The 57,671-nt window shown below is 63.1% G+C and carries 45 protein-coding genes and 1 tRNA gene (1 of these 46 running past the window's edge); 32 read left to right on the forward strand and 14 right to left on the reverse strand.

Going from position 1 to position 57,671, the window contains the following annotated elements:
• Nucleotides 1–48: 48 nt before the first annotated feature.
• From ACFFP0_RS10565 to ACFFP0_RS10580, 4 genes are all read left to right on the forward strand, one after another.
• A tRNA-Met gene (locus tag ACFFP0_RS10565) sits at nt 49–125 on the forward strand.
• 557 nt (nt 126–682) lie between these two features.
• Nucleotides 683–1,660, forward strand: coding sequence for a polysaccharide lyase family 20 protein (locus ACFFP0_RS10570; RefSeq protein WP_377260245.1), 978 nt, complete (start codon nt 683–685; stop codon nt 1,658–1,660).
• A gap of 670 nt (nt 1,661–2,330) precedes the next feature.
• Nucleotides 2,331–5,051 (forward strand): ABC transporter transmembrane domain-containing protein, encoded by a 2,721-nt coding sequence (locus ACFFP0_RS10575; protein ID WP_377260151.1) that lies wholly within the window; start codon nt 2,331–2,333, stop codon nt 5,049–5,051.
• Between the two features lie 22 nt (nt 5,052–5,073).
• Entirely contained in the window at nt 5,074–5,529 is a 456-nt protein-coding gene (locus ACFFP0_RS10580; protein WP_377260247.1) for a cyclic nucleotide-binding domain-containing protein, read from the forward strand.
• A gap of 44 nt (nt 5,530–5,573) precedes the next feature.
• Here ACFFP0_RS10580 and ACFFP0_RS10585 read toward each other — a convergent pair whose 3' ends face one another.
• Both ACFFP0_RS10585 and ACFFP0_RS10590 read right to left on the reverse strand, forming a co-directional pair.
• Nucleotides 5,574–6,056, reverse strand: coding sequence for a class I SAM-dependent methyltransferase (locus ACFFP0_RS10585; RefSeq protein WP_377260153.1), 483 nt, complete (start codon nt 6,054–6,056; stop codon nt 5,574–5,576).
• A 124-nt stretch (nt 6,057–6,180) separates the two neighbouring features.
• Nucleotides 6,181–7,521, reverse strand: a complete 1,341-nt coding sequence (locus ACFFP0_RS10590; protein WP_377260155.1) for a nucleotide sugar dehydrogenase — start codon at nt 7,519–7,521, stop codon at nt 6,181–6,183.
• Between the two features lie 154 nt (nt 7,522–7,675).
• On the opposite strand from ACFFP0_RS10590, the gene ACFFP0_RS10595 reads away from it, so the two are divergent.
• On the forward strand, nt 7,676–8,770 hold the full coding sequence (locus ACFFP0_RS10595) for a glycosyltransferase family 4 protein (RefSeq protein ID WP_377260157.1): 1,095 nt from the start codon (nt 7,676–7,678) through the stop codon (nt 8,768–8,770).
• On the forward strand, nt 8,767–9,507 hold the full coding sequence (locus ACFFP0_RS10600) for a polysaccharide deacetylase family protein (protein WP_377260159.1): 741 nt from the start codon (nt 8,767–8,769) through the stop codon (nt 9,505–9,507). The genes ACFFP0_RS10595 and ACFFP0_RS10600 overlap by 4 nt, the downstream gene beginning before the upstream one ends.
• 33 nt (nt 9,508–9,540) lie before the next feature.
• Here the strand turns inward: ACFFP0_RS10600 and ACFFP0_RS10605 are convergent, their stop codons facing one another.
• Nucleotides 9,541–10,509 carry a glycosyltransferase family 32 protein gene (locus ACFFP0_RS10605; protein ID WP_377260161.1) on the reverse strand — a complete coding sequence of 323 codons (969 nt, stop codon included), beginning with the start codon at nt 10,507–10,509 and terminating at the stop codon, nt 9,541–9,543.
• A 251-nt stretch (nt 10,510–10,760) separates the two neighbouring features.
• Here ACFFP0_RS10605 and ACFFP0_RS10610 point away from each other — a divergent pair, with 251 nt between their 5' ends.
• From ACFFP0_RS10610 to ACFFP0_RS10635, 6 genes are all read left to right on the forward strand, one after another.
• Nucleotides 10,761–12,656, forward strand: a complete 1,896-nt coding sequence (locus ACFFP0_RS10610) for a dipeptide ABC transporter ATP-binding protein (protein ID WP_377260163.1) — start codon at nt 10,761–10,763, stop codon at nt 12,654–12,656.
• Nucleotides 12,653–14,530 (forward strand): ABC transporter substrate-binding protein, encoded by a 1,878-nt coding sequence (locus ACFFP0_RS10615; RefSeq protein WP_377260165.1) that lies wholly within the window; start codon nt 12,653–12,655, stop codon nt 14,528–14,530. Before ACFFP0_RS10610 ends, ACFFP0_RS10615 begins: the two co-directional genes overlap by 4 nt.
• Complete coding sequence (locus ACFFP0_RS10620) at nt 14,530–15,528, forward strand: ABC transporter permease (protein WP_377260167.1); 999 nt, start codon at nt 14,530–14,532, stop codon at nt 15,526–15,528. Before ACFFP0_RS10615 ends, ACFFP0_RS10620 begins: the two co-directional genes overlap by 1 nt.
• Nucleotides 15,525–16,700 carry an ABC transporter permease gene (locus ACFFP0_RS10625; RefSeq protein WP_377260169.1) on the forward strand — a complete coding sequence of 392 codons (1,176 nt, stop codon included), beginning with the start codon at nt 15,525–15,527 and terminating at the stop codon, nt 16,698–16,700. The genes ACFFP0_RS10620 and ACFFP0_RS10625 overlap by 4 nt, the downstream gene beginning before the upstream one ends.
• Before the next feature lie 102 nt (nt 16,701–16,802).
• Nucleotides 16,803–18,050: a glycosyltransferase family 4 protein gene (locus ACFFP0_RS10630; RefSeq protein WP_377260249.1), complete on the forward strand. Its 1,248-nt coding sequence runs from the start codon at nt 16,803–16,805 to the stop codon at nt 18,048–18,050.
• Between the two features lie 12 nt (nt 18,051–18,062).
• On the forward strand, nt 18,063–19,220 hold the full coding sequence (locus ACFFP0_RS10635) for a glycosyltransferase family protein (protein ID WP_377260171.1): 1,158 nt from the start codon (nt 18,063–18,065) through the stop codon (nt 19,218–19,220).
• A 19-nt stretch (nt 19,221–19,239) separates the two neighbouring features.
• On the opposite strand, the gene ACFFP0_RS10640 is transcribed toward ACFFP0_RS10635, so the two are convergent.
• Both ACFFP0_RS10640 and ACFFP0_RS10645 read right to left on the reverse strand, forming a co-directional pair.
• Nucleotides 19,240–20,457 (reverse strand): glycosyltransferase family protein, encoded by a 1,218-nt coding sequence (locus ACFFP0_RS10640; RefSeq protein ID WP_377260173.1) that lies wholly within the window; start codon nt 20,455–20,457, stop codon nt 19,240–19,242.
• A gap of 447 nt (nt 20,458–20,904) precedes the next feature.
• Nucleotides 20,905–21,693: a FadR/GntR family transcriptional regulator gene (locus tag ACFFP0_RS10645; protein ID WP_377260175.1), complete on the reverse strand. Its 789-nt coding sequence runs from the start codon at nt 21,691–21,693 to the stop codon at nt 20,905–20,907.
• Nucleotides 21,694–21,998: 305 nt separating this feature from the next.
• On the opposite strand from ACFFP0_RS10645, the gene ACFFP0_RS10650 reads away from it, so the two are divergent.
• The gene (locus ACFFP0_RS10650) at nt 21,999–23,147 is read left to right on the forward strand and encodes a mandelate racemase family protein (protein WP_377260177.1); all 1,149 of its coding nucleotides are present in this window, start codon (nt 21,999–22,001) and stop codon (nt 23,145–23,147) included.
• Nucleotides 23,148–23,214: 67 nt separating this feature from the next.
• The gene (locus ACFFP0_RS10655; RefSeq protein ID WP_377260179.1) at nt 23,215–24,822 is read left to right on the forward strand and encodes an ABC transporter substrate-binding protein; all 1,608 of its coding nucleotides are present in this window, start codon (nt 23,215–23,217) and stop codon (nt 24,820–24,822) included.
• Nucleotides 24,823–24,871: 49 nt separating this feature from the next.
• Here ACFFP0_RS10655 and ACFFP0_RS10660 read toward each other — a convergent pair whose 3' ends face one another.
• Together ACFFP0_RS10660 and ACFFP0_RS10665 are read right to left on the reverse strand one after the other, a co-directional pair.
• The gene (locus ACFFP0_RS10660; RefSeq protein WP_377260181.1) at nt 24,872–26,104 is read right to left on the reverse strand and encodes a flavin-dependent oxidoreductase; all 1,233 of its coding nucleotides are present in this window, start codon (nt 26,102–26,104) and stop codon (nt 24,872–24,874) included.
• Nucleotides 26,105–26,207: 103 nt separating this feature from the next.
• Entirely contained in the window at nt 26,208–27,359 is a 1,152-nt protein-coding gene (locus ACFFP0_RS10665) for a DJ-1/PfpI family protein (protein WP_377260183.1), read from the reverse strand.
• A gap of 96 nt (nt 27,360–27,455) precedes the next feature.
• On the opposite strand from ACFFP0_RS10665, the gene ACFFP0_RS10670 reads away from it, so the two are divergent.
• Nucleotides 27,456–28,388, forward strand: a complete 933-nt coding sequence (locus ACFFP0_RS10670) for a GlxA family transcriptional regulator (protein WP_377260185.1) — start codon at nt 27,456–27,458, stop codon at nt 28,386–28,388.
• Between the two features lie 24 nt (nt 28,389–28,412).
• On the opposite strand, the gene ACFFP0_RS10675 is transcribed toward ACFFP0_RS10670, so the two are convergent.
• Complete coding sequence (locus tag ACFFP0_RS10675; RefSeq protein ID WP_377260187.1) at nt 28,413–29,147, reverse strand: IclR family transcriptional regulator; 735 nt, start codon at nt 29,145–29,147, stop codon at nt 28,413–28,415.
• A 304-nt stretch (nt 29,148–29,451) separates the two neighbouring features.
• On the opposite strand from ACFFP0_RS10675, the gene ACFFP0_RS10680 reads away from it, so the two are divergent.
• From ACFFP0_RS10680 to ACFFP0_RS10720, 9 genes are all read left to right on the forward strand, one after another.
• Nucleotides 29,452–33,309 (forward strand): hydantoinase B/oxoprolinase family protein, encoded by a 3,858-nt coding sequence (locus ACFFP0_RS10680; protein ID WP_377260189.1) that lies wholly within the window; start codon nt 29,452–29,454, stop codon nt 33,307–33,309.
• A 98-nt stretch (nt 33,310–33,407) separates the two neighbouring features.
• Nucleotides 33,408–34,919: an ABC transporter substrate-binding protein gene (locus ACFFP0_RS10685; RefSeq protein ID WP_377260191.1), complete on the forward strand. Its 1,512-nt coding sequence runs from the start codon at nt 33,408–33,410 to the stop codon at nt 34,917–34,919.
• A 66-nt stretch (nt 34,920–34,985) separates the two neighbouring features.
• Nucleotides 34,986–35,993, forward strand: a complete 1,008-nt coding sequence (locus tag ACFFP0_RS10690; protein ID WP_377260193.1) for an ABC transporter permease — start codon at nt 34,986–34,988, stop codon at nt 35,991–35,993.
• A complete protein-coding gene (locus ACFFP0_RS10695; RefSeq protein ID WP_377260195.1) occupies nt 35,990–36,898 on the forward strand; it encodes an ABC transporter permease in 909 nt (302 codons plus the stop codon). Before ACFFP0_RS10690 ends, ACFFP0_RS10695 begins: the two co-directional genes overlap by 4 nt.
• A 12-nt stretch (nt 36,899–36,910) precedes the next feature.
• Entirely contained in the window at nt 36,911–37,798 is an 888-nt protein-coding gene (locus tag ACFFP0_RS10700; protein ID WP_377260197.1) for an ABC transporter ATP-binding protein, read from the forward strand.
• Nucleotides 37,795–38,622 (forward strand): ABC transporter ATP-binding protein, encoded by an 828-nt coding sequence (locus tag ACFFP0_RS10705; RefSeq protein ID WP_377260199.1) that lies wholly within the window; start codon nt 37,795–37,797, stop codon nt 38,620–38,622. The genes ACFFP0_RS10700 and ACFFP0_RS10705 overlap by 4 nt, the downstream gene beginning before the upstream one ends.
• A gap of 22 nt (nt 38,623–38,644) precedes the next feature.
• The gene (locus ACFFP0_RS10710) at nt 38,645–39,820 is read left to right on the forward strand and encodes a M20 aminoacylase family protein (protein WP_377260201.1); all 1,176 of its coding nucleotides are present in this window, start codon (nt 38,645–38,647) and stop codon (nt 39,818–39,820) included.
• 2 nt (nt 39,821–39,822) lie between these two features.
• Nucleotides 39,823–40,845, forward strand: coding sequence for an Ldh family oxidoreductase (locus ACFFP0_RS10715; protein ID WP_377260203.1), 1,023 nt, complete (start codon nt 39,823–39,825; stop codon nt 40,843–40,845).
• Nucleotides 40,846–40,859: 14 nt separating this feature from the next.
• Nucleotides 40,860–41,891 carry a trans-3-hydroxy-L-proline dehydratase gene (locus tag ACFFP0_RS10720; protein WP_377260205.1) on the forward strand — a complete coding sequence of 344 codons (1,032 nt, stop codon included), beginning with the start codon at nt 40,860–40,862 and terminating at the stop codon, nt 41,889–41,891.
• Here the strand turns inward: ACFFP0_RS10720 and ACFFP0_RS10725 are convergent.
• The 5 genes from ACFFP0_RS10725 to ACFFP0_RS10745 are packed head-to-tail and all read right to left on the reverse strand — an operon-like array spanning nt 41,855 to nt 46,031.
• Nucleotides 41,855–42,811: a dihydrodipicolinate synthase family protein gene (locus ACFFP0_RS10725; protein WP_377260207.1), complete on the reverse strand. Its 957-nt coding sequence runs from the start codon at nt 42,809–42,811 to the stop codon at nt 41,855–41,857. The genes ACFFP0_RS10720 and ACFFP0_RS10725 overlap by 37 nt on opposite strands.
• 36 nt (nt 42,812–42,847) lie before the next feature.
• Nucleotides 42,848–43,729, reverse strand: a complete 882-nt coding sequence (locus ACFFP0_RS10730) for an SMP-30/gluconolactonase/LRE family protein (protein WP_377260209.1) — start codon at nt 43,727–43,729, stop codon at nt 42,848–42,850.
• Entirely contained in the window at nt 43,726–44,556 is an 831-nt protein-coding gene (locus tag ACFFP0_RS10735) for an NAD-dependent epimerase/dehydratase family protein (protein WP_377260211.1), read from the reverse strand. Before ACFFP0_RS10735 ends, ACFFP0_RS10730 begins: the two co-directional genes overlap by 4 nt.
• Nucleotides 44,557–44,598: 42 nt before the next feature.
• Nucleotides 44,599–45,318 carry a FadR/GntR family transcriptional regulator gene (locus ACFFP0_RS10740; RefSeq protein ID WP_377260213.1) on the reverse strand — a complete coding sequence of 240 codons (720 nt, stop codon included), beginning with the start codon at nt 45,316–45,318 and terminating at the stop codon, nt 44,599–44,601.
• Nucleotides 45,318–46,031, reverse strand: a complete 714-nt coding sequence (locus ACFFP0_RS10745) for a ribonuclease activity regulator RraA (protein WP_377260215.1) — start codon at nt 46,029–46,031, stop codon at nt 45,318–45,320. The genes ACFFP0_RS10740 and ACFFP0_RS10745 overlap by 1 nt, the downstream gene beginning before the upstream one ends.
• 216 nt (nt 46,032–46,247) lie before the next feature.
• On the opposite strand from ACFFP0_RS10745, the gene ACFFP0_RS10750 reads away from it, so the two are divergent.
• The 7 genes from ACFFP0_RS10750 to ACFFP0_RS10780 all read left to right on the forward strand — a co-directional run bounded on the left by ACFFP0_RS10750 (nt 46,248) and on the right by ACFFP0_RS10780 (nt 55,495).
• Nucleotides 46,248–48,197: an ABC transporter substrate-binding protein gene (locus ACFFP0_RS10750; RefSeq protein WP_377260217.1), complete on the forward strand. Its 1,950-nt coding sequence runs from the start codon at nt 46,248–46,250 to the stop codon at nt 48,195–48,197.
• A 125-nt stretch (nt 48,198–48,322) separates the two neighbouring features.
• Nucleotides 48,323–49,309 (forward strand): ABC transporter permease, encoded by a 987-nt coding sequence (locus ACFFP0_RS10755; RefSeq protein ID WP_377260219.1) that lies wholly within the window; start codon nt 48,323–48,325, stop codon nt 49,307–49,309.
• A gap of 9 nt (nt 49,310–49,318) precedes the next feature.
• A complete protein-coding gene (locus tag ACFFP0_RS10760; RefSeq protein ID WP_377260221.1) occupies nt 49,319–50,440 on the forward strand; it encodes an ABC transporter permease in 1,122 nt (373 codons plus the stop codon).
• A gap of 7 nt (nt 50,441–50,447) precedes the next feature.
• Nucleotides 50,448–52,208: an ABC transporter ATP-binding protein gene (locus tag ACFFP0_RS10765; protein WP_377260223.1), complete on the forward strand. Its 1,761-nt coding sequence runs from the start codon at nt 50,448–50,450 to the stop codon at nt 52,206–52,208.
• On the forward strand, nt 52,205–53,422 hold the full coding sequence (locus ACFFP0_RS10770; RefSeq protein WP_377260225.1) for a mandelate racemase/muconate lactonizing enzyme family protein: 1,218 nt from the start codon (nt 52,205–52,207) through the stop codon (nt 53,420–53,422). Before ACFFP0_RS10765 ends, ACFFP0_RS10770 begins: the two co-directional genes overlap by 4 nt.
• Before the next feature lie 14 nt (nt 53,423–53,436).
• Entirely contained in the window at nt 53,437–54,624 is a 1,188-nt protein-coding gene (locus ACFFP0_RS10775) for a galactarate dehydratase (RefSeq protein ID WP_377260227.1), read from the forward strand.
• Nucleotides 54,611–55,495: an aldose epimerase family protein gene (locus ACFFP0_RS10780; protein ID WP_377260229.1), complete on the forward strand. Its 885-nt coding sequence runs from the start codon at nt 54,611–54,613 to the stop codon at nt 55,493–55,495. Before ACFFP0_RS10775 ends, ACFFP0_RS10780 begins: the two co-directional genes overlap by 14 nt.
• A gap of 80 nt (nt 55,496–55,575) precedes the next feature.
• Here the strand turns inward: ACFFP0_RS10780 and ftsH are convergent, their stop codons facing one another.
• Entirely contained in the window at nt 55,576–57,414 is a 1,839-nt protein-coding gene (gene ftsH / locus ACFFP0_RS10785; RefSeq protein ID WP_377260231.1) for an ATP-dependent zinc metalloprotease FtsH, read from the reverse strand.
• 249 nt (nt 57,415–57,663) lie between these two features.
• Here ftsH and ACFFP0_RS10790 point away from each other — a divergent pair, with 249 nt between their 5' ends.
• Nucleotides 57,664–57,671, forward strand: partial view of an AI-2E family transporter gene (locus tag ACFFP0_RS10790; protein WP_377260233.1) — the start only. Its footprint extends 1,051 nt past the window's final position; 8 of the gene's 1,059 nt are visible here — the first part of the coding sequence; it begins with the start codon at nt 57,664–57,666; its stop codon lies beyond the right edge, outside the window.

Below are 57,671 nucleotides of genomic sequence, written 5' to 3' on the forward strand. Positions count from 1 at the left end.
ATACGCTGTGATGCCGCCGTGACAAAACCCAAAGGGTTTTGCACTTGGCGCGGGGTGGAGCAGCCCGGTAGCTCGTCAGGCTCATAACCTGAAGGCCGCAGGTTCAAATCCTGCCCCCGCAACCAAGAAATTCGAATGAAATCAAATAGCTCTGGGTCATCCCGGAGCTATTTTTTTGCCCAAAATCCTCTAGCACAATTCTAGCACAAAACCCGGCGTCGATTTGACCGGTTCTTGTTCCCGTGATTCCCTGTTCCCATATCGAACACGGAAAACAAGCAGGGGGGCCGGTATGGCGAGCCACGAAATCCTCGGGGGAAAGGTCAATGTCTACCGGCGCGGGGGGCTGACGTGGCATTGCTCGGCAACTGTCAAAGGCCGCCAGTTCCGTACCAGTACCAAGGAAACGGGTTTGGAGCAGGCGAAGGTGATTGCCGAAGAATGGTATCTCGGGCTGCGCGGCAAGGCGGCGGCGGCGGGGGATATTGAAGTCGGCCGCCTCGATCCGCTTCTCGCCCGAATCTCCCTTGTAGCGAATCGTAAAGCTGCCGGACCCCCGGTTGCGATCAAGACTGACATCCAAAATAGCGATGCGGGCATGCACCCGCTCACACTGCTTATCTTGCCTTTCGTCAAGAATTTTGATCTTCATGAGTCAGCTGTGGAACAAGGTGGCCGTTCATTGCCCAAAGACTTTCGTTTGGCATTTATCGCGGGACTGGCTTTTGTCCTTTCGCAGGGATTTGCACCAGCGCAGGCGGAAGGGCCGGCCTCTCGAATCTTGCGTGATGGATTCGATGGCGCCGACTTTGCGGAGGCGGGTGGCCTGTATTACCGGGAAAACGACGAGCAAGCCGCGGGCACGGCTGAGTTTCAAAGCGGCGTCAAGCGCAACGGGGCCGGTTCCCTGAAACTGACCGTCCGTTCGCTGTGCCCGATCGAGGATTCCGGCTGCAGCGAGCGTGCGGAAATCTGGGAAAGGACGCCATTACGCGTCCCATACGATACCGCGGTCTGGTATGGTTTCGCGGTCAAGTTTGCGGACCCCATCCCGGCCGATGACCACCGTTATCTGATCGCCCAGTGGAAGAGGGAAATCGGACCGGATGCGCAGGGTGACTTCAGCCCGTATCTGGGCTTCCGGTTCAGTGGCGGCAAACTCTTCGTAACCGTTGAAACGAATTACCATGAGGGACTTTCGAGTTCGCCGCAGAACGGCGCATGTCCCGATGGCGCGGTACCCGCATGGCTCCGGCCGGAAACAAACCAGATCCGCGCACTCGTGGTACGGCCTGACGGCTGGTCGGCGGTCGACGCGGAACGGTTTACAAGCTGTACCGACAAGATCGTGGTCACCAACCGGGGTAACGCCCTGCCGGATGTCGCCTCGGGCTGGATTTACTTCGGTGTTCTCTCCAAGCCAGGGCCGGATGGCACAGGCCATATCGAGATATTTGCCAACGGCAAATGGATCGTATCCGTAAAGGGTGCGATCGGCCATTCCGATGCTGGCCTCGGCGAGAACCAGTATTTCAAATTCGGGCCGTATCGTGACGGCGCTCCCGGTCTCTGGTCGCTATATTATGATGATTTCGTGCGCTCGCCGAATTGCGAGGACGTCCTGGAGCAAAAGGAACAGTGCCGGATGATCGACCCTTGATGGTCTGTAAAATCATCGTCCCTACTTTTTCGACGCTTCCTGAAAATCCCGATCAACGTGATGAGAAAACTCACTGCCTGATGCTGCCGACACTCCTGCGAGCGATCGTATTGATCTCCGTGGAGGGTGCCGGAGCGGGGCGGTGACAAACTGTTCGGCTGTAAACACGCGAAAGAGAACATAGGTGATTAGCCGGCTTCGGTTGATCGGCCTATTCAGTGGGCGTCGATTCTCCGTAGATCGACTTGGATTGACGTGAGGTCCGGCTTCCGTGGAAATGACGATGATTCCGCCTGTCAGGCTCGAAGCTCCGGGGTGGTTCCTGACTATATGCTGCATTGGACGGCTGCGTTTTCTTTCGAGGGCCGGAGCATGTTGCCCGAGGACGGGGCGGTTGCGAAAAGGCAACGGGTTGAAAAACAGGAACTCAAAATATGTTGCATGGAGCGCTCCGCCTGTGAATTCCATTGATGCGGCAGTGAGGCTCGCATACTGTGGCCGGATGGAGGAATTCGGGATGGGCGGCCGGCCACAGGTGCAGGAACGGAGTTTTGTCGCAGATGGTTGAACTGCGCATCAACGCTCCCAACATCTAGAGCTTAATTTTCACATCACTCACCTTTGAATCGTGCGTCCCCAATGAGGGGGTTGATGCACCAGCGATGAAATAATGGACAAGAGCCTCCTTCGTTACATCTGGAATCATACGCGACCGCAGCAGATCTGGATTCTGACGATCGTGCTGTTTTCCATGGTCCCCTATTTCCTATCGCTCGATCTGCCCAAGCAGATCATCAATGGTCCCATTCAGGGGGCAGGGTTCGAGTCTGCCAATTCGACGCAACCCTTTATGGAATTCAACATCTATCTGCCGTTTCTGGGGTCGGTGTATTCCTTTGAGGGCTTCCAGCTTGGGCGAATGCAGTCGCTTGTCGGCTTGAGCGCTGCATTCCTCTCCCTGGTCATCGTGAACAATTTTTTCAAATATTACATCAACACCTACAAGGGGAGGCTTGGCGAACGGCTGCTCCGCCGCATCCGCTATGAGCTTTTCGACAGGGTGCTGCGTTTCCCGCCACGCCGCATAAAGAGCGTCCACGGCGCCGAGATCGCCAGCATGATCAAGGACGAGGTGGAGCCGTTTGGCGGTTTCACGGGCGATGCCTTCGTCCAGCCGGCCATGCTGGGCGGCCAGGCTCTGGCGGCCATGTTGTTCATATTGCTCCAGAGCTTTTGGCTTGGCCTGGTCGCCGCGGTCATGGTGCTCGTGCAGGGGATCGTCATTCCCAAGATGCGCCGCCGCCTGATCGAGCTCGGCCGCCAGCGGCAGATCACCGCGCGGCACCTCGCGGGCAAGGTAAGCGAGGTGGTGGAGGGTATCGGCACCGTTCACGCCTACGATACCTCGAACTACGAGCGTGCGGATGTGGCCAATCGGCTCGGCCAGATCTTCAAGATCCGCTACGACATCTACCAATGGAAGTTCCTGGTCAAATTCCTGAACAACTTCCTTGCGCAGCTGACCCCCTTCTTCTTCTATCTGATCGGCGGTTATTTCGCATTGCGAGGCACCCTGGATGTCGGTCAGCTCGTGGCCGTCATCAACGCCTACAAGGACCTCCCGGGTCCGCTCAAGGAACTGATCGACTGGGATCAGGCCCGCCAGGACGTACAGGTGAAATACGAGCAGGTGCGGGATCATTTCGAATTCGACGACCTCATCGATCCGGCGACCCATGCGCTTTCGCCCGCAGTGCAAGCCTATGATGGCGAGCAGCTCTCCGCGATCAACCTCGTCGTCGAGGACGAAAGCGGCGCCAGGGTGTTGAATGGAACATCGATCCGGTTCGCGCATGGCGAAACCGTCGCCATGGCCGATAACCTCGGCCGCGGTGCCGAGGCTTTGGCGGAGGCTTTCGGCCGGCAGGTCTGGCCCGAGTCAGGCAAGATATGCCTGGGCGACCAGAGCATTCTCGAACTGCCGGAATCGGTGGCGGGAAGGCTGCTTTCCTATGTGTCCGCAGATAGCTATTTCTTCCATGGAAGCCTTAAGGATAACCTTCTCTATGGCCTGAAACATGCGCCTGTGGAGGAAGCCCAGTACGAGGGAGATGCCGCAAGCCAGCGGCGTTGGGAAATCCGCGAAGCGCAATTGGCTTCCAATCCGGATTTCGACGTCCGGGCAGGCTGGATCGATCACCGTACGACCTCGATCAGCAACGGAGACGGGGGAGATATAAAAGGCTCGCTCCTGGCGGCTCTCGATACGGTGCAGCTGACCGAAGACGTGCTGGAATTTGCTTTGCATTCGAGGCTGGACGTGCAGTCCAACCCCCAGCTACTGGCCGATGTCGTCGCGATGCGCCATGCGCTTCATGACGAGATACGCCGCACCGGACGTTCCAGCCTGATCATTCCGTTCGAACCCGATGCTTACAACAAGGAAGCGACAGTGGGCGAGAACCTGCTGTTCGGTAAAACCCTACAGCCGCTCGGCAGGGAAAGTGCCCTGCTTGAAAGCGACCATTTCTATCTCGCGCTGGAGAAGGTGGGGCTTCTCAGGCCGTTTGTGGACACCGGCCTCACCATTGCCCGCAACCTGGTGGAAATCTTCTCCGGCCTGCCGGCGGATCACCCCTTCTTTAATCAGGTGCCGTTCCTGACCGCCGACGATATCGCCTATTACCAGCAGCTCCTGCAGAAGCTGGGGACTCGCCTCTCCGACGTTCTCTCCACGGAAGAACAGCGCGCCCTGGTGCGTCTGACGCTCGAATATATCGAGCCGCGCTACCGCCTTGGCGTTCTGCGCGACGATCTGCGGGAAAAGATCGTCGGTGCACGCGAAATGTTCTTCACGGAATTGCCTGACCATCTCCGAAGCCTGATCGAGCACTATGACGCCGATGCCTATATGTCGTATGCGACCCTCGGGGAGAATGTCCTGTTCGGAAAGATCTCCAATCGCAATGTCGATGCGCCGTCGGAAATTCGAGCCATCGCGGCGAAGGTTTCGCGGGAACGGGGCTTCTATCATCAACTCTTGCGTGTCGGGCTGGACTTCGATATGGGGGCCGGCGGCCGGCGGCTGACGTTGATCCAGCGGCAGAAACTCAACCTGGCGCGTGCGCTGATCCGCCGGTCGGATTTCTATATACTCAACAAGCCGCTGCCCGGCCTGGAAAGGCGCTTGCAGGAGGAGATCGTGACAGATGTCCTGACCTATCTGCGCCAGCAGGAAAATAATCCGACAATCGTATGGGTTCTGTCGAACATTTCCCTCTCCAGGCTGTTTGGGAGAGTGGTTATGTTTGACAATGGCGAGATTGTGGAAGATGGTTTGTACGAGACACTTCGAGAAGAAAGTGGTATATTCAAGGCACTGGTAGCCTGATAGCATCCGATTGGTGGCGGCGATGTTGCTATGTGAGGAAGTGCAGTTACTGAAGAAGTTGCCCTATTTTGCAGATATCGATCCCTGCAAATTGAAACTTCTTGCTTTCGCGTCCGAGCGCGTCAGCTACGAGCCTGGGCAGAAGCTGTTTAAGCAGGGCGACGGCGGCGATTCCGCTTACGTCATCCTCAGCGGTACGGTGGAAACCGTGCTTGAAACGTCCGGCGGGCAAACGAAAATTCGTGAAAACGGCGTTAATTCCGTCGTCGGTGAGATTTGCCTCCTTTGCGAAGGCGAGCGCACCAACACGGCGAAGGCCGTCACGCAGGTCGAGGCCCTGAAGATCAACAAGGATTGCTTCTCGCGGATCATTCACGACAGTCCCGACATGACGATGCGGGTCACCCGCACGCTTGCGGAACGTCTGCGCAACACGACCCGGGAGCTTGATACCGTAAAGGCGCATCAGCCCGCTTAAAGACCTCTTCCGGTGAAAGAGGCTTACGGAAGCTGGCGGTTGTCTTAGGTGCGACTGTAAAAATAATAACGCCCTTCTTCCACTGAAGGCAGTCGCGGGAGCTGGTGAAGATGAGGATGGTCGAGCGGGAGTCCGCTGACCGCGATTCCGCCGTGAGCCAGCATTCCAGCCAGCAATTCCGGCAGCCAGGTGACGATAATCGCATCCTTCTCGGGATAGCCGGTGCCAATATCCGCGTGCGCCAGTGCCGCGCCGGTACCGATGAAGGCGGTTGCCGTTTCTCGGATTTCGCCCATCACGAAATCTTCCGGTCCCGGCAGAACCGTTCGATGTGCGCCGAGATGACGATCGAATGCGACAATCCGCCGCATAGGAAATAATTCCCGGAGATGACTGTAGCTGCGGCCATTGCCCAGGCCGACCTCGAGCACGGCCCCTTCCGCAGGCAGCAGGTCGTTGGCCTGGATATGGTTGAGGATATCGCGTTGCGCGATCATGCGGCTGATGAAAATGTCCAGACGGCTCATTCCTGTCCCTCTTGGCTCGCCCCTTGGGAAGCGCAGCGACGGCATCGTGCTTTCAAGCGGCAACGACATGCATGAAACAACATTCTAAAGCCTGTCGCGTGAATCTCTTTTCACGCGACAGGCTTCAGGCCTTGACGATTGCAGCAGACTCGATCTTGCGGCGTGCGAAGATGTTCCGGGTGTCGATGACGAGCGCCGACCATTCGGCAAGCGCGGTATAGTCCACGATATCATGATCGGTTGCGATGACCACGGCATCGAAGGAACGGATCGTCCGTTCATCCCACTCCACCGATCTCCGGCCGCGAAGGGCCGCATGTTCCCGGGTTGCCGGAATCTCGGCGATGTAGGGATCGTAATACGATACCTTTCCGCCTCGCGCTTCGATCAGTTCGATCAGGCGAAGCGACGGGCTTTCGCGGATGTCCGGAACGTTCTTCTTGTAGGCGAGCCCGATGATCAGGACGTTCGACCGGCTGAGCGCCTTCCCCGACCGGATGTCGAGCGCTTCGGCGAGCCTGCCGACCACATGGCGGGGCATGGCGGTGTTGATCTCGCCGGCAAGCTCGATGAAACGCGTCGGCTGTTCGAATTCGCGTGATTTCCAGGTGAGATAGAACGGATCGATCGGGATGCAATGCCCCCCGAGGCCGGGACCCGGGTAGAAGGGCATGAAGCCGAAGGGTTTTGTCTTCGCGGCCTCGATCACTTCCCAGATATCGATTCCCATCGCGCCGTAAACGAGCTTCAGTTCGTTCACGAGCGCGATGTTGACGGCCCTGAAGATATTCTCGGTAAGCTTCACCGCTTCGGCCGTTGCATTGCTGGAGACAGGCACGACGGCGCTGACGATCGAGCCATAGAAGGCAGCCATCAGCTTGCCGGCGTCGCTGCCATCGCCCGATACCACCTTGGGAATGGTTGCCGTCTGGAAATCCCGATTGCCCGGGTCCTCGCGTTCCGGCGAATAGCCAAGGAAGAAATCCGCGCCGCTCTTCAGGCCCGTTTCTTCCAGAATGGGCTTGACGATCTCATCCGTCGTGCCGGGATAGGTGGTCGATTCCAGGACGATGAGCTGGCCGGGCCGCAGCGTGGCGGCGATGGCGCGCGCGGTCTTCTCGACGAAAGAAAGGTCGGGGTCCCGGTTGGCGGTCAGCGGTGTCGGCACGCAGATCGCAACGATATCGTACGCGCCAAGGCGGTCGAAATCGCACGTTGCGGAAAAGCGTCCGGCATTGCACTCCGCAGCCAGCATGTCGCTCGGAACGGCCTCGATATAGCTGCGGTTTTCCTCGATCGCGACGATCTTGTCCGGATCGATATCGAAGCCCATCACCTTAAAACCGGCGCGGGAGAATGCGATCGCGAGCGGCAGCCCGACATACCCGAGCCCGATCACGCCCGCTTTTGCCGTCTTCGCATCGATAGCGGCGAGGAGCCTGGAAGAATGTGTGGTGTCGAGCATTCGGCATTGGCTCCGCAGCATCGGGGAAAGGCCGACAGTTGAGAGAGAAGTCTCAATGTGTCAAGTGTGACCGAAAGGCCGGTCAGTGACTTAAGTTTGGTCCTGGCCTGATACAAGCCTCCGCCCGCCTCTACACGCATTCGTCATCGCCGCCATGAAAATCGCTTTCTATTCGCCCCTGAAACCTCCCACGCATCCCGTCCCTTCGGGGGATCGTTTGATGGCGCGCCTGCTCATCCAGGCATTGGGCATGGCCGGCCACGATGTCGAGATCGTCTCGGAATTCCGCTCCTTCATGCCGGTTGCCGGCATGTCCGAATTCGCCGGCCGGCAGCAGGCTGCGGAAAGGGAGATCGCGCGACTGGAGGAGGAATGGGCTTCTCGCGGAAAACCTGATCTGTGGTTCTGCTACCATCCCTACTACAAGGCGCCTGATCTGCTTGGTCCCGCTCTCTGCCGGCATTTCGGCCTGCCTTACGTGACCGCCGAGGCTTCCTATTCGTCGCGGCGCAACCAGGGCGCCTGGGCTTCCAGCCAGGCGGAGATGTTGAAGGCGGTCGAAATGGCGGCCGTGAATCTCTGTTTCACCGATCGGGACGAGCGCGGCCTGCGCGCCGCCGCCCCTCGCGCCCGGTTCGAACGCCTGTCGGCATTCATCGATGCGACCGCATTTCTGGCGCGTGAGCCGAAGCCCTGCCCTTTCCGCCTGATCACGGTCGCCATGATGCGAGCGGGAGACAAGCTCAGCAGCTATAAGGCGCTTGCTGAAGGACTTGGCCTTCTCCGCGAGCGGCCCTGGATGCTGGACGTGGTCGGAGACGGTCCGGGGCGAGAGGAGGTGGAAATGGCCTTCCGGCAGATCGCGCCGGATCGGGTTCGCTGGCATGGGGTCAAAAACCCCGACGAAATTGCGGACCTCCTTTCGGCCGCTTCACTCTATGTCTGGCCCGGCCATGGCGAGGCCTATGGTCTCGCCTATCTGGAAGCCCAGGCGGCGGGGTTGCCGGTCGTGGCCGAGGAGGTCGCGGGCGTTCCGGAAGTCGTGGTCCATGGACGCACCGGCCTGCTGACCCCTCCCGGCGATGTGGGGGCCTATGCATCGGCGATCGACCGTCTGCTGCGTTCGGAACAGGAAAGGCAGGCGATGGCGACCGAGGCACGTCGGTTCGCGGGCAGCGAACGGTCGATCGAACGAGCCGTCTCCCGACTGCAGGATATTCTCACGAGATATATCGGAACTTCCTCATGACCAGCGATCTTCTTGCCCGGGCTCTTGACCACGCCGCCGAACGCGGCCGGCCGATCACATTCTGGCTGCGGGACGACGATGCCGTCGAGCCGACCGATTCGCTTGACCGGTTGCTCGGGCTTGCGGCCGACAACGACATTCCCGTCACGCTCGCGGTGATCCCGGCGGATGCCGGAGAGCGCCTCGCGCAAAGACTTGAGGATGCGCCGCAGGCGACCGTGGCGGTCCATGGCTGGAGCCATCGGAACCATGCCCCCGGCGGGGAGAGGAAACAGGAGCTCGGGTTGCACCGGGGTTCCGCCGTGGTTCTCGCGGAGATCGGGGAGGGCCGGGAACGCTTGAGGCGGTTGTTCGGAGAGCGCGCCTTTCCCATGCTCGTGCCGCCCTGGAACCGCATCCACGAGGATCTGCTGCCGGCATTGCCGCCTCTCGGCATCCAGGCGCTTTCGATCTTCGGGAGGGAAAACAGGGACATCCCGCTCCCTCTCCTGAATACCCATGTCGACATCATCGATTGGCGCGGCGCCAGAAATGGCCGGCCGGCGGACGTCCTGTTTGCGGAAATCCTCCTGAGGATGGAGGCGTTGACGGCGCATCCTCTCGATACGGTCGGCATCCTGAGCCACCATCTGGTGCATGACGCAGCCGCATGGTCCTTTCTGGAAGCCCTGTTCCGGTTGACCCGGGAGCATCCGGGATGCCGGTGGATGCGAAGCGAAAGGATACTCGGCGCCTGACTCCTACTTCGATGCGCCGCACTTGCCTGCCGCCTACCAGGGCTTCCAGGCGATCAGCAGGCCAGATGCGGTGCTTTCGGCCTTCGACGCCAGGTGTTTCAGGTTGTCCGGGGCTGCGGTGGCGGGAGCGCTTGCGGCGACGAAATCGGCAGGTGCGAGATTTATCGCCGTCGCGCGGGCGGCGACGGTGAAAAGCAGCGGCCCCGTCGTCCACCAGGCCGGGGCGCCCGGCAGCTCGGCATGGATATCCGGCATTGCCCCGACCATTTTCGCAAATATGGGATGGGCAGGCGGTGCGGCGATGAAGGAATTCGCCAGAAGGGTGGTTCCGGCACCCGTATTGCGCGGAATATTCTCGGCGAAGGCGCCGAGCCCCGTCAGCGGCAGCACGTCGTGAAAGCTCGCATCGCGCCGGGCCGGGAACCAATCGCAGTCGAGATAGATGCCGCCGGCCTGGCCGAGGATCAGGTAGCGCGCGACATCCACGGCGCCCGGATAGTCGCCGGCGTCCAGCATCGCGTTGAAGACTGCATTCTCATAGACGCCGGCGGCGCGGAGATCGTCTTCCTGCCACAGACGATGCCGGTAGCCGTGGGCGTCGGCATGCGCCTTCCATGCTTCTATCGTCACCGGCGCGGGTTTCGTCCCGATCCAGATCTGATGGATCACGCGCGGAACCGGCGCGGTCATTGCCGCGGCCATCCTGCGGCGTTCATCGGCGTTGAAAGCGACATGTCGCGCGATGGTCCCGGGTGGCGGTACGAGATGATATTGATAGGCGATCTTCCGGATCAGGTCGGCTTCGGATTTCGCAAGCTTCAGCAGGGTGGACTGGAGGCGTCTCGGCAGTCCCAGCGAGGTCCTTGAGCCGAGGACCGCTCCGATCGCGGCCGCTTCATCCATCATCGGTTCGAGGATCGCCCGCGCCTCGTCAAAACGCTTGTTCCCGATCAGATTCTCGGCAGCGCGCAGAACGTTTTTGTATCTTTCGCTCGTTTTCATCAAAGACCCTGAAAATCATGGATATACGGAATGGACGATGTCCGTTCTTATGCGCTACGATGCTTGCCGTACCCCGTCAACCGTACGCCGCTGCCGTGCTCCCATGAGGCCATGTCCATAGTTTCGCCTTCGTTCGATGAACCGGTCAGCCGGAGAGCCTATGCCTTCTTCAGGGAAGTGCGGTGCGGCGGCCGATCCTTTTCCAGGCGAGAAACCCTGACATCGGTTCGAGTGACGAAAAGGCGGGCGGCATGACATCCGCTCCCGACCTCCTGAGAATTGAGAACCTCTCAGTCAGTTTTCCGATTTATGGAGGTCGGATCGACGCGGTCAAGAACCTCAGCATGCGGATTCGTCCTGGCAAGGTCACGGCGCTCGTGGGTGAGTCCGGTTCCGGCAAGTCGGTCATCGGCCGGACCATCGTGGGAATAGAAAGCCCCGTCGCTTCGATCGGGGGGCGGATACTTTTCAACGATCCGGCGTTCGGCGGCGGGCCGATCGATCTCCTCGGCCTGCCACGCGACGGGCGCCAGATCCGCCATATCCGCGGAAACCGTATCGGCATGATCTTTCAGGAGCCGATGACGTCCTTCTCGCCGCTCCATACGGTCGGCAACCAGATCGAGGAAGCATTGCGCATCCATGACGTTTCGTCCGTCAGGGATCAGCATGAGCGGATCGACGAGATGCTTTCCGTCGTCGGCTTCAAGGACCCGGCGAAAGTGCGCCGGATGTATCCTTTCGAATTGTCCGGGGGGATGCGGCAGCGCGCCATGATCGCCTCCGCCTTGATCTGTCGCCCGGCCCTGCTGATCGCCGACGAACCCACGACGGCTCTGGATGTTACGATCCAGGCGCAGATACTGAAGCTGCTGCGCGACCTGCAGGATCGTTTCCAGATGGCGATGCTGCTGATCACCCACGATCTTGGCATCGTCACCAATCTCGCGGACGAGGTCGTGGTCGCCTATCGCGGCGAGATCATGGAAGCGGGAACCGTCGATGACATATTCCGCCGTCCGGTCCATCCTTATCCGAAGGGCCTGATGGCCGCCGTCCCGCATTTCGACATGCCGCCCGGCGAGCGCCTGAAGCCCTTGCGGGAGATCCGGATCGACAGCTCGGAACTGCTCGGCAAGCGCAAGGAGCAGAGGGCGTCCTCCGGCCCCGGGATCATCCTGTCCGTGCGTCAGGTCAGCAAATCCTTCACCACCAGGAATTCCGGGTTTTTCGGGGCGGGCGGCCATGCGCGCACTTTGGCCGTGAACGATGTGAGTTTCGACATTCGTCGGGGGGAAAGCCTTGGCCTTGTCGGGGAAAGCGGTTGCGGCAAGACGACGCTCAGCAAGATCCTGATGCGCGGCCTGAGCGCCGATCAGGGCACGGTAACCTTCAATACCGAGGGCCGTTCCTTCGATGTGCTGACGGCGAAGGGAAACGATCTCGAAGTGCTGCGGCAGAAGATCCAGATGGTTTTTCAGGACCCGATCTCGTCGCTGTCGCCGCGCATGACCGTCCGGAGCATCATTGGCGAAGGGCTCGAAATCCACGATCGCGGTAGCCGGAGCGACAGGCTGGCCGCGGTGCGCCGGCTCGTCCACACCATGGGGCTCGATGACGGCGCGCTTACGCGTTATCCCCACAGCTTCTCCGGCGGTCAGCGCCAGCGCATCGGCATCGCGAGGGCGCTGGCGCTCGGTCCCGAACTCCTGATCTGCGACGAGCCGGTCTCCGCCCTCGACGTTTCGGTCCAGGCCCAGATTCTCAATCTGCTGAAGGATCTCAAGAAGGATCTCGGCCTCACCTACCTTTTCATTTCGCACAATCTTGCGGTGGTGAACTACATGGCCGACCGGGTGGCGGTCATGTATGCGGGGCGTATCGTCGAGATCGGCCCCTGCGAGGTGATCCTGAGGGACCCGATTCATCCCTATACGCGCAAACTCATAGCGGCCATTCCCGTGCCCGATCTCGATCATCCGCTCGACTTCTCCTCCCTCGGCATCAGGAAGACGGCTGGCTTCCACGGCTGGGGAAGGCAGTTCGACGACGAGGAGGATGGACAGGGACTGGCCCATGCCGATCTCGGCAACGGGCACCTTGTCCTGGCGCGCCGCAACGTGGACGCACGCGAGCTTCGATCATGATGAACCGGCGCAACCTTCTCGCCCTGTTGGCGTCGACCGCCCTTGCGGCGCGGTTCGGTTCGCCTGCAGGTGCGGCGCCGTCTCCCTCCGCCTCCGAAACGCCCGGAAGCCTCCCGGACAAGCCACGGCTTGTCGATCTCGCCGCCATGGGCCGCAAGCCCGGCCGGCGCGGCGGGACCGTCCGCATGTTGATCGGCGGGCAGCGCGATATCCGGCTGATGCCCATCTACGGGTATGCGAGGCTGATCGGCTACGACGAGCAACTCAACCTGCAGCCCGATATTCTGGAAAGTTTCGAGACGGTCGAGGATCGCGCTTTCACCTTCCATATCCGGCCGGGGCATCGCTGGTCCGACGGCAGCGAGTTCACGACCGAGGACTTCCGGTTCTGCTGGGAGGATATCTACAACAATCGCGAACTGCATCGCGGCGGCATTCCGACCGATCTGCGGGTCGACAACAAGGCGCCGACCTTCGAGATCCTCGACAAATGGACGGTGCGTTTCACCTGGCATGCGCCGAACCCGGATTTCCTCGCGCAGCTTGCAGCCCCTTCGCCGCTGAAGCTGGCCATGCCGGCCGCCTATCTCAAGCAGTTCCACGCCCGGTACCAGGATGCGGAGACGCTCGCCAAGCTGTGCAAGAAATACCGTGTCGAGACCTGGAGCGACCTGCAGCTCAAGATGTCGCGCACCAATCGCCCTGAAAATCCCGATCTGCCGACGCTCGATCCGTGGTGCAACACGACCGAGCCGCCCGCATCGCAGTTCGTATTCGCGCGCAACCCGTATTTCCACCGGGTCGATGAGAATGGCGTCCAGCTTCCCTATCTCGACCGCGTGCTGCTGAACACCAGTTCGTCGGACATCATCGCTGCGAAAGCGGGGGCCGGTGAAAGCGACCTGCAGCTCATGAATATCGATTTTGCCGATTACACCTTCCTGAAAAGCGCCGAGGACCGCTTTCCCATCAAGGTCGACCTCTGGAAGCGCACTCAGGGATCGCGCATCGCGCTGCTGCCCAACCTCAACTGCAACGACGAGGTCTGGCGATCGCTTATGAGGGATGTGAGGGTGCGGCGCGCACTGTCCCTGTCGGTCGACCGAACGGAAATCAACAAGGCTGTCTTTTACGGGCTGGCCCGCGAAAGCGCCAATTCGGTGCTGCCGGAAAGCCCGCTCTTCAAGCCGGAATATGCCGCGGCCTGGGCGGCCCACGATCCCGCCGAGGCAAACAGGCTTCTCGACGAAGCGGGGCTGACGAGAAACGCGCACGGAACGCGTTTCCTGCCGGATGGGCGGCCTGCCACGCTCATCGTCGAGACCGCCGGGGAGAACAATTTCGAAAGCGACGTGCTCGAACTGGTCTCCGACCATTGGGCCAAGATCGGCGTCAGGCTGTTCCCGCGCGTCTCGCAGCGCGAAATCCTTCGCAAACGTATCATCGGCGGCGAAACCGTCATGTCGGTTTTCCAGGGGCTGGACAATGGCGTGCCCACCGCGGAGATGTCCCCCAAGGAGCTGGCGCCGACCTCCAACGATCAGCAGCAATGGCCGGTCTGGGGGCTCCACTATCTTTCCGGCGGCGGCGACGGACATGCCCCGGACATGCCGGAGGCAATCGAGCTGGTCGACCTCATGCGGGCATGGCGTCGTGCGTCGACCTTCGGCGAACGGGAGGAGATCTGGCACAGGATGCTGCAGATATTCACGCAGCAGGTCTTCACGATCGGCATCGTCAACGCCGCCCTTCAACCTGTCGTCCGGTCGTCCCGCCTGCGCAACATGCCCGACAAGGGTCTCTTCGGCTTCGATCCCACATCCTATATCGGGGTCTACATGCCCGACACTTTCTGGCTGGAGGAGAAGGCCTGATGATCCGCTACATCCTCTGGCGGATCGCGGTGATGATCCCGACGCTCATCCTCATCTCGATGCTCATTTTCACCATCATCGAGTTGCCGCCCGGTGATTATTTCGAAAGTTACGTCGCTGAAATGCGGGCGATCGGCGAAACCGCCGACATGCAGGAAATCGAGGACCTGCGGGCGCGCTACGGCTTCGACAAACCTGCGCCGATCCGTTACCTCCATTGGGCGGCCGGCATGCTGGTCGGCGATTTCGGCTATTCGTTCGAGTACCGCATGCCGGTCAGCGATGTCGTCGGCGACCGGCTGTGGCTGACCATCCTGGTCTCGACGGTGACGATCGCGCTCACCTGGCTGATCGCCTTTCCGATCGGCATCTATTCGGCGACCCATCAATACAGCTGGGGCGACTACGGGCTGACGTTCCTCGGGCTTATCGGCCTCGCCATCCCCAATTTCGTGCTGGCGCTGGTCCTGATGTATTTCGCCAACATCTGGTTCGGTACGTCGATCGGCCACCTGATGGACCCGCAATATCTTGCGCAGCCGATGAGCTGGGACAAGTTCCGCTCCATCCTGGAACACCTGTGGATTCCGGTCATCATCATCGGCACGGCAGGCACCGCCGGCATGGTGCGCCGCCTGAGAGCCAACCTGCTGGACGAATTGCGCAAGCAATATGTGATGACCGCCCGGGCGAAGGGCCTCCATCCTTTCCGCGTGCTGGTGAAATATCCGCTGCGCATGTCGCTCAACTTCTTCATCTCGGATATCGGTTCCATCCTGCCGACGATCATTTCCGGCGCGGAGATCACCGCCGTTGTCCTGTCGCTGGAGACCACCGGCCCGCTGCTGATCAAAGCGCTCCAGAGTCAGGACATGTATCTCGCCGGCTCGTTCCTGATGTTCCTTGCCTTCCTGACGGTCATCGGCGTGCTGATCTCCGATATCGCGCTTGCGCTTTTCGACCCGAGAATCCGTCTCAGGGGTGGGAGCATGAAATGACATCATCGCTGCCGCCGGATGGCGCCCCTCTCCTGCACTATGTCTCGCCGGCGCCGTTCGATCCCTATGCGGACGACCATGCCAAGGACGGGAAGAAGGTTTTCAAGCGCGCATCGCAATTCCAGCTGATGTTCTGGCGGTTTCGCCGCCACAGGCTCGCCGTCGTGTCGGGGATCGTACTGCTCCTCGCCTATATTTCCATCCTGTTCGTCGAATTCCTGGCGCCTTACAATCTCCACACCCGCAACATGGACAACATCTACGCGCCGCCTCAGCTGGTGCGGTTGTTCCACGAAGGCAAGTTCGCCGGTCCCTTCGTCTACGGCCATCAGATGACGCTGGATATGAAGACGTTGCGGCGTGTCTACACGGACGACACGAGCAGCGTGCAGCCGTTGCGCTTCTTCTGCCGCGGCGATGCCTACCGTTTCTGGGGGCTTGTCGAGAGCGACCTCCATCTGGTCTGCCCCTCGCAGAAAGGGAACGTCTTCCTGCTCGGCACGGACCGTCTCGGCCGCGACGTCTTTTCAAGAATTCTCTACGGCGCGCGCATATCCCTGACGATAGGCCTTCTCGGCATCATCACCAGCTTCATGCTCGGCATCGTCATCGGCGGGCTTGCCGGCTATTACGGCGGCGTGGTCGATCTCGTCGTCCAGCGGGTGATCGAGGTCCTGCAGTCCATTCCCAGCATTCCCCTCTGGCTGGCGCTGGCGGCCATCATGCCGGCCGACTGGAGTCCCCTCGTCATCTACCTCGGCATCACGTTCATCCTGGGCCTCCTCGACTGGACGGGCCTTGCACGCGCGGTCCGCTCGAAGCTGCTGGCCTTGCGAGAGGAGGATTACGTGCTGGCCGCCCAGCTGATGGGAGCCGGGCACTGGCGCATCATCGGTCGTCACCTGGTGCCCGGTTTCATGTCGCACCTGATCGCCAGCGCGACATTGACCATTCCCGGCATGATCCTCGGGGAGACGACCCTGAGCTTCCTGGGGCTCGGCCTGCGCCCGCCGATCACGAGCTGGGGCGTGCTGCTGACGGAGGCCCGCACGATCAACGTGCTGGCGCTTTATCCCTGGCTCCTGTTTCCGGTCGTGCCGGTGATCGTCATCATTCTCGCGTTCAACTTCCTGGGAGATGGATTGCGCGATGCAGCCGATCCTTATCAGTAGCTTGCAATATCCGGCCGTGCGGACTACTGATCCGGCTGTACGGCGCTGCTGCTTCCACCATCCCGCAGGCGTATCGACATCCGGAAAACGTTCAACGTGGCAATGCAGCGAAAACTGGTCGTCCTGCTGAAGGGGTATCCCCGGCTTTCCGAAACGTTCATCGCCCAGGAGCTGCTCGGGCTGGAGCGCGCCGGTTTCGAACTCGTCCTCGTTTCCATGCGTCGGCCGACCGACAAGAAGCGTCATCCCATTCATGACGAGATCCGTGCGCCGGTGCATTACCTGCCCGAATATCTGCACGAAGAACCGTTCCGCGTCCTGCGGTCGCTTGTCCTGGGATTTGCGAAGCCGGGCTTCGGAGCCGCCGTCAAGGATTTTCTGCGGGACCTTCGCCGCGATTTCACGCGCAATCGCGTCCGCCGTTTCGGCCAAGCCGCGGTCCTCGCCGTGGAGTGGCCTGAAAAGGCCGACTGGCTTCATGTCCATTTCATCCACACGCCAGCGGCGGTCGGGCGTTATGCGAGCCGGATCATCGGCCTGCCGTGGAGCATTTCGGCGCATGCCAAGGACATATGGACGACCAAGGAATGGGAGCTGCGCGAAAAGCTCGCCGATGCCCGATGGACGGTGACCTGTACCCGGGCCGGCTTCGAACATCTCAGCGATCTCTCGGCGCATGACAGGGGGGCGGTGCATCTGAGCTATCACGGGCTCGATCTCGATCGCTTTCCGCCTTTTGGAGCAGAACGGCCATTGCGGGATGGCTCGGATTCCATCGGTCCGGTCACCATCCTGAGCGTCGGCCGGGCCGTCGACAAGAAGGGCTTCGACGTGTTGCTCAACGCGCTTGCGCTGTTGCCCGCCGATCTCCACTGGCGTTTCGAGCATATCGGAGGCGGCGACGAGCTGAGGAAACTCAAGGCCCTTGCGGCCAAACTCGGCATGGACGATCGCATCCGCTGGCATGGCGCCCTGGCCCAGCAGGAAATCCTCGCACACTACCGCCGAGCCGATCTTTTTGCGCTGGCCTGCCGGGTAAGCGACAATGGCGATCGCGACGGCCTGCCCAACGTCCTCGTTGAGGCCGCCAGCCAGAAGCTCGCGTGCGTCTCGACATCGATCTCGGGCATTCCCGAAATGTTTACCGATGGCGTGAACGGTTATCTCGCCGCGCCGGGAGATCCCGCGGCTTTCGCGCAGGCGCTGGAAAGGGCCATTCGCGATCCGGCCCGCCGGCAGGCGATCGGTGCGGCCGCGGAGGCGAAAGTCCGCGGTGAGTTCGACCATCGCCAGAGCATCCGGCAGCTCGAAGCGTTGCTTGCCAGACCATCCGACGCGCTTTCTTCCTGAGGACCGTGTGCCATGGCTTCTCCGAAGGTTCTTTTCTACGTCCAGCATCTCCTCGGCATCGGCCATCTTGCCCGCGCGAGCCGGATTGCCGCAGCGCTCGTTGCCGAAGGCTTTTCAGTCACCATGGTGACGGGCGGCCTGCCGCTCGACGGCTTTCCGGCCAAGGGCATCGATCACGTCCAGCTCGAACCTGCGGTGACGGCCGGCGACGGTTTCTCCAGACTGAAGGATGCCGCAGGCAACCCTGTGGATGCCGCCGCCGAAGCCCGTCGCCGGGAACAGCTTCTTGCCGTGTTCCGGGCGCGACAGCCGGATATCGTCATCATAGAGGCCTTTCCTTTCGGCCGGCGGCAGGTTCGTTTCGAGCTCGTTCCGTTGCTAGAGGAGATCGGCCGCAGCAGACCGCGCCCTCTGGTCTTCACCTCGGTCCGCGATATTCTGCAGGAAAACCGCAAGCCAGGCCGCGACGAGGAGACGGTGGCGCTCGTCAAGAGCCATTTCGATGGGGTTCTGGTCCACGGAGACCCGAATTTCGTGCGGCTGGAAGAGACGTTTCCGCTTGCCGGGGAGATTGCGGACAAGGTCTCCTATACCGGCCTTGTCGCACCGCCTGCGCCGGAATGGCGCGAGGCGGAATTTGAGGTCATCGTTTCCGCCGGCGGCGGCGCCGTTGGCGCAAGGCTGATCGAGGCGGCAATCGCCGCCTATCCCGGATTGCCGCCGCTCGGGCGCTGGTGCGTCATCACCGGCCCCAATCTGGATCAGGCCGAAATGGACCGGCTCACCCGGATGGCGCCGCCGGAAATCGAGATCCTCCGCTTCCGGAAGGATTTCCCAGGCCTTCTCGGGCAGGCGCGGCTTTCGCTTTCACAAGCGGGATACAATACGGTTTGCGATATCCTGCGCGCCCGTTGCCGGGCCGTGCTGATCCCGTTCGCAGCCGGCGGGGAGACCGAGCAGACGACGCGGGCCGAAAAGCTGCAGGCGCTTTCCCTTGCCGTTTCGGTGGACGAGGCGACGCTTTCGCCGGAAGCCCTGGTCGAGGCCATTCCGGCCGCACTTGTGCTCGATCCGGAAAAGGAGGTCCCGCTGCGGCTCGATGGCGCGCATCGGACGGCGCTCATTCTTCGGGACTTCCTTGAAGCGCGCGCCCTGCCGGCGTCGCCGTAGCGACCTGCCGGCCGGCCGGTCAGGACGGCAGACCGCCCTGGACGACCGAAAGGTGGTCGCCATGCCCGCGGCCGAGCCATTTCCTGACGATCTCGCAGATGTTCGACAACCCGTCCAGGCGCATATGCGGCGCCGTCTGCGAAGGTGCCTCGCGCTTCAGGAGGTCCTTGAGCGCCTGGGCCAGGCGCGGCCCGTTCACCGACTCGTCGGGATGCAGCATGTCCACCAGACCCAGTTCATGGGCTCTGCGCGCGCGTATCAGCTGTTCTTCCCGAGGGCTGATGCGCGGAATGATCAGCGCCGGCTTGTCGAAGGAGAGAATCTCGCAATAGGTGTTGTAACCGCCCATCGCGACGACGGCCTTGGCGCCGGCGATCAGATCTTCCATCCGGTTGTCGAATTCGATGATCTCAAGGGCCGGAATCCGGGCGCCGGCCTGTGTCAGATGCTGGCGCTGCTCGGCAGGCATATAAGGCCCGAGGACGATAAGAGCCCGCTGGGTAAGCGTGGAATCGCTCTCATAGGCATTGATCACATCGCGGATAAGGTCACTGCCGTCGCCGCCGCCGCCCGTCGTGACGAGGATGTAGTCGTCGCGATGGTGGCTTCCGCTCCGCGATTCCGATGCATGCCGTTGCAGGAAGCCCACGAAATTCATCTTCGCCCGAAGCGACTGCGGGACGTCGAGCCCGGCGAGCGGATCGTAGAAGTCGGGCGGACCGTAGACCCATATGTCGTCGTAGAGCTGGTCGGCCTTGCGGATGATGTCGTTGCGTTCCCATTCGGATTTCAGGAGATGCGGCGCGTCCATGACCTCGCGCAGGCCGAGCACCAGGGTCGTGCCCCTGGTCTTCAGATAGACCAGCGTATCCTCCACCTCGCGCCGCATGCCCATCGGCTCCTTGTCGACGATGAAGATGTCCGGCTCGAAGGTTTCCGCCGTGTGACGGATGATGGCCTGCCGCATCGTCAGCGTGTCCTGAAGGTCGATGTGGTGGTTCATCGACGTGTATTCGCCGTTTCGCAGCTTGATGACGCTGGGAATTTTGACGAAGTCCACGCGCGTCCGATAGTCGAAGGCACCGGCGATGGTCGCGCCGGAAATGATCAGCACCTGAAGCCCGCCGAAGGCGTTCACCAGCGAATGCGCGATCGTCCGACAGCGCCGCAGATGACCGAGGCCAAACGTATCGTGGCTGTACATCAAGATCCGCGCGTTTTGCGAAAGAGGTGGCATCAGTGAATTTCCCGGGACGGCGGCTTGGATATCTGGGTTTTGGGGGCGAGATTGATGCCTTGAGAGATCATCTTTGGAACTAGGCGTCAAATGAATAGTCCGAAAGCTACAATTCCTCCATCCCGAGGGAAGGGAAGGATTATCGGCGGGCTCCGGACATTAGGACTGCCATATGTGCTGCGTCTTGTGAAGCTGTACTGGCGCATAGAGGCCATGGGAGGAGATTTTGCGGTCGAAAAGTCCAAGTTTCGACCTTCCGGCGCGCAATGATCCGGCCCGGAAAAGCCTCACCGACCTGTGAATATGACTTGGCATGGGGTCTCGGGAGATGCCGAAAAGCATCGGCACCCTCGGCTGATATCCGCTCCGGTTTCAGGCAATGGAAAGGATGCTCCCAGGCTGATCAGTTCAGGAGATATGCGGCTCCGTGCCGGGATCTTGGAAAATCTAGTGCTGGCGACCGCTGGGAGTTGCCACAGGCTGGGCGGGATCGGAAACCCGTTCGATCAGCAAGGTCTTGTAGCGGCTTAGGCTTCCCTGCAGATGCGCCTGCATGGCTTCACGCGCGTCCGCGGGCCTGCCCGCGAAGATGGCGTTGACGATCAGGCCGTGCTCTTCCTGCAGGTGGCGGTTCGGCGGCAGCGCATCGGCATGGCTGCCGCCCTGCTGGAGATCCCGGCTCATGATGATCCCGGGCTTGATGAGCCGGAGCAGTTCGGGAAAACGACGGTTCTGGGTGGCTTCGGCGATCGCCATGTGAAGGGCGAAATCGGCTTCGCGGGTCGAGAGGCCCTTTTCGAGATTGATGCCGACCTTGCGATGCAGTTCGAGAATGGTTTCCAGTTGCGCCGGGGAACGGCGCGAGGCCGCGAGCGCCGCAGCCTCGGTTTCGCATGCGGCGCGCAATTCCAGAAGTTCGATGACCGAGGAGATCCTCTCCAGCGACAAGCCGCTGAAGGGTTGCCCGCGCTGTTCGGCGTCGACGACAAAAACGCCGACGCCACGGCGTGCTTCCAGCATCCCTTCCGAACGGAGGATGGCGACGGCTTCGCGAATGACCGCGCGGCTGACGGAATGAAGCCGGGTCAGCTCGTTCTCGCTCGGCAGTTTGTCGCCGGGCTTGACCGTTCCGCGTTCGATGTCGCGGCGCAAGGCCGTGACGATCTGCATGACGAGTGAATGGCCGACGAGGTCGACCAGGTCGTTATCGTCCTCCTGCCCGATCAGATCCCTCATCTGGTTCCTCCCCCTGTTTGCCTGCCAAGCTGACTGCGTGGCGACCTTGTCATACTGCACGTTACTATCCGATGCCGATCCAAATATCGAGAGCTTTGTTTCGCAAGGTGTCTGTCGGGCGATCCTTGACCGTTCTCCGCATTTTTAAGCCATTTTCTCTTGTTTCCCGGTATTGACGCATTTCTGTTCGTGGAATAGCGTTGTCATATAACGGCGGCGATGTAGTCTGATGTCTAGGCCCTGCAGTCTGATTTGTTATGCGGATGACACGCTCGCAGTTTGCGCCGCCAAGTGAGTGAGGAAGAATGAAGATCATCGACGCCAGCGTGCGGACCTTCTGGTACACGACGCATGAGGAACTCGACAGCGACGGGCACGCCCATCCCGGGCCGGCGCGCCGGGTGAAAAAGTCCCTGCTGACTCTGACCTGCGAGGACGGGACCGCCGGCCATGCGTTCGGCAGTCCCGAGCAGCTGCGGCCGCATTTGCTCGATCGCTTCATCCGGCCTGTCGTGCTCAACCAGGATGCGCTCGCGCGGGAACTGCTGTGGCAGGATCTGGCTCACTGGCAGCGCGGCAGCGGCGGCCAGCTCAGCGACCGGACCCTTGCCATCGTCGACTGCGCCCTTTGGGATCTGGCGGGGCATCTGCTCCGCGCCCCGGTCTACAAGATCATCGGCTCCTACCGGGACAAGGTGCCTGCCTACGGCTCGATCATGTGCGGCGACGAGCTGGAAGGAGGTCTTGCGACGCCGGAGGACTACGGCCGCTTTGCGGAAAAACTGGTCGCGCGCGGTTATCAGGCCATCAAGCTTCATACCTGGATGCCGCCGGTGAGCTGGTCGCCCGATATCGAGATGGACCTGAAGGCCTGCGCGGCCGTTCGCGAGGCCGTCGGGCCAAGGGTGCCGTTGATGCTGGACGCCTATCACTGGTACTCGCGGGAGGAGGCCTACGAGCTCGGCAAGGGGCTCGAAGCCCTCAACTTCACCTGGATCGAGGAGGTGATGGACGAGCAATCCATGTCGTCCTATGCGTGGCTTGCCTCCGAATTGAAGATCCCGGTCATCGGGCCGGAATCCATGGGCGGCAAGTACAAGCACCGTGCCGAGTGGATCAAGGCGGGAGCCTGCGACATTCTTCGCACCGGCGTGGAGGATGTCGGGGGCATCACTCCGGCGCTCAAGACCATGCATCTGGCCGAGAGCTTCGGCATGAATTGCGAAGTGCACGGCCACGGAGCGGAGAACCTCGCGATCTCGGCCGTCAGCAAGAACTGCCGCTGGTACGAGCGTGGCCTGCTGCACCCGTTCCTCGATTACGATGCGTGCCCCGAATATCTGAATTCCATCCCCGACCCGATGGACCGCGAGGGCTTCGTCCGGCTCTCGCAGGCGCCAGGCCTCGGGGAGGATATCAACTTCGACTACATCGACGCCAACTTGGCGGAATAGCTCGCCCCATCGGGCTTGCATCCGGCGCGGGGGAGGTCTGCTGCGCCTGACATCAACGGGAGGTAATATGAAACGACGCAGCCTGCTTGCCGGCGCCACCTGCGCCATGATCGCATTCACGTCCATGCACGAGGTGTCGCGGGCTGGAACGCCAGCCAACCAGCTCGTGATCGGCTTCTCGATGTCGAACGTGCTGACCCTTGATCCCGCCGGATCGTCGAGCAAGGAGAGGGTCCAGATCCTCGCCAATCTCTATGACGGGCTGGTGGGGATCGATCCGGTCCAGCGGGCCAAGGTGGTCCCCGCCCTCGCGGAAAGCTGGGAAGTCGCTCCCGACCGCCGCTCCATCCGTTTTCATCTGCGGCCCAACCTGCGTTTCGCCTCGGGAAATGCGGTCACTGCGGATGACGTCGTATGGTCGCTTGAGCGCGTCCTGAGGCTCAATCAGGCGCAGGCGACGAACCTGAGGTTGCGCGGCTATACCGCCGAAAACGCGGCGGAGAGCTTTCGCGCCATTGACGGGAAGACCGTCGAGATCGCCATCCTGCAGCCGATCGATCCGCAGATCATCCTGATGACGCTCGCCATGGCCGGAACGGGAAGCGTGATCGACAAAAAGGAAGTCCTCGGTCACGAGAAAGCGGGCGACCTGGGGGCGGCGTGGCTCACCACGAATTCCGCCGGTACCGGTGCCTTCACCATGCAATCCCTGCGGCCCAATGAGATGGCGATATTGGCCCGAAACGATAATTACTGGGGTCCGGCACCGGCCATGGCCCGTGTCCTGATGCGGCATATTCCGGAGGCGCAGAGCCAGCGTCTGCTGATCGAGAAGGGCGATCTCGACATCGCCTATTCGCTAGGCGCCGCGGATCTCAAGTCGCTGGAAGGCAACAGGGAGATCAAGGTTACGACATCGACCGGCAACGGGCTTTATTATCTGGCGATGTCCCTGAAAAACGAGCATCTGGCGAAAGCCAAAGTTCGCGAAGCCATTCTGAAGCTCATCGACTATGACGGCCTGAACAGGACGGTGATGCCTTATTACGGCGTCAAGCATCTCAGCCCGGTACAGATCGGCCTCGCGCAGCAGCCTTTCGAACCGAAGCTCCGGATGGATGCGACGGCAGCCAAAGCGCTGCTTGCGGAGGCGGGATATCCCGACGGCCTGGATTTGACGATCCGCACCCTGTCCGAACCGCCGTTCGACAACCTGGCGGTGGCGCTTCAGAGCATGCTGGCTCAGGGCGGCATCCGGGCAAAAATTCTGACCGGCAGCGGCGAGCAGGTCTACGGCCCGATGCGGGAGCGGAATTTCGAGCTGGTCGTCGGACGGAGCGGAGGCCAGATCTCCCATCCGGACGGCGACATGCGCAGCCTCGCCTACAATCCGGACAACAGGGACGAGGCGAAGCTGACGGGGCTCCAGGGCTGGCGCGTTTCCTTCAAGGACGACAATCTGAACCGGAAGATCGACGCCGCGTTACGTGAGGCCGATCCTGCGGCGCAGGCAAGGCTCTACAACGAGATCGAGCAGCTTTACGCGGACGGCATCCCCGCCATCCAGCCGATTTCCCAGGTCACGGACTCGGTCGCCCAGCGGGCGGATATCGAGGGTTTCCAGATCAGTCCGGTCTGGCAGACGAAGCTGGAGACCGTCCGGAAAAAACGCTGAGAGACGTCCGCCCCGGCGAAGACGCAAACCGCCCTGATGCCGAACGGGATCAGGGCGAGGGCCTTGCAAATCCTGCCAGCGAGGCATAACCGCGGACGACGTCCCGGCGCTCCTCGTATGAGGCCACGGCGTCGATATCGTCGAACCCTTCGGGTGCGCGGGCCTCGATCATGTCGATGACGCCTTCCGGGCCGCCACGGCGATTGGCGAGCACGATTTCGGAAGTCGCCGGCCTGCGTTCGGTGTCGTAGGCGAGAAGCGCGGCTTCGATTCCGCCGGCTTTTTCCAGATGCGCGGCGATGCACCTTGCATCGAGAATGGCCTGGCTCGCGCCGTTGGAGCCCACCGGATACATGGGGTGGGCCGCATCGCCGAGCAGCGTTACCCGCCCGAACGACCAGCGGGGCAGGGGATCGCGGTCGCAGTTGGGATATTCGTAGAAACCGCCCGTCGCCGTGATGATCGCCGCCGGATCGACGAAATCCAGATGGAAGCGGTCCCGCACGAAAGGCAGCACGTCCTCGAGAATGCCGGACCGGCTCCAGTCCTCGCGCCGCAGGGGCTGGCTGCCCGCCTCCGCGGTTTTCGCCATGATCGCCCAGTTCGTCAGGCGCGTTCCGGGCTGTCCGGGGTTCACTTCGATCGGATAATAGACGAACTTTGCAAAATTGCCGCCGGCGATCACCATCGTGCGGCCGTCCCGCCAGATCGGCCATTCGGTCGCCCCGCGCCACAACATGATGCCGCTCCAGATCGGCTGCCCTTCGTCGGGATAAAGCTGCGTCCGCACGGCGGAATGGATGCCGTCGGCCCCGATCAGGAGGTCTCCCCGGGCCTCGCGGATTCCGCCTTGTTCCAAGAGGCGAACCTTGACGCCGTCATCCGTCTGTTCGAAGCCCTCCACCCGGCAGCCGGTTCTGATCGCGCCGGGGCCGAGCCGGGCGACCACCGCCTTGTGGATCAATCCAAGCAACCTGCCGCGATGGATGCTGATCTGCGGCACGTCATGGCCGGCATCCAGCCCTCGCAATTCCTGCCATACGGTCTGTCCGAAGCGGTTCGTATAGATGAGTTCGCGCGTGCGGATACCCGTTTCATCGAGGTCCGCCATCAGCCCCAGACCGGCAAGCTGGCCGACTGCATGAGGCAGCATGTTGATGCCCACCCCGAGTTCGCGCAGGTCATTGGCACGCTCGAATATCTCGACGTCGATGCCCGCCCGATGCAGAAAGAGCGCGGTCGTCAATCCTCCGATGCCGGCGCCTGCGATCAATGCTTTCATCGCTAGCTATCCTCCCTGTTGCTGGCCGGAACGTCTCCCTTAAGGCGGCCACGTCTCTCAGATAGGGCGGCCGCGGGAAACGGCATCTTTTGGATGCCGCGGCCTATTGCGGCGCGGTTTGCCGCGGATATTCGAGCTGCATGGCGACGAAATCGGCCGTCGAAGCCCTATAGCGATCGGCAACGGCACGAAGCGTCTCGTCCAGAATGCGTGCCGGCGGCCGGTCGTCGGCCCACGGAACCAGTTGCTGCGTTGGCCAGCCTGCGGCCACCTCTTCTGGAATGAAACGGATGCCGTTGCGGCTCTCGCGTGCCGCCGCCGTCGCAGCGAACGTCACCGCGCGGGACCGATAGGTTCGCGACCACGCATCGGCCACGAGCGCGAGCGACACCTCGTCCATGCCGGGGACGAGTTCGATGCCGAGTGTCTCCCGCTTCCAGAAGGCGAGCGTATTGCCGATGGCCGTCAGCGCGAACGGGCGCGTGAACTTGAAGGCATCGCTGTCGTGGCGCGCGTCCCAGTCCGCAAGACCGAGATCCCGGGCGATGTCCTTCGCCTTGTCCCGGCCGGCAATCGCTTCGATCAAGGCCAGCGACATCGGCATGGAGGCGGTGATCCCCGTCGTCGTCGCCACGCCGCGGTCGACCACGATCCGCCTGTCTGCGACATAACGGACGGTCGGGTGTTCCTTGCGCAGGTCATCGAGAGAATACCAATGGGTCGTCGCCTGCCTGCCGTCGAGCAGTCCCGCTGCGGCGACCACCTTGGCGCCGACGCAGATTCCGACGATGATCGCGCCTTTCTCCGCCTGGCTTCTGATCCATTGCAGTGCCGTGGGATCGTCCTCGCGATGCATCGCCGGGACGATGACATAGTCGGCGCCTTCGGGATATTGCATGTCGAAAGCGGCGATCGTGGCCTGCGGCTCCACCTTGAGGGCGGGAAAAAGCGTCATCGGTCCGGGCTGCGTCGCCAGAGTGATGACGTCCGCGACGCCGGCGCGCCGGAGTATGCCGTAGGGCATGAGGTAGTCCGTGGTTTCGGTGCCGTCATTGATGCCGACGATCGCCACCACCGGACGCTCCCGTTTCGTCGGCTTCAGCGCCGCGATCATCGCGTCGGTTTCTTCCTGCGGGATCGGCTGCGAGGTTGCGCCAGCCTGCCCGGCCGGCAGCGAGGCGATCCAGGTGCCGCCCGCCGCGAGAAGGAGGGCGACGGCGCTCAGCACACCCCAAGTCACATGCCGCCATTTCATCGTCTGCTGCCTCGTTTTCCTGTTCGCGCGACCTTGAAAACAAGACTACAGCTGCTAGGTTCTGTCCGAAATGACATAAATCCGGCAATTCCTGCCATGCATCGCACAGTCGCCATCGTCATCTTTCCCGGCTTCCAGATTCTGGATGTGACCGGTCCGACATCGGTTTTCGAGATCGCGGAACGGTTCCGGCCGGGAGCTTACGATCTGGTGCTGATGGCGCCGGGCGAAGGCGAGATCGAGAGCTCGTCCGGGCTGAAGCTCGCCGCCGGCCCGCTTCGTGACGGCCCTTTCGACACGATCATCGTGTCGGGTGGCGATATCATCCGATCCATGCCGGCGGCATATGAGATTCTCGCCTGGCTGAAGCGCACGAGCGCGCGGCGGACGGCGAGCGTCTGCTCCGGCGCCTATATTCTTGCGGAGGCCGGATTGCTGGACGGTCGCCGCGCCACAACCCATTGGGCGAATTCCGACGACTTTTCCCGTCGTTATCCGAAGATCAGGCTGGATGCCGAGCGTATATTCATCAGGGATGGCGATGTGTGGACGTCGGCGGGCATTTCCGCCGGCATCGATCTGGCGCTCGCGCTGATCGAAGACGACCTCGGCCCGGAAATCGCCCGCCGCACGGCGCAGCAGCTCGTGGTGCATCAACGCCGGCCGGGCGGCCAGTCGCAGTTCTCGGCTCTCGTGGAGCTGGGCGGGCGGACGGGCCGTTTCCTCGACCTGATCGAATGGATGCGCGCAAACCTTGCCGAACCGCTGACCGTCGAGCGGCTTGCCGACCGGGTTGCCATGAGCCCTCGCAACTTCGCTCGGGCTTTTGCGGCGGAAACGGGCACAACACCCGCAAAGGCCGTGGAACGGCTGCGGCTCGAGACTGCCCGGCGCGCCGTCGAGACGAGCCATGCCCCTCTCGAACATATCGCCGAGGCCACCGGCTTCGGCGAACCCGGCCGCATGCGGCGCGCTTTCATCCGCAGTTTCGGTCAGCCGCCCCAGGCCCTGAGGCGGGCAGCCGGCTAAAGGCACGGCGGTGGCCGCGAGAGGTCACCCGTGCCGCAGCAGGTTGGCCTTCATCTGCGCAAGAAGGCTGGTGATCTTGTCCTGCAGCTCGGGCGTGCCCATGATCGTCGGATAGGAGATCGCGACCCCGATGACCTCGCCCGTGCCGGGATCGCGAAAGGCGATGCCTTCCGAGGATACGCCATCGTAGGAATCGTTCGTGGAATGGGAACGCCCCGTCTCGCCGATGATGCGGATGCGCTCCATCAGTTCCGCATGGTTTTGCGGCGCCCGCTTGGTCACGAACGGCAGCTCCGCGGGAACGCGCAGTTTCCATTCCTCCTCGTTCAGCAGCGCCAGCATCGCGCGTCCGTTCGAGGTGGCGTGTGGCCAGGCCCGGTATCCCGGCGTCGAGGTGATGGCGAGCGGGCTTGATCCCCGGATCATGCGCAGCACGACGAGCTGCGGCCCGTCGAATACGGTGATGTAGGCCGTGTGCCCGCCGACGGCGCAGACCTCCTGCAGCTCGGTATTCACCAGATCCAGGAAGTTATGGTTCGAGCGGCAGATCTGCCCAAGCTCGAAGAGGCGGACGCCCGGCGTGTAGAGACGCGTCACGGGATCGAAATCAAGGATTCCGTTTTCGCGCAGAACCTTCATCACGCGTGATGCCGTTGCCTTGGGACAGCCGGTGCGGCGTGCCAGTTCCGCCTGCGACAGGGAAGGCTCGGTCAGCGAGAAGCAACCGAGAATGGAGATCGCATCTTCCAGAGAGCTCATGTTTCGTCCTATGCGCGCAAATCACCTCGCTATAGTTCCATTATTGGAACTTATTGTCAAATATGAAACTACTGCTGGACTCCCTTGGCTTCGCCGCCTATAAAGATGTCAAAACAATTCATGCTTAAAAAAGCGGCGGAACAGGCAGGCATCAGATTCATCCCCTCAGGCGAGGGGAGTGTTTACCCATCCGCATGCCGGGCGCCCAGAACCCGAGATGAATGAGCCACGCGCGCCGTGAGAAGATGACGGCGTCGATCGGGCCGTCGCGCGTCTTCGGCCATCCGTAATGGGGAACATGCGAATGCAAGAGACTTCCAGGAGCTTCCGTGCCGGCGTCGATATCGGTGGCACTTTCACCGACTTCATCCTGTTCGATGAGCAGGCGTCCGCCATCCGGCTGCACAAGTGCCTGACGACTCCGAAAGATCCCTCCCAGGGTGCATTGGGCGGTCTCGGGGAACTGGTCGCCGCCGCCGATATTTCGGTTGCCGACCTCTCCGAGATCGTCCACGGCACGACGCTTGTCACCAATGCCGTCATCGAACGCAAGGGCGCGCCCGTCGGTCTCATCACCACGGAGGGTTTTCGCGACGTCCTGGAGATCGGCACCGAGCAGCGCTACGATATCTACGACCTGTTCCTGACCTTCCCGGACCCGCTGGTCAGCCGCTCGCGCCGCATCGAGATATCCGAGCGCATCGGCGCCGATGGCGGCGTCATCAAGCCGCTCGACGAGATTTCGGTCCTGCGCGCCGCCAGGAAACTGGTGGCCGACCATGTCGAGGCGATCGCCGTTTGCCTGATGCATTCCTATCGCAACCCGGCGCATGAAAGGCGGGTGCGCGAGATCATCAAGCAGCACTATCCGGAAATGTCGGTGTCGATTTCCTCGGAAGTCGTGGCCGAAATCTCCGAATATCCGCGCTTCGTCACCACCTGCGCCAATGCCTATGTGCAGCCGCTGATGGATCGCTACCTGCGCCGTTTCAAACAGGAGTTGAAGGCCCGTGGTTTCACGGGCGCCTTCCGCCTGATGCATTCCGCCGGCGGTCTGGTCTCCGTCGAAGAGGCGCGCGAATTCCCGATCCGCCTGCTCGAATCCGGCCCTGCCGGCGGCGCGCTGGCGACGGCATGGTTCGGCAAGGCGGCCGGCCAGGAAAACGTCATCGCCTTCGACATGGGCGGTACGACGGCCAAGGCCTGCATGATCGAGAACGGCATGGCGCATATCGCCTCCTATCTGGAAGCCGGCCGGGTGCGGCGCTTCAAGAACGGTTCCGGCCTGCCGATCAAGGCGCCGGTCGTCGACATGATCGAGATCGGCGCGGGTGGCGGCTCGATCGCCGCGATCGACGAAGTCGGCCTGCTGCAGGTCGGCCCGCATTCGGCCGGCGCGTCTCCGGGGCCGGCCTGCTACGGCGCCGGCGGTACCAAGCCGACGGTCACCGATGCCAGCGTCGCGCTCGGCTATTACGACCCGGCCTTCTTCCTCGGCGGCCGCATGACGCTCGATCTCGACGCCGCCGAAAAGGCGCTGGAGACGATCGCCGAACCGCTCGACATCTCGACCGTCGAGGCGGCGTGGGGCATCCACCAGGTGGTCGGCGAGAACATGGCGAGCGCCACCCGCATTCACCTCGTCGAGAAGGGCAAGGACCCGCGCGGTTATTCGATGATCGGTTTCGGCGGCGCAGGACCGGCCTTCGCCGCTCGCGTCGCCCGCATCCTGGGCGTTTCGGAAGTCATCATCCCGCAGGCGAGCGGCGCAGCCTCCGCCTTCGGTTTCCTCACCGCGCCGCTCTCTTTCGATCTCGTCCGTTCGCGGCCGATGGAGCTTGCCCCGGATCTTGATACCGCATCCCTGAACGCCGCCTTCGGCGAGTTGGCGGAAGAGGGCAGGGCCAGGCTTCTGGCGGCCGGCGCTAGGGCCGGAGACGTCGTCTTCGAACGCACCGCCGACATGCGTCTCGTTGGCCAACTGCACGAGATCAACGTGCCGGTCCCTGCCGGTGAGCTGGATGCGAATGCCTATGCGATCATCCGCAAGTCCTTCGAAGAGGTCTATGCGGCGCGTTATACCCGTGTGCCGGCGGAAGCCGAGCTGGAAATCCTCTCCTTCCGTCTGCGCGCCAGCGGCGCGACCCCGCAGCTTTCCATCAAGCAGGCGGATATCGCTGCCTCGGGCGACGTCGCGCTCAAGGGAAGCCGCAAGTGCTATTTCGGCGAAGGTTTCGTAGATGCCGGCATCTACGACCGCTACAAGCTGACGTCAGGCATGACGGTCGAAGGCCCGGCGATCATCGAGGAGCGTGAATCGACCACGATCGTGCCGCCCGGAGACGTGCTGACGGTCGATGCCGCCGGCAACCTGCGCATCAGGATCGCCACCGTCGGCAAGGGTATCGAGCTGGTGACGCCGCAGATGACCAAGGCTGAGGCGATCGAGAGGATCGAGTCCGATCCGATCGCGCTCGAAATCATGTGGAGCCGCCTCGTCACCGTGGCGGAGGAAATGTGGCACACCGTCTGCCGCACCGCCTATTCGCTGATCATCTCCGAATCCCAGGATTTCGGCTGCTCGATCCTCGATGCCTCCGGCGAAACGCTGGCGCATTCGGCCCGTGTCATGCCGGTCTTCAATCTCACCCTGCCGATGGTGGTCAAGGCGGCGCTTGAGCGCTACCCGATCGACACGCTGGAGCCGGGCGACGTTCTGGTCTGCAACGACCCCTGGCTCTGCGCCGGCCATCTGTTCGACATCGCGGTCATGACCCCGGTCTTCAAGAACGGCAAGGCCGTTGCCGTCATGGGCACGGTCGGCCATGTCGGCGATATCGGCGGCACCCGCAACGGCATGAAGGCGACCGAAGTCTACGAAGAGGGCCTGCAGATCCCGCCGATGAAGCTCATCAGGGCGGGCGTCGAGAACGAAGACCTCTTCCGGCTGATGGCGGAGAACATCCGCGACTCCCATCAGGTCCTCGGCGATGTCCGCTCGCTGGTGGCCGCCAACGACACCGGCGCACGCCGCATGGTGGCGTTCATGGATGAATACGGCCTGTCCGATCTCCAGGCGCTGGCCGAAGTCGTGCAGTCCCGCTCGGAAAAGGCGATGCGCGACGCGATCCGCGCCATCCCGAACGGCGTCCACACCTCGACCATTTCCTACAATCCGCTCGGCACGCACATGACCGTGCCGGTCAAGGTGACGATCGAGGACGACGAGATCGAGCTCGATTTCGAAGGCGCTCCGCCGGAAGTGCCGCTCGGCGGCATCAACTGCACGCTGAGCTACACGACGGCCCATTCGACCTACCCGCTGAAATGCATGCTGACGCCTTCGGTGCGCGGCAATGCCGGCTGCTACCGGCCGCTGACGGTCAAGGCGCCGAAGGGTTCGGTGATGAACTGCAACAAGCCGGCCCCGGTCAGCCTGCGCACCCGCACCGGCTGGTACACGTCTCCGAACATCTTCCGGGCACTCTCCAAGGCAGCGCCGGAAAAGGTCATCGCCCATACCGGCCTTCCGAGCCTGCTCACCGTCTACGGCAAGACCACGGATGGCAAGATCTTCTACGATCACCTGCTTTCCGGCGGCGGACAGGGCGGCAGCTCGGCCAAGGACGGCAAGTCGTCGGTCCTGTGGCCGACATCCGCGGCGACCTCCTCGATCGAAATGCTCGAAAGCCGCTCGCCCGTCGTAATCCTCGAAAAGGGCTTCGTCCGGGATTCCGGCGGCGCCGGCGAGTTCCGCGGCGGCCTCGGCGCCCGCATCCGGCTCGCCAAGCGCTATGACGACGGCGCTTCCGTCACCGTCTTCGTCTCGCCGGAAGGCGTCAACGCGCCGATCGCCGGCCTGTTCGGCGGTCAGCACGGTCTCCTGTCGCACGGCTACGTCCGCGACGAGGAAGGCAATGTGCTGGAAGACGTCGGAACCGGCGGTCTGTTTGTCGTGGATCGCACCGATCGCGTGGTGGAGCTGCAGCTCGGCGGCGGAGCGGGCTTCGGCGATCCGTCGGCGCGTTCGGTCGAGCTGATCGAGGATGATGTCCGCGAAGACTACATCAGCGCCGATACCGCCGAGAAGACCTACGGCCTCGGCGAACGCAAAAAGGAATTGGCGGCATCCGCCCGCCTTTCACCCGCGGCGAGCCGGTAACCCGGCTCCCTTTCGATCAACAGGGCAATGCAGACAAAAAAAGGGGAATGGACATGCTCACACTGAATAAACGTCAATTTCTGATCGGTGCTGCAGGAATGACCGCTGCCGCAACGCTGCCGCGGCTTGCCAATTCCGCCGGCAAGAAGATCATGGTCCTGGCCAGCACGGTCGATATCCCGAACTTCGACCCGCATGTGGCGACCGGCTATGCGCCGCAATGGCTGTTCCGCAATACCTACGATCCGCTGGTGCGCGTGGTGAACAATCCGCCGGTCCCGGCTCCGGGCCTCGCCAGGAGCTGGAAACTGTCGGACGACGGCATGGTCTACACGTTCGAACTCGACAGCGCCGCGAAGTTCCACGACGGCACGCCGGTGACCGCCAGGGACGTCGAATATTCCTTCGCCCGCCTGCTGCGCCTCGCCAAGGGGCCGGCCTGGATGGTCTCCGGCATCCTCGACCAGAACAGCGTCAAGGTGACCGGCGAGATGACGGTGACGATGACGCTGAAGAAGCCCTTCGCGCCGCTTCTCTCCGTCCTGCCTTGGATGTTCGTCGTCAATTCCAAGGTCGTCGAGGCCAACAAGGGCGCCGATGACGGCCAGGCCTACCTGCTCGCCAACATGGCGGGCTCCGGCGCATTCAAGATGGGCCGCGTCAAGCCGGGCGACCTCTACGAACTCATCCGGGTCGAGGACGACTGGCACAAGGGCGGCAATCTCGACGGTGCGATCTGGAAGATCGTCCGCGAGGCATCGACAGCCCGCCTGATGCTCCAGCGGGGCGAGGTGCATTTCGCGCTCGACATGTTCGCGGAAGACATGGACGCCATCAAGGACATGCCGCATGTCGTGCGCATCATGGAGCCCGACTACCGCACGTTTACGATCAAGATGAACACGGCCAAGGGTCCGCTTGCCGACAAGAATCTCCGCAAGGCGGTCTCCTACGCGTTCAACTACAAGGGCATGCTGGATGCCGCGGGTCCCGCCCAGTTGATGAAGGGTCCGCTGCCGACGGGCATCTTCGGCTACGATCCGGACCTCAAGGGCTACGAGCAGGATCTGGCGAAGGCGAAGGAATATCTTGCCAGGTCGCAATATAAGGATGGCGGCATCACGCTCTCCATGCACCATGCCGCCGGTTATGAGAACCAGCGCCGCTGGTGCCTGATCATGCTGGAATCGCTTAAAAGCCTGAATATCAACCTCGATATCCGCGCCATGACCTGGCCGGACACGGTGGCGATGGCCCGGTCGCCCGACACGATGGTGGATTTCTACTCGATCTTCCAGTCGCCGAACTATGCCGACCCGGACAATACCGCGTTCGCCGCTTACCATTCCTCGCGCAACGGCCAGTGGCAGAACCCGGTCTACAAGAATCCGGACGTCGACAAGTTGATCGAGGATGCCCGCGCCGAAGTCGACAAGGGCAAGCGCGCCGAACTTTACAAGACGTTCCAGGCCGTCGTCGTGGAAGACGCGCCCGACATTTTCGGCATTCTCGAATTGCGCAAGTTTGCAATGCGCGACAACGTGAAGGACTATGTGTTCAGCTCGGTCGCGCCGAACACGCTGGAAATCTGGCCTCTGTCGATCGCCTGACCTCTCGCTACACCCCTTGGCCGTTGGTGGGCTCTCTCAAGGAGCCCACCACTCCGGAGTTTGCGAATGCTGCTTTATATCCTGCGCAGGCTTGTCCTGCTTCTGCCGGTATTGCTCGGCCTGACCCTGCTTCTGTTCATCGTGGCGCGCATCCTGCCCGGTGACCCGGTCGGCCTTGCCGCCGGTCCGAACGCGACCCCCGAGCTGATCGCGCAGATGAAACGCGAACTCGGCATGGATTTGCCCCTGCCGGTTCAATACTGGAACTACCTGACCGGCCTCGTTTCCGGCGACTGGGGAATGTCCGTGTTCACGCGCCGCCCGGTCTTTGCGGATATTCTCGAATACCTTCCGGCCACGCTCGAACTCGTCTTCGCGTCGCTCCTCGTCGCCGTCATCGTCGGCATACCGCTGGGGCTGTTGACTGCTGTCAACAGGAACGGCGCGCTCGACTATGCGACCCGCACGGTGGCGCTCGGCGGCATCGCCATGCCGCGCTTCTTCCTCGGCCTTCTCCTGCAGATGGCGTTCGCCGCCTGGCTCGATATCCTGCCGCTGTCCGGCCGTTATCCGCTGATCGAAAGCCCGCCGGAGCATGTGACGGGCCTTTATACGATCGACGCCGTCATCGCCGGGGATTGGTATGCCTTTCAGATTGCGCTCTCGCATCTGGCGCTGCCGGCGGTCGCCATGGCGCTCTCGCCGCTCGCCACCATCATGAGGATGATGCGCGCCTCGACGATCGAGGTGCTGCAGCAGGATTACATCATGACCGAGCGGGCTCTTGGCCTTTCCAACCGGCTGATCCTCTTCAAATACGTGCTGAAGAACGCCATGACCTCGACGCTGACGGTGATCGGCCTCTATGTCTCCTGGCTGCTCGGCGGCACGGTCCTGGTCGAGACCGTTTTCGACTGGCCGGGTCTCGGGCTCTACGCCACGCAGGCGATCCTGACCCAGGATTTCATGCCGGTGATCGGCGTGACGCTCGTCATCGCCATCATCTATCTTGTCACCATGCTCGTCGTGGACCTCCTTTACGGCGTCTTCAACCCGAAGGTGCGCTACGCATGACCCGGACCGAGCAAATGGCCCCCGTCGCCATTCCGAAGCGCAATCAGTCTGCCCGGCTGGAAAACTGGTCCAGGGCCTTCTACCGGTTCCGCCAGAGCTGGCTTTCGATGATTGGATTGGCGATCGTCATCGCGCTGGTCGTCATCGCCGTCCTCGCGCCCTGGATCGTGCCCCATCCGGAGCATGTCGTCGGCGGAACCAATACGGCTGCGAAATTCCAGCCACCCTCGGCCTCCGCATGGTTCGGCACCAATGCCCTTGGGCAGGACATGTTCTCGCTGGTGCTGGTCGGCTCGCAGGTCTCGTTGTTCTCCGGCCTGGCCGTGGTCTTCATCGCCCTTGTGGTCGGCATGATCGTCGGCGCCATCGCCGGCTATTTCGGCGGCTGGATCGACGAGATCCTGATGCGCCTCACCGACCTTCTGCTCACCATCCCGAGCCTCATCCTCGCCATGGCGGTGGCGGCGGCACTCGGTACAGGCGTCTGGAACATGATCATCGCCATCTCGATCACCTGGTGGCCGGCCTATGCGCGGCTGGTGCGCGGCGAGGTGATCGTCAAGAAGGAAGAGCAGTTCGTCGTGGCCGCCCATGCGCTCGGCGCGAATTGGGTGCGCATCCTCGGCAGGCACATCCTGCCGAACATCGTCTCGCCGGTCGTCATCAAGGCCTCGCTCGACATGGGTTTTGCGATCCTCACCGTCGCCTCGCTCGGTTTCGTCGGCATCGGCGTCAAGCCGCCGACGCCGGAATGGGGAACGCTTCTTTCCGGCGCGCGCAGTTATATGCCCGACTACTGGTGGACGGCGGTCGCTCCCGGCCTTGCGATCTTCCTCGCGGTGCTGGCCTTCAACCTCCTGGGCGACGGGCTGCGCGACGTGCTCGATCCCAGGGCGCGGCGATAGGGGAGGGATGAGATGACGTTACTCGACATCAGGAACCTCAACCTCGCCATGAGGAGCTACGAGGGCGAGACCCATATCCTGCACGGCATCGACCTGAAGATCGGGCGCGGCGAGATCTGGGGCATGGTCGGGGAGACGGGCAGCGGCAAGTCGTTGACGGGCTTGTCCGTCTCGCGGCTCATCCCGTCGCCGCCGGGCCGCTACCTCGCCGGCTCGATCGAGTTTCAGGGCAAGGACGTGCTGAAGGCGACCGACAAGGAGATGCGGGCGCTGCGCGGCCGGCATATCGGCATGATCTTCCAGGACCCGACGACCAACCTCAACCCGGCCTTCCGGATCGGCACGCAGCTTGTCGACGTGGCGCTGCACGCCGGCCATGCGGACCCGTCCGTTCTCGGGCTTCCCGCCGGCGTCTCTCGTGGTGAGCTCAGGAAGGCCGCCCACCGCGTCGCAGTCGAGATGCTGGAAAAGGTCGGAATTCCGAAGGCGGCCGAGCGCATCAACGACTATCCGCACCAGTTTTCCGGGGGCATGCGCCAGCGCGTGCTGATCGCCATGGCGATGATCGGCAAGCCGGACCTGCTGATCGCCGACGAGCCGACGACGGCGCTCGACGTCTCGGTGCAGGCGCAGATCCTCCGGCTGATCCACGACCTCGTCGCCGAGCGGAACATCGGCGTGCTGCTGATCACCCACAATCTCGGCGTCGTGGCGCAGATCTGCACTCATGTGGCGGTCATGTATCGCGGCCGCATTCTCGAAGCAGGAACGGTGGGCGACGTGCTGAAGCGGCCAAGCCACGGTTATACCCAGGCGCTTTTGAACTCCGTGCCGACCGCGCACACCAGGCGCGGCGAGCTGAAGGGCCTGAGCGGCGTGATGCCGGAGACCGCCGCATGACCCTCGACATCCAGAACGTCACCAAGATCTTCCCCGGTCCGCGCCGGGGTTTCTTCGGCCGCGGCGAGAGTTTTACCGCGCTGGACAATGTCAGCCTGTCGATCAGGAAAGGCGCGAGCTTCGGCCTGGTCGGTGAATCCGGCTCCGGCAAGACGACGCTGACGCGCTGCATCCTGCGGCTCGAAACGCTGTCGGCGGGCAATATCCTGTTCGACGGCGCGGACATCCACAAGCTGACGCCGCTGGAGATGCGGCGCCTGAGATCGCGCCTGCAGATCGTCTTCCAGGACCCTTACGCCTCGCTCGACCCGCGCATGACGATCCATGACATCGTCGCCGAACCGCTGGTGATCCATGGCGACGTTGTGAATCTCGATGCCCGCCGGCGCACCGAGCGGGTGCTGGAACTGCTGTTTCAGGTCGGCCTCCGGCCGGAGCACCTGTTCCGTTATCCGCACGAATTCTCCGGCGGCCAGCGCCAGCGCATCGGCATCGCCCGTGCGCTCGCCGTCCGCCCGGAATTCCTGATCCTCGACGAACCCACCTCGGCGCTCGACGTCTCCGTGCAGGCGGATGTGCTGAACCTCCTCCACCGACTGCAGGAAGAACTGGGTCTCACCTATTTCTTCATCAGCCACGACCTCGGCGTCATCCGCTATATCTGCGACGATGTCGCCGTGATCTATCGCGGCCGGCTGGTGGAACAGGGGCCGGTCGCGGAGATATTCGATCATCCGAAGAGCGACTATACGCGCATGCTTCTGGACGCGATGCCGGACCCCGATCCGGATCGTTCGCCGTTCCGCCGGAAGGCTGCCGTCTGAATGCAAGGAAGAAGAGGAAAACATGGCCCCCCACGAAGCGATGAGCGAGATTGCCGCCGAGGCGAAGACCTGGCGCCGTAAGCTCCACCAATATCCCGAACTGCTCTTCGACCTGCCGAAGACCTCGGCCCTGGTGGCCGAAAAGCTGAAGGAATTCGGCTGCGACGAGGTGGTGACCGGCATCGCCGGAACCGGCGTGGTGGGCGTCATCAAGGGCAGGCTCGGGGCGGGAAAGACGCTCGGTTTCCGTGCGGACATGGACGCCTTGCCGATGTCCGAGCAGACCAACCTGCCGCATGCCTCCAAAGTCGCGAACATGATGCATGCCTGCGGCCATGACGGGCATACAGCGACGCTGCTCGCTGCCGCCAAGCATCTCGCCGCCACGCGGGATTTCGCGGGCGCGGTCGTGGTCATCTTCCAGCCTGCCGAGGAGGGCGGCGCGGGTGGCCGGGTGATGATCGAGGAAGGCCTGCTCGAACGTTTCGGCATCGACGAGGTCTACGGCATGCACAACCAGCCGGGCCTTGCCGTCGGCTCCTTCGCCATCCGCCCCGGCCCGATGCTGGCGGCCGGTGACCGTTTCGTCGTGACGCTCAACGGCCGCGGCGGTCATGCCGCCTATCCGCATACGACCCGCGATCCGCTGCTTGCCGGCACCCATCTCGTCGGCGCGCTGCAGACGATCGCCTCGCGCTACACCAATCCCTTTGACCCGGTCGTGGTGTCCGTCACCTATTTCAGCGCCGGCAATCCGAGCGCGCTCAACGTCATTCCGGCCTCGATCCGGATCGGCGGCACGATCCGCACCATCGATCCAGAAACCCGCAAGTCGGTCGAAGGCCGGTTCCGCGACATCGTCAATGCCTCGGCCGCGCTTTTCGAGGCGGAGGCCGAAATCGAATGGCGCGCCGGTTATCCGGTCACCGTCAACGATCCCGACAAGACGAAGGTCGCGGTTGCGGCGGCGAAAAGCGTGGCGGGCGAGGAAAGGGTCAACGACGACTGGCCGCGCACCATGGGTTCGGAGGACTTCTCCTACATGCTGGAAAAGCGCCCCGGCGCGATGATCTGGCTGGGCAACGGCGATTCCGCCGCGCTCCACAATCCGGCCTACGATTTCAACGACGACGCCATCATCCACGGCATGCAATATTGGGCGGCGCTCGTCGAAGAACGTCTGAAGCCGGGCGTCTGATCATGCAGCAGGCCGAAATCGAAACGGGCATACGCCTCTCTTTCGAGAAACTGGTGGCGCTTCTCGCGCGCATCTTCATCCGCAACGGCGTCTCGCCGGAAAATGCGGGAGTCCTGGCGGAAAACTGCGCTTCCTGCGAACGCGACGGATCGTTCAGCCACGGCATCTTCCGCATTCCGGGCTATGTCTCGTCGCTGAAAAGCGGCTGGGTGGACGGCGCGGCGGTGCCGGCGGTCGAGGATGCCGGCGGAGCCTTCATCCGTGTCGATGCGCGGAACGGTTTCGCACAGCCCGCCCTGATGGCGGCGCGCGACCTTTTGATCGGGCGGACGAAGGAACACGGCATCGCGCTCCTGGCGCTGCGCCGGTCGCACCACTTCAGCGCGCTCTGGCCGGATGTCGAGCCGTTTGCGGACGAGGGGCTGGTGGCGTTGAGCTTCGTCAACAGCATGGCCTGCGTCGTGCCGCATGGCGGCCACAAGGCGATCTTCGGCACCAATCCGATCGCCTTTGCCGCCCCCCGCCGCGATGAGCCGCCTTTCGTTTTCGACCAGGCATCCAGCGCGCTCGCCAATGGCGACGTGCAGATCGCCGCCCGCGAAGGACGCTTGCTCGAACCCGGCATGGGCGTCGACAGGAACGGAGAGCCGACCCGAGATCCGAAGGCCATCCTTGATGGCGGTGCGCTTCTGCCTTTCGGCGGTCACAAGGGCGGGTCCATCGCCCTGATGGTCGAAATCCTGGGCGCGGCGCTGACCGGCGGCTATTTCTCCGGCGAGTTCGACTGGAGCGAGTTCAAGGGCGCGCAGACGCCGAAGACCGGCCAGCTCTTCATCGTCATCGATCCGGAACGCGGCGGCAACGATGTCTTCCGCGACCGCGTTTCGGAGATTTCCGCCCTCGTGCGGGAAGCGGGTCAGGAACGGCTGCCCGGGGACAGGCGCATGCAATCGCGCACCCGGTCGATGGCCGGGGGCATCGTGCTCAGCCAGGCCAATTACGACATGCTGCGAAGCTATGTCTGACGTGAGGATTTGAGATGCGGTCGTCGAAAGTGATCCATGTCGTCAGTTGCCATGCGGAAGGCGAGGTGGGCGACGTGATCGTCGGCGGCGTGCTGCCGCCGCCAGGCGAAACGCTCTGGGAACAGTCCCGGTTCATCGCCCGCGACGAGACGCTTCGCGATTTCGTGTTGAACGAACCGCGCGGCGGCGTCTTCCGCCATGTCAATCTTCTGGTTCCTCCCAAGGACCCCAGGGCGCAGATGGGCTGGATCATCATGGAACCGGCGGACACGCCGCCCATGTCCGGTTCCAATTCGATCTGCGTCTCGACGGTCCTTCTCGATACCGGCATCGTCCCCATGCAGGAGCCGGTGACGAAAATGGTTCTGGAAGCGCCGGGCGGACTGGTGGAAGTCACGGCGGAATGCCGGAACGGCAAGGCGGAGCGAATTCAGGTGCGCAACGTGCCGTCCTTTGCCGACAGGCTCGGCGTGCCGCTCGATGTGCCGGGCATCGGCAGGGTGACGGTCGACACGGCTTATGGCGGCGACAGTTTCGTCATCGTCAATGCCGAGGACCTCGGTTTCAAGATCAGGCCTGAGGAGGCGCGCGCGATTGCCGAGATCGGTGTGCGGATCACCAGGGCGGCGGATGAGCAGATCGGTTTTTCGCATCCGGAAAACCCGGATTGGGACCATTTCTCCTTCTGCCAGATCGCCGCACCGGTGAAACGCGACAACGGGGTCCTCACGGGTGCGAATGCGGTCGTCATCCGGCCCGGCAAGATCGACCGCTCGCCGACAGGCACGGGGTGTTCCGCGCGCATGGCGGTGCTGCATGCCCGCGGAGAGATCGCTGTCGGCGAAACCTTCGTCGGCCGGTCGATCATCGGCTCGGAATTCCGCTGCTCGATACAGTCGGAGACGACCGTCGGCGGCCGTCCGGCGATCTATCCGTTGATTTCCGGCCGTGCCTGGGTGACCGGCACGCATCAGCTCATGCTGGACCCGTCCGATCCCTGGCCGGGCGGCTATCGGCTTTCGGATACCTGGCCGGACATCGTCTGAGCGGGACCGAATCCGCTACTTTCCGCCGACCAGCTTCGGAGAAGGTCCGAAAGCCTTGCCCGGTCATCGGCATCGAGGCAGGGCAGGCCGGGAATCCGGACCTCGCCCACGGCGAGCCCCATGATGCTGACGGCTTCCTTCACCACGGTCACGTTGGCGCCGTTGCGGTATTTCGTGCGCATGCGTTCGAAAGGCTCGATGAGGTCGATGATCCTGCGGGCCTCGGCGAAGTTTCCGGCTTCCAGCGCGGCATGGATGGCGAGCGAAAACTGCGGCGCGACATTGACCAGGCCGGACGTGAAACCGCGCGCGCCGGCCGCGGTAAAGGCCGGCGCCCAGCTTTCCGCCAGGCCGCAGACGAAGAGCGCGTTGCCGGGATCGGAGGCCGCGATGGACCGCGACAGCAGGAGGATGTCCGTCGTCGCGAACTTGATGCCGGCGATGTTGGGATGGCTCGCCAGCCGCAGCATGTCGTCGAGGCTGAAGCCTTCGGCACGGACATAGGCGACGAGCGGCAGCGGCGAGGCCTCCGCAAGCCCGCGGAAGTAGTCGATCTGCGCCGCCGGTGCGGCGAAGGGGTCGACGGGCTGATGGGACATCACGGCCGAGGCGCCTGTTGCCTTTGCGGTTTTCGCCATGCCGATCGCCTCGCGCAGCGAGCGGCCGACGGCGGCCGTTACCGGGGCTTTTCCGTCCGCACCGGCGACGGCCGCTTCGGTGACGGTGCCGATCTCGGAAGGTGTCAGGGTATAGAACTCGCCGGTATTGCCCGCCGCCACGATATTGTGGATTCCGGCTGCCGCAACCCGTGCGTAGACGGTCCTGGTGATCCGGAGATCGACTTCGCCGTCGGCGCCGTAAGCGGTGATCGGCACGCCCGAGATACCTGTCAGCACCTTGCGGAATTCCTGGATATTCATGGTTCTTCCCTCTCCTGGGTTCGGGAGATGATCGGTTCAGATTGCGAAACGGTGGACCGGCGTGCCACGAATGCCGGTCTCGAAGGCGAGCACCGTCCCGTGCTCGAAAACACCGTTGTTGTCGGTCGAAAGGGTGGTCACGTAGATCGTGCCGAGGTCCGGGCCGCCAAAACAGGGCATGCTTGGACCCTTCGCCGGCATCATGTAGGCTTCGATCACCCCGCCCTCCGGCGAAAGCCGGTTGAGCCGGCTGCCCTGCTGCCCGGCAATCCAGTAGAAACCGTCGGCATCCATGGCGGCGCCGTCCGGCCGGCCTTCCTCGGGTGTAAAGTCGTGCAGGCGGCGGGGCGCGCCGGTCGCCCCTGTCTCCGGGTCGAAATCGAAGACCTGGGCAAACAGCCCGCTGCTGTCCGAATGGTACATGGTCCGGCCGTCCGGGCTCCAGGCGAGGCCGTTGGAGGTCATCATGTTCCCCTCGATGATCGTCGCGAAGGAGCCGTCCGGCATGACCCGGTAGAGGCGCGCATTGCCAGTCTGGGGGATCGCTTCGTCGCGCGTGCCGATCCAGAAGCAGCCGTCGGGCCCGACCTTTCCGTCGTTGAGCCGGCTATCGGGGCGTCCGTCGTCCGGGTCGCAGAACAGTTTCAGCGCGCCGGTCCTGGGATTCATGAGGTGCACGCCGTTCTCCAGCGCGACGGCGACATCGTCGCTCTCGCAGAGCGCCAGGCAGCCGATTTTCACCGGCATGTCGAAGCGGTCCACCCTGCCATCGGCGCGAAGGCGGATGGCCGCGGGGGCGAGGATATCCACGAGCCAGAGATCGCCGGTCCGGTCGTCCCAGGTCGGCGATTCCCCCACCTTCAGGGGGAAGTCGATCACGCGGCGAACCTCGGGGATGATGATCCTGGTCCCGTTCACGATACAGTCCCCGCGGGTACGACCAGACCATCGCCGTCACGCAGCCGGATCTGTCCGTCATGGTCGGGCTCGCAGAAACCGCCGCCCTGGAAGAAAGCGGCGACGGCGCCTTCGTTCGCCTGTTCGATGCGCAGATGCTCGCGGGCATCGTCCTGCGGCCGGTAACCCAGGCGTTCGGCAAGCTCGTCCCGCCACCAGCCTGCGTCGGTGCGGGACATGCCATAGACGACGGCGGCGGCGATATCGGGGTGCGTGAGGCCGATCTTCACCAGTTGCCAGAGATCGCGGCCGCTGATCCAGATCGCCGCGGAGCGTTCGCTGGTGGGATAGGTCGCCGCATTGCCGATGCGGATCGACAGCGTGCGGATGCCGGCCGTATCGTAGTAGAGGCCCGCCACGAGCTCGCCCCAGCATTTCGACAATCCGTAGCGGCTGTCCGGCCGCGGAACGTCGAGCGGCGTGATCGTCCGCGACCGGGGATGGAAGCCGGTGGCGTGATTGCTGGAGGCGAAGACGACGCGGGAGACGCCGTTTGCCCGTGCCGCCTCATAGAGATTATGGGTTCCGAGCACGTTGGTGCGCAGGATGTCGCCGATCTCCGCTTCACGCGGAATGCCGCCGAGATGGATGACGCCGTCCATGCCTTCCAGCGCCTCGCGCATGGCACGGGCATCGGCCAGGTCCGCTTCGAGGAAACTCTCGTTGGCCGCCAGGTTTCCCGGCGCTTTCAGGTCTATGAGCCGCAGATGCTCCGCCTCGGGGCAAAGAAACGCCCTGAGCTGCGAGGCGATATGGCCGGCGCCGCCCGTCATCGCTATCCGTTTCAAGATCCTCCTCCTCCCCGGCGCCTCCCTGCGCCGTGTCCGGAACTAACCTCCCACGCCCTGGAACATGCGGGCGCGTGCGTTCAGGATATGGGTCTTCATCGCGTCATGTGCTTCCGCTTCCCGACGCGCCAGGATGGCCTCGACGATCGCGGTGTGCTCATCCTGGACGTGGCGGACATGCAGCGGCGTCCGCTTCAGGCTGAGGCTGCGCGTCACCGACATGCCGATCGCGAAATGCGGCCTGAACCAGTCGCGCACCGTGACGTGGAACTGGTTGCCCGTCGCGGCGGCGATCGCATCATGCAGCGCCTGGTCCTCCTCCGCCCCGAGTTCGCCCACCTGGAGACAGTGTTCCAGCGCCGTCAGGGCCGCGGTGATGCGGATCTTGTCGTTGACCTGCCAGTTGCGGGCTGCAAGTTCCGCCGCCTCCGCTTCCAGTCCGGCGCGGAATTCGAAGAACCGCTGCACGTCGGCGAGCGAACCCACCGGCACCTGCTTCAGCACCGAGGAATCGGGCCGCTGCCGGACATAGGAGCCGGAACCCTTGCGCGAGACGATCAGCTGGTCGGCCCGCAGCCGTTCCAGCGCCTCGCGCACGACAGGCCTGGAGGCTCCCAGCATGATGGCGAGATTGGGCTCGGACGGAAGCCGTTCGTTGACGGGAAAGCGGCCGTCGGCGATCATCCCCACGATCTTCTCGTAGATGATGTCGCTGAAGCGAGGCTCGGCCTTTGCGGCCGCTATCACGCCGGTTTGGTCCATCAACGTCCCTTTTCACGTCTCCATTCGCGGAACTCGGCTTCGGCCTCCGGTCCGGGCGGGTAGAGCCCGAAAATTCCGCGTCCCGCCTTCACGCGTTCCTCGACGAAATCCTCGAAGGCCGTCTGTTCGACGGCCTCGTCGGCCACCTCTTTAGCCATGGCCGCCGGAATGACAACCACTCCCTCGTCGTCGCCGACGACGATGTCACCCGGATAGACGGGAACGTCGCCGCAGCCGATCGGCTGGTTGATGTCGAGCGCGTGGTGGCGGATGAGGTTGGTCGGCGCGGACGGCGCGGCATGATAGGCCGCGAACGGCAGTTTGGCGATATCCGGCGTATCGCGGAAGCCGCCGTCCGTCACCACGCCTGCCGCGCCGCGCATATGCAGCCGGGTCATCAGGATGGCGCCGGCCGAAGCCGCGGTGGAGTCCTTGCGGCTATCCATCACCAGAACGTGCCCGGGCGGGCATTCCTCGATCGCGCGCCGCTGCGGATGGGTGCGATCGGTGAAGACGCCGACATGATCGATATCCTCCCGCGCCGGAATGTAGCGCAGGGTGAATGCCGGCCCGACAAGCCGGGGCGCATCCGGGTTGATCTTGTGGATTCCATGAATGAACACGTTCCGAAGCCCGCGCTTCAGAAGGATGGTGGTCAGTGTGGCGGTCGAAACTCCCTTGAGCTTTTCCCGCGTTTCCTCGGTGAATGTCATCCGTCTCCTCCCAATGCGGTCATGCGTCCGCTTTTGCGTAGAGCTATTTAATCTGTAAAAATCTGTCAATACTTGTAATCATCTGAAAAGCGGCTTATGGTCCCCCTGCCCATCGGACGGAGGTCCGGGGCAATGGCGGCTGGGAGGCCGCGCGAGCCGTCCGGTGGTTTCGGCCGGGGACCGGGTTCGGGTCTGGAGGACATGGGAGGAGGATCAATGCGCGACGATGAATTCATTTCTGCCGGCGTAACCCGCCGGACGTTTCTGGCGGGTGTCGGCGGTGCCGTGGCCCTGTCCGTGGCGGGCGGCGGCGCTAGCGCGGCCGGTGGCAAGGAGGCGCCTCAACTGGCCGCGCTCGTCAAGGACGGAAAGCTGCCGCCGCTCGCCGAGCGGCTGCCGCAAAATCCGATGGTCGTGAAGCCTTACGAAAAGATCGGCGCCTATGGCGGCACGCTGAGGCGCGGCCTGCGCGGCTCGTCGGACCATAACGGCATCCTTCGCATGGTCGGCAATCAGGGCCTCGTGCGCTGGAACCTGGAATTCACCGAGGTTCTGCCGAACCTTGCCGAGAAATGGGACGTCAACGCCGACGCGTCGCAATTCACCTTCCATCTTCTGAAGGGTGCGAAATGGTCCGACGGCCACCCGTTCACTGCCGACGACGTCGTCTTCGCCATCGAGGATGTCGTCAAGAACAAGGAACTCTACAGCGCCACACCCGCGCAGATTTCCGTTGCCGGGAAGCCCGTGACCGTCGAGAAGATCGACGACTATACGGTGAAGTTCACGTTTGCGGCGGCGAACGCCCTCTATCTGGAGAACCTGGCCACACCGCTCGGCCAGCACCCGACGCTTTTCGCCAAGCACTACTGCAGCAAGTTCCTGCCGAAATACAATCCGAACCTCGACGCCGAGGTGAAGGCCGCCGGGGCGGCGAGCTGGACGGAGCTCTTCCGGGCGAAATGCGGCGACATCGAAATTCCCTCGCGCTGGGCCAATGCCGACAAGCCGACGCTCGATCCCTGGGTGATCAAGGAGCCCTATTCGGGCGGTGCGACCCGCGTGGTGATGACCCGCAACCCGTATTTCTGGCAGGTGGACACCGAGGGCAACCAGCTCCCCTACATCGATGAACTGAATTTCGGCATTTCGCAGGACGTCGAATCGCTGATGCTCAATGTCATCTCGGGCAAGGTCGATATCCAGGAACGTCATATCAACAGCCTGGCGAACAAGCCGACGCTCTCCCAGAACATGCAGAAGGGTGACTACCGGCTCCTGTCGCTGGTTCCTTCCGCGGCCCAGCAATGCTCCCTCTACCTGAACATGACCCACAAGGACCCGGCCCTGCGCAAGATATTTGCCGACAAGTCCTTCCGCCAGGCGCTGTCGATCGGCATCAACCGTCAGGAAATCATCGACATCGTCTATTTCGGCCAGAGCGAGGGCTACCAGACCGGGCCGCGACCCGGCCATCCCTGGTATCATGAGAAGCTGGCGCGGCAGTTCACGGAATACGATCCCGACAAGGCCAACGCCATGCTGGACAAGGCCGGCCTCGACAAGAAGAACGGCAGCGGCATCCGCCTGCGTCCCGATGGGCAGCCGGTCTTCTTTGCGATCGATGTCATACCGACGCTCTATCCGGATCTTGTCGACGTGCTGGAACTGGTGAAAGCGCATTGGGTCCAGATCGGCATCGACGTGAAAGTCAACACGATCGAACGCGCGCTTTATTATACGCGCGGCGACGACAATGCCCATGACGCCCAGGTCTGGCCGGGTCCGGGCGGCCTCGATCCGATGCTCGACCCGCGCGATTTCTTCGCCTTCCATCCGCAGGGCTCGCGTTACGCCATCCCGTGGACGCTCTGGTACACCTCGAACGGCGCCAAGGGCGAGGAGCCCCCGGAAAGCCAGAAGAAACGGATGAAGCTGTTCGACGACGCCCGCTCCACCGCCGATCTCGACAAGCGCGGCGCGATCATGAAGCAGATCTTCGATCTTGCTGCGGAGGACTTCGAGGTCATGGGGATCTGCCTTGCCGTCGGTGGTTTCGGCGTGATCCGCAACAACCTGCGCAACGTGCCGGAAAAGCAGCCGGACAGCTGGTCCTGGCCCAATCCCGGGCCGGCACTGCCGCAGCAGTTCACGTTCACGAGCTGATCTGTCTCGCCGGTGCCGCCGGCCGTTCCGGACGGCGGCACTCCTCCAAGTCCCGTTGCATGCATGCCTTGCGAAAGCGCCTGCTTCGCATCGGCATGCCGTGCAATCCGAATTGCGAGCATCCCATGCTGAATTTCGTCGTCAAACGACTTCTCTGGATGATCCCGTCGTTGTTTGCGGTCAGTTTTCTGGCCTTCGTGCTGATCCAGCTTCCCCCCGGCGACTTCGTCACGACCTATATCGCCACCCTCGCGTCATCCAACGAGGTGATCGACCAGAACACCGCGGCGCAATTGCGTGAACGGTTCGGGCTCGACCAGCCGATGCTGGTGCAATATCTCAAATGGATCTGGGGCATCGTCACCCGGGGTGATTTCGGCATTTCGTTCGAATGGCAGCAGCCCGTTTCCGGCCTCATCTGGGAGCGCATGGCGCTGACGCTGGTGCTCGCGCTCGCAAGCCTGATCGCCACCTGGGCGCTGGCGCTGCCGATCGGCGTCTATTCCGCCGTGAGGAAATATTCGATAGGCGACTATGCATTCACCGCCTTCACCTTCTTCGGCCTTTCCATCCCTTCCTTCCTGCTGGCGCTGGTCCTGATGTATGTGGCCGCCGTCGAATTCGGCGCGGATGTCGGGGGCCTCTTCTCGTCGCAGTATGAGACCGCTCCATGGAGCATCGCCAAGATGTTCGACCTCCTCAAGCATCTCTGGCTTCCGGTTGCGATCCTCGCGGTGTCTTCGACGGCGAGCCTCATCCGCGTCATGCGCGCCAACATGCTCGATGAACTGCCGAAACCCTATGTGACGACGGCGCGCGCCAAGGGGCTCTCCGAATTCCGGCTGCTGGTCAAATACCCGCTGCGCATCGCGCTCAATCCGTTCATCTCGACGATCGCCTGGCTTTTGCCGAACCTGATTTCCGGTTCGGTCGTGGTGGCGATCGTGCTGAACCTGCCCACCGCAGCGCCCCTGCTTCTCCAGTCGCTGATGGCGCAGGACATGTACCTCGCCGGAGCGTTCGTCCTGCTGATCTGCGCCCTGACGCTGATCGGTTCGCTGATCAGCGACATCCTGCTGGCGCTGGTCGATCCGCGCATCCGGCTCGAATAGGAGGGCGACATGGCCGACATCGCCATCACCAACATCCGCCCCGACCGCGCTGCCGTCGCCTCGCAATGGCAGCTCATCTGGTGGGCTTTCAAGCGGCACCGGCTTGCCATGGCCGCGCTCTTCGTCACGGTTGCGATGTATGTCGTCGCCGTCCTGCCCGGTTTCTTCGCCGTCAACGATCCGATCGCCCAGAATGCGCGCGCGACCTTCCATCCGCCGCAGCGCATCCATCTCTTCGACACCACCAACGGGTTAGAATTCGGACTGCATTATTATCCGCTGAAGCTGACGCGCGACCCGAACACGCTTGCCGCGATCTTCGTGGAAGACACGGCGAGGAAGATACCGATCGAGCTTTTCGGGCGCGGTTATACCTATTCCGTGCTCGGCCTGTTCGAGAGCGATATCCATCTCCTGGCGACGACGGACAAGACCAGGCCGCTCTTCCTGTTCGGCGCCGACCGGCTGGGCCGGGATGTCTACAGCCGCACGGTGCAGGGGGCCCAGGTGTCGCTGTCGATCGGTCTCGTCGGCGTCTTCCTGTCGCTTCTGCTCGGCATCGTGCTCGGCGGCATATCGGGCTATTATGGCGGCCGCATCGATTTCGTCCTGCAGCGGGTGATCGACTTCGTCCTGTCGCTGCCGACGATTCCCATCTGGCTGGCGCTTGCGGCCGCCCTGCCGCAGGGCTGGCCGGCCACGCTGCAATACATGATGATCACCATCATCCTGTCCTTCACCGGCTGGGCACAGCTTGCCCGCGTCGTGCGCGGCCGGTTCCTGTCGCTCCGCACGGAGGAGTTCGTGGCCGCCGCGCGCCTCGACGGCGTGCCCGAGGGCCGCATCATCTTCCGGCACATGCTGCCGAGTTTCGCGAGCCACATCATCGCCTCGATGACGCTTGCCGTGCCGGCCATGATCCTTGCCGAGACGTCGCTGTCCTTCCTCGGCCTCGGCCTGCAGCCGCCGACGATTTCCTGGGGCGTGCTGCTGCGCGAGGCGCAGAACATCCGCTCCATTGCCACCGCGCCCTGGCTGTTCATGCCGGGCCTTGCGGTCGTCATCGCGGTCATGGCGCTCAACCTCTTCGGCGACGGTCTGCGCGACGCGGCCGATCCCTACAACAAGTGAGGCGCCGATGACCGATATCCTGTCCATCGCACCCCGTCCTTCGATGCCGATCAGCAAGCCGCTGCTCGAAGTCAGGAACCTGGTCACGGAGTTTCCGCTGCGTACGGGCGTCTTCCGCGCGGTCGACGACCTGTCCTTCTCGATCGAGCCGGGCAAGACGCTCTGCGTGGTCGGCGAGAGCGGGTCGGGCAAGTCGGTGACGGCCCGCTCGATCCTGCAGATCGTCGACGCTCCCGGCCGGATCGCTTCCGGCTCGATCCTGCTCAACCGGCAGGACGGTTCCTCGCTCGACCTCGCCCGGCTCGATCCGCGCGGCAAGGCGATCCGCGCGGTGCGCGGCCGCGACATCGCCATGATCTTCCAGGAGCCGATGTCGTCGCTCTCGCCGGTGCATACCGTCGGCGACCAGATCACCGAAGTGCTTCGCCTGCATCTCGACATGAGCAAGGCGGAAGCGCGCCAGGAGGCGATCTCGCTTCTGCGGCAGGTCGAGATCCCCGATCCGGAAATGGCGCTGGATCGCTACGCCTTCCAGTATTCGGGCGGCATGCGCCAGCGCGCCATGATCGCCATGGCGCTTGCCTGCAAGCCGCAGCTTCTCATAGCCGACGAACCGACCACCGCCCTCGATGTCACGACCCAGGCCGAAATCCTCGACCTGATCTCGCGGCTCCAGAAGGCGCACGGCATGGCCGTGCTCTTCATCACCCACGACATGGGCGTCGTCGCCCAGATCGCCGACGACGTTCTCGTCATGCACCATGGCGTGATGAAGGAATACGGCCCGGTCGACGAGATTTTCCATGCGCCGAAGGACCCTTACACGAAGATGCTGATTGGTTCGGTCCTGAAGCTGGAGCAGAAGGCGGAGATCAGGCTGGCCCGCCCGCCGCTCGACACCTCCGTCGACCCGATCCTCGATATCCGCAACCTCTCCATGCATTTCGGGCAGATGAAGGCGCTGGACAGCGTGTCGATCGCGCTTCTTCCCGGCGAGACGCTCGGCATCGTCGGCGAAAGCGGTTCGGGCAAGACGACGATGGGCCGCTCGATCATGCGCCTCTACGATCCGACCGCCGGCGAGATGTATTACCGCCGCGCCGACGGCACGATGGTCGATCTCGCCACGCTTGGGGGCGCTGAGCTGAAGGCCGCGCGGCGCGAATTGCGCATGGTCTTCCAGGACCCGTTCGGTTCGCTCAATCCGCGCATGACCGTCGCCCAGGTGATCGGCGAGCCGCTGCTCGTCAACGGGATCGCCCGGGGCAGGGAGCTTGATGAGCGCGTCTGCCACCTGATGGAGCAGGTCGGCCTTGACCCCGCGACACGGGAGCGTTATCCGCACGCCTTTTCCGGCGGCCAGCGCCAGCGCATCGGCATCGCCCGGGCGATCACGCTCAACCCGCGCGTCATCGTGGCGGACGAGGCGACCTCCGCCCTGGACGTCTCCGTGCGTTTCCAGGTGCTCGATCTCCTGATGCGGCTGCAGGATCAGCTCGGCCTCGCCTATATCTTCATCAGCCACGATATCGGCGTGATCCGCTACATGTGCGACCGGGTCGGCGTCATGTATCGCGGCAGGCTCGTCGAGGTGGGAGAGGCCGACAAGGTCTGCAACGCGCCCGACCATCCCTATACGCAGGCATTGCTCTCGGCCATTCCGAGGCCGGACCCGCGCGACCGCGACCGATCGAGGCGGTTCCGCTACATCGAACCCAGCCCCCATATCGAAATCAGCAACGTCAAGAATGGAAGTTCTGCACGATGAAGATCACAGGAATACGCACCTTTCTCATGCACGCGGGCCAGCCCGACCGTTCGAAATGGGCGTCCGATGGCCATGCAAGCCATGTCACCCAGCACAAGCTCGAAGGCACGCGCAACTGGCTCTTCCTGAAGATCGAGACGGACGAGGGCATCACCGGCATCGGCGAATGCTCCGGCTGGCCGCGGGTGATCGAGACGGCCATCAAGGATCTCGCGCCCCTTCTGATCGGCGAGGACCCGGCCCATATCGAAAAGCTGTGGCAGAAGATGGCGATCGCCATGATGGGCCACGGCATGCTCGGCACGGTCGGCGGCGGCGCCATGACCGGCATCGACATGGCGCTCTGGGATATCAAGGGCAAGGCGCTCGGCGTGCCGGTCTGGAACCTGCTCGGGGGCAAGGTCCGCGACCGCATCCCGATCTATTCGCATGCCAATACGGTGGAACAGGCCCTTGCGGTGAAGAACCGCGGCATCAAGGCGCTGAAATGCGGCGGCGTGTCCGATCCGGTCCGCAAGGTCGACATGCTGCGCGAGGCGGTGGGCGACGAGATGGATATCGCGATCGACCTGCACGGCCCGCCGTGGATGACGCCGGCCGACGCCTGCCGCCTCGTGCGCAAGCTCGAACCCTATGAACTGCTCTGGGTGGAGGACCCGATCGCGCCTGACAATGTCGAGGGTTACCGCCGCATCCGCGATGCGGCCCATATCCCCCTCGCTTCCGGGGAGCGCACCGCGACCATCTTCGGCGAACGTCAGCTCATCGAGGAGGAACTGGTGGACGTCATCCAGCCGGATACGGGACGCGCCGGCGGGATCACCCAGATGAAGAAGATCGCCGCCATGGCGGAAGCCCATCATATCCAGATGGCGCCCCATTCCGGTTCGCTCGGGCCCGTCGCGGAATATGCCGCGCTGCATGTCCTGGCTTCGATCCCGAACGCGCTCATCCTGGAACGGATCGACGACGACTGGGAAGGACGCCAGCACGTCGTCGTGCCGCATCCGGTCCAGGAAGGCGGATCGATCGCGGTCCCGGATGCGCCGGGTCTCGGCTGCGATATCGACGAGGAATTCGTCGCCCGCTTCCCGAGCGATGGCAACGTCTCGGTGCCGGTTCAGGAGAGCGGGAAATCCTACAATCCCGGCACCTATGGCGAACGCCTCTATGTGCAGACGCGCCTGTCGCGCCGCCATTACTTCAACACCTGAAAGGCAGGGCAGAGATGAAGATCGATCGGATGCGGGTCTTCATGACCCGCGACAAGGACCGGCCGCGCGTCATCGTCGCGCTCGATACCGACGATGGCCTGACCGGCTGGGGCGAGTGCTACAATCATGGACCCGACAAGGCGCTGCCGCCGTTGCTCGATTATCTCTACGGCTTCGTCGCCGGGCAGGACCCGACGCGGGTGGATTTCCTCGTCAACCTGATGATCCAGCAGAGCCGGTTTCCCCCCGGCGCGCTGGGGCTGGCGGCGATTTCCGGCCTCGACCATTGCCTTTGGGACCTCGCGGCGAAGGCGGCCGGCGTGCCGGTCTACAAGCTGCTGGGCGGTGAGGTGCGCGACAGGGTGAAGGTCTATGCAGGTGTCTATACGGCGCCCGATGCGCCGGCGGCGCGCGACGAGCTCGACCGGCTGAACGAGGGCTGGGGTTTCACCGCCTTTAAGCTCAGCCCCTGGCGGATCGACATGCACGCCAACCGCTGGGGCAATGTGGTCAGGGCTTCGGCCGATTACTTCCGCCAGCTGCGCGAGACCGTGCGCGACGACTACGAGATCGCCTTCGACGCGCATGCCAAGATCTATGAGCCGGCGGCGGCCCGCCAGCTCGGCAATGCGCTGGCGCCCTACGATCCGCTGTTCTTCGAGGAACCGCTGAGACCAGAGAACATCGAGGCCTGGGGGGAACTCAAGCAGGGGCTTCAATGCACGCTGGCGACGGGCGAATCCCTCTACAGCCGCTATGAATTCCTGCGGCTCCTGCAGGTGAAGGGCACCGATCTGATCCAGCCGGACATCTGCGTGGTCGGCGGGATAACGGAAATGAAGCGGATCGCGACGCTCGCCGAAGCCTTTTATGTCGGCATTGCGCCGCATAACCCGATGGGACCGCTGGCGACCGCGGTCAACGTGCACTTCTCCGCGGCGCAGCAGAACTTCAAGATCCTGGAATACCGGCTGCCGAAGGGGCAGGCCTATGTCTATGGCGGCACGGAGATCGAGAAGCGGGAGGATACGACCCGTTATGTCGTCGATCCCTACCTGCCGAAGGATGGCTATCTGGAGCTCCGGCCGGATCGTCCCGGCTGGGGCGTCGAGATGGACGAAAAGGCGATGCGGGAGGATGGTTACGTCCACTGGCAGCGGCGCGTGCCGAAGCGGCCGGACGGCTCCTATGCCTTCGCCTGACTGGCGCAAGATCAGGAGCGGGCGTCTGGAAGCCCGCTTCCTTCCCGAAAACGGCGGGCGGATGACCCATCTCGTCCACGACCGCCTCGGCGATATCCTGGTCCCGACCGCGGAACCGGGATTCGATCCGCTGAACTGGCCGAAGGCCGGCGCCTATCCCCTGTTTCCCTATCACAACCGGCTCGTCGGGGCGGCTTTCACGCATGAGGGGCGGCGTCACGAGGTCCTGCCGCATCCGCTGCTGGTCACCGATGCCCAGCACGGTCCGGCCCACCGGCGGCCCTGGCATGTCGTCGCGCAGGAGGCGGACAGGATCGAGCTTGCCGTGGACTACGGGGCCGATGCGGACTGGCCGTTCGATTTCCGCGCCGTCCAGCGCTTTGCGCTTGATGGCGATCGCCTTGATGTCGAGCTGTCTATGGCCAATACGGGAGACCTCTCCATGCCGGGTGGTTTCGGCTGGCATCCCTATTTCGCGGCCGGCCTCGACAAGGCGGTTTCGTGCGACGCGTCAGGGATCTGGCCGGTGAACGAAACCGGCATTCCGGCCGGCGGCGTGTCGCCGGCGTCACGAACGGACGGGGAGCCGTCCCCCCGTGAAGGCTTCACGGTTTTTCTCTCCGGTTGGCGCAGCGCCGCCGCTGTCCTGAATGGCGGAGCCCGCATCACGCTCACCGCAGGCCCCGAATTGCCGCATGTCGTGGCGCACCGGACAGCCGGCTATGTTTGTCTGGAACCCGTTTCCCATGTGGCGGGGGCCTTCGGTTTTCCGCCCGGGGAACAGGCGGCGGCCGGGCTTTTCGTGCTTCAGCCGGGGGAGGCGCGGTCGGCCCGGCTTTCGCTCCATGTGGAGGGCGCTCTACCCCATTGAATCGACGCATCGTGCTTTCCGAAAATCGATTCCGATTTTCGGGCCGATGCTGCAGGCCGTGCCGGGGGCCGGATGCCCGCTCAGGCTTTTTCCACCGCGCTTGCCGGCTGCATCTTCACGAATGCCGTAAGGTCGTTCTCGTCGAGCGTTTCCTTTTCGAGCAGGAGCCGTGCCGACTGCTCCAGCGCATTCCGTCGTTCCGTCAGGATGGCCACGGTCCGGTCGAAGGTCTCGTCGACGATCCGGCGAACCTCCTCGTCCACGGCTGCGGCGGTTTCGTCCGAATATTCGTGTTCCTGCGGTCCGTAATAAGGCTGGTCGGTGGCGAGGAAGGAGCGCCGGTCCTTTTCCAGCGCCACATGTCCGAGCTTCTCGGTCATGCCGTAGCGGGTGACCATGGCCCGGGCGATGTCCGTCACCTTCATCAGGTCGTCCGCCGCCCCCGTTGAAAGATGGTGATAGACGATCCATTCCGCCGCCCGGCCCCCGAGCAGCACCGCCATCTTGTTTTCCAGCTCTTCCCGGGTCATCAGGAAGCGGTCTTCGGTCGGCCGCTGGATCGTATAGCCGAGCGCGCCGATGCCCCGCGGGATGATCGAGACCTTGTGGACGGGGTCGATGCCCGGCAGCGCCATGGCGACGAGCGCATGCCCCATCTCGTGATGAGCGACGATCTCGCGCTCCTTGGGATTGAGCAGGCGGTTGCGTTTTTCCAGCCCCGCCACGATCCGTTCGATCGCGTTGTTGAAATCGTCCATGGTGACGGCATCCGCCTTCCGCCGGGTGGCGAGCAGCGTCGCCTCGTTGACGAGATTGGCAAGATCGGCGCCGGTGAAGCCGGGCGTGAGCGCGGCGATCTGCCCGACATCGACTTCCGATGCCAGCTTCGCCTTTTTCAGATGCACGTTGAGGATCTGGATGCGGCCGACCTTGTCGGGCCGGTCGACCAGGACCTGGCGGTCGAAACGGCCGGCGCGGAGCAGGGCGGGATCGAGAATTTCCGGCCGGTTGGTGGCCGCAAGCAGCACTAGTCCCGCAGACGAATCGAAGCCGTCCAGTTCCACCAGAAGCTGGTTCAGTGTCTGCTCCTTCTCGTCGTGGCCGCCGGCCATGGGCCCTATGCCGCGGGCGCGCCCCAGGGCGTCGAGTTCGTCGATGAAGATGATGGCCGGGGCCTTGGCGCGCGCCTGTTCGAAGAGATCGCGGACGCGGGCGGCCCCGACGCCGACGAACATTTCCACGAATTCCGAGCCGGAGATGGAAAAGAACGGCACCGCGGCCTCGCCGGCCACGGCTCTCGCAAGCAGCGTCTTGCCGGTTCCGGGCGGGCCGACGAGCAGCACTCCCTTCGGCATGCGTCCGCCGAGCCGGCCGTAGCCGACCGGGTCCTTGAGGAAATCGACGATTTCCTTGAGCTCGTCCTTCGCCTCGTCGACACCGGCCACGTCCTTGAACGTCACGCCGGTATCGGACTGGACATAGACCTTGGCGCGGCTTTTGCCGATCTGCATCAGGCCGCCGCCGACACCTCCGCCCATCCGCCGCAGCATGAACATCCAGACGCCGACGAAAAGCGCCACGGGAATGACCCAGGAGAGGATGTCGCGCAGGAACGTGCTTTCGATCTGGCCGGTCACCACCACGCCATGCTGCTGGAGCTGCTGGGCGAGATCGGGCTGGACGCGCGTGGTGATGAAATAGGGGCGCTCGTTCTGCGGTTCCTTGTAGCGGCCCTGGATATAGTTGTCGGAAACGGCGACCTCCGCGATCTTGCCGTCCCTCACATCGGTTTCGAACTGGCTGTAGGGTATCTGGGCCACCTGCGTCGCGGTGGTGAAGACATACTGGAACAGCAGAAGGCCGAGGAAGGCAGCGGCCCAATACCAGATATGGAACTGTGTCTTCTTGTTCATGGCCATGCTTGCTCCTGCTTACCCCGAACCGAACGGCCGGCGCGCCGCCCGTGGCTAATCTAGGAACATTCCGGAGAATTATCCACACGATCGCGACGAAGATGGAATGCGGACATTCCGGTGCGGCGCTCCTCGCAATGGCTGCCGCTTCCAGGCGCCCTCAAATGCGGCGGGATGACGGGCGGTGGCTCGGTGTTGCACTTGCTCCGCCTGTGATAGGGTCGCGCAGGCCCATCCCCAAGCGAAAGACACGGCATGCCCGT

This window comes from Neorhizobium puerariae (genome assembly GCF_042429745.1).
Lineage (GTDB): Bacteria > Pseudomonadota > Alphaproteobacteria > Rhizobiales > Rhizobiaceae > Neorhizobium > Neorhizobium puerariae.

Bases quoted from the DNA above. Each gene is read 5' to 3' on its own strand.
- ACFFP0_RS10775 (WP_377260227.1), top strand. From the start codon at position 53,437: ATGAAGATCGATCGGATGCGGGTCTTCATGACCCGCGACAAGGACCGG.
- ACFFP0_RS10700 (WP_377260197.1), top strand. From the start codon at position 36,911: ATGACGTTACTCGACATCAGGAACCTCAACCTCGCCATGAGGAGCTAC.
- ACFFP0_RS10595 (WP_377260157.1), top strand. From the start codon at position 7,676: ATGAAAATCGCTTTCTATTCGCCCCTGAAACCTCCCACGCATCCCGTC.
- ACFFP0_RS10650 (WP_377260177.1), top strand. From the start codon at position 21,999: ATGAAGATCATCGACGCCAGCGTGCGGACCTTCTGGTACACGACGCAT.
- ACFFP0_RS10645 (WP_377260175.1), bottom strand. From the start codon at position 21,693: ATGAGGGATCTGATCGGGCAGGAGGACGATAACGACCTGGTCGACCTC.
- ACFFP0_RS10710 (WP_377260201.1), top strand. From the start codon at position 38,645: ATGGCCCCCCACGAAGCGATGAGCGAGATTGCCGCCGAGGCGAAGACC.
- ACFFP0_RS10660 (WP_377260181.1), bottom strand. From the start codon at position 26,104: ATGAAAGCATTGATCGCAGGCGCCGGCATCGGAGGATTGACGACCGCG.
- ACFFP0_RS10750 (WP_377260217.1), top strand. From the start codon at position 46,248: ATGCGCGACGATGAATTCATTTCTGCCGGCGTAACCCGCCGGACGTTT.
- ACFFP0_RS10575 (WP_377260151.1), top strand. From the start codon at position 2,331: ATGGACAAGAGCCTCCTTCGTTACATCTGGAATCATACGCGACCGCAG.
- ACFFP0_RS10655 (WP_377260179.1), top strand. From the start codon at position 23,215: ATGAAACGACGCAGCCTGCTTGCCGGCGCCACCTGCGCCATGATCGCA.
- ACFFP0_RS10695 (WP_377260195.1), top strand. From the start codon at position 35,990: ATGACCCGGACCGAGCAAATGGCCCCCGTCGCCATTCCGAAGCGCAAT.
- ACFFP0_RS10615 (WP_377260165.1), top strand. From the start codon at position 12,653: ATGATGAACCGGCGCAACCTTCTCGCCCTGTTGGCGTCGACCGCCCTT.
- ACFFP0_RS10585 (WP_377260153.1), bottom strand. From the start codon at position 6,056: ATGAGCCGTCTGGACATTTTCATCAGCCGCATGATCGCGCAACGCGAT.
- ACFFP0_RS10635 (WP_377260171.1), top strand. From the start codon at position 18,063: ATGGCTTCTCCGAAGGTTCTTTTCTACGTCCAGCATCTCCTCGGCATC.
- ACFFP0_RS10780 (WP_377260229.1), top strand. From the start codon at position 54,611: ATGCCTTCGCCTGACTGGCGCAAGATCAGGAGCGGGCGTCTGGAAGCC.
- ACFFP0_RS10665 (WP_377260183.1), bottom strand. From the start codon at position 27,359: ATGAAATGGCGGCATGTGACTTGGGGTGTGCTGAGCGCCGTCGCCCTC.
- ACFFP0_RS10745 (WP_377260215.1), bottom strand. From the start codon at position 46,031: ATGACATTCACCGAGGAAACGCGGGAAAAGCTCAAGGGAGTTTCGACC.
- ACFFP0_RS10600 (WP_377260159.1), top strand. From the start codon at position 8,767: ATGACCAGCGATCTTCTTGCCCGGGCTCTTGACCACGCCGCCGAACGC.
- ACFFP0_RS10720 (WP_377260205.1), top strand. From the start codon at position 40,860: ATGCGGTCGTCGAAAGTGATCCATGTCGTCAGTTGCCATGCGGAAGGC.
- ACFFP0_RS10620 (WP_377260167.1), top strand. From the start codon at position 14,530: ATGATCCGCTACATCCTCTGGCGGATCGCGGTGATGATCCCGACGCTC.
- ACFFP0_RS10765 (WP_377260223.1), top strand. From the start codon at position 50,448: ATGACCGATATCCTGTCCATCGCACCCCGTCCTTCGATGCCGATCAGC.
- ACFFP0_RS10580 (WP_377260247.1), top strand. From the start codon at position 5,074: ATGTTGCTATGTGAGGAAGTGCAGTTACTGAAGAAGTTGCCCTATTTT.
- ACFFP0_RS10670 (WP_377260185.1), top strand. From the start codon at position 27,456: ATGCATCGCACAGTCGCCATCGTCATCTTTCCCGGCTTCCAGATTCTG.
- ACFFP0_RS10630 (WP_377260249.1), top strand. From the start codon at position 16,803: ATGCAGCGAAAACTGGTCGTCCTGCTGAAGGGGTATCCCCGGCTTTCC.
- ACFFP0_RS10705 (WP_377260199.1), top strand. From the start codon at position 37,795: ATGACCCTCGACATCCAGAACGTCACCAAGATCTTCCCCGGTCCGCGC.
- ACFFP0_RS10760 (WP_377260221.1), top strand. From the start codon at position 49,319: ATGGCCGACATCGCCATCACCAACATCCGCCCCGACCGCGCTGCCGTC.
- ACFFP0_RS10770 (WP_377260225.1), top strand. From the start codon at position 52,205: ATGAAGATCACAGGAATACGCACCTTTCTCATGCACGCGGGCCAGCCC.
- ACFFP0_RS10755 (WP_377260219.1), top strand. From the start codon at position 48,323: ATGCTGAATTTCGTCGTCAAACGACTTCTCTGGATGATCCCGTCGTTG.
- ACFFP0_RS10675 (WP_377260187.1), bottom strand. From the start codon at position 29,147: ATGAGCTCTCTGGAAGATGCGATCTCCATTCTCGGTTGCTTCTCGCTG.
- ACFFP0_RS10725 (WP_377260207.1), bottom strand. From the start codon at position 42,811: ATGAATATCCAGGAATTCCGCAAGGTGCTGACAGGTATCTCGGGCGTG.
- ACFFP0_RS10610 (WP_377260163.1), top strand. From the start codon at position 10,761: ATGACATCCGCTCCCGACCTCCTGAGAATTGAGAACCTCTCAGTCAGT.
- ACFFP0_RS10685 (WP_377260191.1), top strand. From the start codon at position 33,408: ATGACCGCTGCCGCAACGCTGCCGCGGCTTGCCAATTCCGCCGGCAAG.
- ACFFP0_RS10740 (WP_377260213.1), bottom strand. From the start codon at position 45,318: ATGGACCAAACCGGCGTGATAGCGGCCGCAAAGGCCGAGCCTCGCTTC.
- ACFFP0_RS10605 (WP_377260161.1), bottom strand. From the start codon at position 10,509: ATGAAAACGAGCGAAAGATACAAAAACGTTCTGCGCGCTGCCGAGAAT.
- ACFFP0_RS10690 (WP_377260193.1), top strand. From the start codon at position 34,986: ATGCTGCTTTATATCCTGCGCAGGCTTGTCCTGCTTCTGCCGGTATTG.
- ACFFP0_RS10590 (WP_377260155.1), bottom strand. From the start codon at position 7,521: ATGCTCGACACCACACATTCTTCCAGGCTCCTCGCCGCTATCGATGCG.
- ACFFP0_RS10680 (WP_377260189.1), top strand. From the start codon at position 29,452: ATGCAAGAGACTTCCAGGAGCTTCCGTGCCGGCGTCGATATCGGTGGC.
- ftsH (WP_377260231.1), bottom strand. From the start codon at position 57,414: ATGGCCATGAACAAGAAGACACAGTTCCATATCTGGTATTGGGCCGCT.
- ACFFP0_RS10625 (WP_377260169.1), top strand. From the start codon at position 15,525: ATGACATCATCGCTGCCGCCGGATGGCGCCCCTCTCCTGCACTATGTC.
- ACFFP0_RS10640 (WP_377260173.1), bottom strand. From the start codon at position 20,457: ATGCCACCTCTTTCGCAAAACGCGCGGATCTTGATGTACAGCCACGAT.
- ACFFP0_RS10715 (WP_377260203.1), top strand. From the start codon at position 39,823: ATGCAGCAGGCCGAAATCGAAACGGGCATACGCCTCTCTTTCGAGAAA.